At 42.1% G+C, this 57671-nt stretch carries 44 protein-coding genes (1 of these 44 running past the window's edge); 32 read left to right on the forward strand and 12 right to left on the reverse strand.

What is annotated here, in order from left to right:
- Positions 1 to 9 precede the first annotated feature (9 nt).
- Both UYK_RS0104380 and UYK_RS0104385 read right to left on the reverse strand, forming a co-directional pair.
- Entirely contained in the window at positions 10 to 717 is a 708-nt protein-coding gene (locus UYK_RS0104380) for a TVP38/TMEM64 family protein (protein ID WP_009459810.1), read from the reverse strand.
- A gap of 108 nt (positions 718 to 825) precedes the next feature.
- Positions 826 to 1575: a TIGR04283 family arsenosugar biosynthesis glycosyltransferase gene (locus tag UYK_RS0104385; RefSeq protein ID WP_009459811.1), complete on the reverse strand. Its 750-nt coding sequence runs from the start codon at positions 1573 to 1575 to the stop codon at positions 826 to 828.
- Between the two features lie 225 nt (positions 1576 to 1800).
- Here UYK_RS0104385 and UYK_RS0104390 point away from each other — a divergent pair, with 225 nt between their 5' ends.
- Positions 1801 to 2319: a pentapeptide repeat-containing protein gene (locus tag UYK_RS0104390; protein WP_009459812.1), complete on the forward strand. Its 519-nt coding sequence runs from the start codon at positions 1801 to 1803 to the stop codon at positions 2317 to 2319.
- 169 nt (positions 2320 to 2488) lie between these two features.
- On the opposite strand, the gene UYK_RS0104395 is transcribed toward UYK_RS0104390, so the two are convergent.
- From UYK_RS0104395 to UYK_RS0104420, 6 genes are all read right to left on the reverse strand, one after another.
- Positions 2489 to 3475, reverse strand: a complete 987-nt coding sequence (locus UYK_RS0104395; protein ID WP_016870968.1) for a GntR family transcriptional regulator — start codon at positions 3473 to 3475, stop codon at positions 2489 to 2491.
- Between the two features lie 194 nt (positions 3476 to 3669).
- Positions 3670 to 4068 (reverse strand): hypothetical protein, encoded by a 399-nt coding sequence (locus tag UYK_RS0104400; RefSeq protein ID WP_016870969.1) that lies wholly within the window; start codon positions 4066 to 4068, stop codon positions 3670 to 3672.
- A 144-nt stretch (positions 4069 to 4212) separates the two neighbouring features.
- Positions 4213 to 7359 (reverse strand): efflux RND transporter permease subunit, encoded by a 3147-nt coding sequence (locus UYK_RS0104405; protein WP_016870970.1) that lies wholly within the window; start codon positions 7357 to 7359, stop codon positions 4213 to 4215.
- Positions 7360 to 7591: 232 nt separating this feature from the next.
- A complete protein-coding gene (locus tag UYK_RS0104410; protein ID WP_016870971.1) occupies positions 7592 to 8974 on the reverse strand; it encodes a DHA2 family efflux MFS transporter permease subunit in 1383 nt (460 codons plus the stop codon).
- Positions 8975 to 9075: 101 nt separating this feature from the next.
- Positions 9076 to 10440 (reverse strand): efflux RND transporter periplasmic adaptor subunit, encoded by a 1365-nt coding sequence (locus tag UYK_RS0104415; RefSeq protein WP_235182300.1) that lies wholly within the window; start codon positions 10438 to 10440, stop codon positions 9076 to 9078.
- Between the two features lie 193 nt (positions 10441 to 10633).
- Complete coding sequence (locus UYK_RS0104420; protein ID WP_016870973.1) at positions 10634 to 11251, reverse strand: TetR/AcrR family transcriptional regulator; 618 nt, start codon at positions 11249 to 11251, stop codon at positions 10634 to 10636.
- Positions 11252 to 12974: 1723 nt separating this feature from the next.
- On the opposite strand from UYK_RS0104420, the gene UYK_RS24010 reads away from it, so the two are divergent.
- From UYK_RS24010 to UYK_RS0104525, 21 genes are all read left to right on the forward strand, one after another.
- Positions 12975 to 19913 carry a type I polyketide synthase gene (locus tag UYK_RS24010; protein WP_016870974.1) on the forward strand — a complete coding sequence of 2313 codons (6939 nt, stop codon included), beginning with the start codon at positions 12975 to 12977 and terminating at the stop codon, positions 19911 to 19913.
- Between the two features lie 170 nt (positions 19914 to 20083).
- Positions 20084 to 21898 carry an NAD(P)/FAD-dependent oxidoreductase gene (locus UYK_RS0104430; RefSeq protein ID WP_016870975.1) on the forward strand — a complete coding sequence of 605 codons (1815 nt, stop codon included), beginning with the start codon at positions 20084 to 20086 and terminating at the stop codon, positions 21896 to 21898.
- A gap of 133 nt (positions 21899 to 22031) precedes the next feature.
- Positions 22032 to 23861, forward strand: coding sequence for an NAD(P)/FAD-dependent oxidoreductase (locus UYK_RS0104435; RefSeq protein WP_016870976.1), 1830 nt, complete (start codon positions 22032 to 22034; stop codon positions 23859 to 23861).
- Between the two features lie 157 nt (positions 23862 to 24018).
- Entirely contained in the window at positions 24019 to 25377 is a 1359-nt protein-coding gene (locus UYK_RS0104440) for an aldehyde dehydrogenase (protein WP_026086359.1), read from the forward strand.
- A 172-nt stretch (positions 25378 to 25549) separates the two neighbouring features.
- A complete protein-coding gene (locus tag UYK_RS0104445; RefSeq protein WP_016870978.1) occupies positions 25550 to 26959 on the forward strand; it encodes a carotenoid oxygenase family protein in 1410 nt (469 codons plus the stop codon).
- Positions 26960 to 27075: 116 nt separating this feature from the next.
- The gene (locus UYK_RS0104450) at positions 27076 to 27351 is read left to right on the forward strand and encodes a Mo-dependent nitrogenase C-terminal domain-containing protein (RefSeq protein WP_016870979.1); all 276 of its coding nucleotides are present in this window, start codon (positions 27076 to 27078) and stop codon (positions 27349 to 27351) included.
- A gap of 37 nt (positions 27352 to 27388) precedes the next feature.
- On the forward strand, positions 27389 to 28330 hold the full coding sequence (locus UYK_RS0104455; RefSeq protein WP_341271176.1) for a DUF1702 family protein: 942 nt from the start codon (positions 27389 to 27391) through the stop codon (positions 28328 to 28330).
- 158 nt (positions 28331 to 28488) lie between these two features.
- Positions 28489 to 29454, forward strand: coding sequence for a DUF1702 family protein (locus UYK_RS0104460; RefSeq protein WP_016870981.1), 966 nt, complete (start codon positions 28489 to 28491; stop codon positions 29452 to 29454).
- An 82-nt stretch (positions 29455 to 29536) separates the two neighbouring features.
- Complete coding sequence (locus tag UYK_RS0104465) at positions 29537 to 31306, forward strand: NAD(P)/FAD-dependent oxidoreductase (RefSeq protein WP_016870982.1); 1770 nt, start codon at positions 29537 to 29539, stop codon at positions 31304 to 31306.
- Positions 31307 to 31445: 139 nt separating this feature from the next.
- Positions 31446 to 31604, forward strand: a complete 159-nt coding sequence (locus UYK_RS27110; protein WP_235182301.1) for a hypothetical protein — start codon at positions 31446 to 31448, stop codon at positions 31602 to 31604.
- Positions 31605 to 31815: 211 nt separating this feature from the next.
- The gene (locus UYK_RS0104475) at positions 31816 to 32340 is read left to right on the forward strand and encodes a DUF302 domain-containing protein (RefSeq protein WP_016870984.1); all 525 of its coding nucleotides are present in this window, start codon (positions 31816 to 31818) and stop codon (positions 32338 to 32340) included.
- A gap of 271 nt (positions 32341 to 32611) precedes the next feature.
- Positions 32612 to 33409, forward strand: a complete 798-nt coding sequence (gene ntrB, locus UYK_RS0104480) for a nitrate ABC transporter permease (protein WP_016870985.1) — start codon at positions 32612 to 32614, stop codon at positions 33407 to 33409.
- Between the two features lie 34 nt (positions 33410 to 33443).
- On the forward strand, positions 33444 to 34271 hold the full coding sequence (locus UYK_RS0104485; protein ID WP_016870986.1) for an ABC transporter ATP-binding protein: 828 nt from the start codon (positions 33444 to 33446) through the stop codon (positions 34269 to 34271).
- Positions 34272 to 34468: 197 nt separating this feature from the next.
- Positions 34469 to 35776, forward strand: coding sequence for a CmpA/NrtA family ABC transporter substrate-binding protein (locus UYK_RS0104490; protein ID WP_016870987.1), 1308 nt, complete (start codon positions 34469 to 34471; stop codon positions 35774 to 35776).
- A gap of 174 nt (positions 35777 to 35950) precedes the next feature.
- Positions 35951 to 36205, forward strand: coding sequence for a nitrate/nitrite transporter NrtS (gene nrtS, locus UYK_RS0104495; protein ID WP_071588104.1), 255 nt, complete (start codon positions 35951 to 35953; stop codon positions 36203 to 36205).
- An 84-nt stretch (positions 36206 to 36289) separates the two neighbouring features.
- Positions 36290 to 36616, forward strand: a complete 327-nt coding sequence (locus UYK_RS24015; RefSeq protein WP_016870989.1) for a hypothetical protein — start codon at positions 36290 to 36292, stop codon at positions 36614 to 36616.
- A gap of 123 nt (positions 36617 to 36739) precedes the next feature.
- Positions 36740 to 37651 (forward strand): acetyl-CoA carboxylase, carboxyltransferase subunit beta, encoded by a 912-nt coding sequence (accD, locus tag UYK_RS0104505; RefSeq protein ID WP_016870990.1) that lies wholly within the window; start codon positions 36740 to 36742, stop codon positions 37649 to 37651.
- 56 nt (positions 37652 to 37707) lie between these two features.
- A complete protein-coding gene (locus UYK_RS0104510; protein WP_016870991.1) occupies positions 37708 to 38679 on the forward strand; it encodes an acetyl-CoA carboxylase carboxyltransferase subunit alpha in 972 nt (323 codons plus the stop codon).
- 145 nt (positions 38680 to 38824) lie between these two features.
- Positions 38825 to 39847 carry a carboxymuconolactone decarboxylase family protein gene (locus UYK_RS0104515; protein WP_016870992.1) on the forward strand — a complete coding sequence of 341 codons (1023 nt, stop codon included), beginning with the start codon at positions 38825 to 38827 and terminating at the stop codon, positions 39845 to 39847.
- 95 nt (positions 39848 to 39942) lie between these two features.
- Entirely contained in the window at positions 39943 to 40680 is a 738-nt protein-coding gene (locus tag UYK_RS0104520; protein ID WP_016870993.1) for an LmeA family phospholipid-binding protein, read from the forward strand.
- Positions 40681 to 41271: 591 nt separating this feature from the next.
- Entirely contained in the window at positions 41272 to 42534 is a 1263-nt protein-coding gene (locus UYK_RS0104525; RefSeq protein WP_016870994.1) for a DUF4336 domain-containing protein, read from the forward strand.
- Positions 42535 to 42628: 94 nt separating this feature from the next.
- Here UYK_RS0104525 and UYK_RS0104530 read toward each other — a convergent pair whose 3' ends face one another.
- A complete protein-coding gene (locus UYK_RS0104530; RefSeq protein ID WP_016870995.1) occupies positions 42629 to 43168 on the reverse strand; it encodes a hypothetical protein in 540 nt (179 codons plus the stop codon).
- A 173-nt stretch (positions 43169 to 43341) separates the two neighbouring features.
- Here UYK_RS0104530 and UYK_RS0104535 point away from each other — a divergent pair, with 173 nt between their 5' ends.
- From UYK_RS0104535 to UYK_RS0104550, 4 genes are all read left to right on the forward strand, one after another.
- Entirely contained in the window at positions 43342 to 43569 is a 228-nt protein-coding gene (locus UYK_RS0104535; RefSeq protein ID WP_009459817.1) for a DUF4327 family protein, read from the forward strand.
- Positions 43547 to 43735 (forward strand): PIN domain-containing protein, encoded by a 189-nt coding sequence (locus tag UYK_RS24020; RefSeq protein ID WP_016870996.1) that lies wholly within the window; start codon positions 43547 to 43549, stop codon positions 43733 to 43735. Before UYK_RS0104535 ends, UYK_RS24020 begins: the two co-directional genes overlap by 23 nt.
- A gap of 185 nt (positions 43736 to 43920) precedes the next feature.
- Positions 43921 to 46365 carry a phosphoenolpyruvate synthase gene (gene ppsA / locus UYK_RS0104545; protein ID WP_016870997.1) on the forward strand — a complete coding sequence of 815 codons (2445 nt, stop codon included), beginning with the start codon at positions 43921 to 43923 and terminating at the stop codon, positions 46363 to 46365.
- 149 nt (positions 46366 to 46514) lie between these two features.
- A complete protein-coding gene (locus UYK_RS0104550; protein ID WP_026086362.1) occupies positions 46515 to 49280 on the forward strand; it encodes a bifunctional acetate--CoA ligase family protein/GNAT family N-acetyltransferase in 2766 nt (921 codons plus the stop codon).
- Here UYK_RS0104550 and UYK_RS25930 read toward each other — a convergent pair.
- On the reverse strand, positions 49258 to 49530 hold the full coding sequence (locus UYK_RS25930) for a hypothetical protein (protein ID WP_102170485.1): 273 nt from the start codon (positions 49528 to 49530) through the stop codon (positions 49258 to 49260). The genes UYK_RS0104550 and UYK_RS25930 overlap by 23 nt on opposite strands.
- A gap of 525 nt (positions 49531 to 50055) precedes the next feature.
- Here UYK_RS25930 and hoxE point away from each other — a divergent pair.
- The 5 genes from hoxE to UYK_RS0104580 all read left to right on the forward strand — a co-directional run bounded on the left by hoxE (position 50056) and on the right by UYK_RS0104580 (position 54441).
- Positions 50056 to 50595, forward strand: a complete 540-nt coding sequence (gene hoxE, locus UYK_RS0104560) for a bidirectional hydrogenase complex protein HoxE (protein ID WP_009459820.1) — start codon at positions 50056 to 50058, stop codon at positions 50593 to 50595.
- Complete coding sequence (locus UYK_RS0104565) at positions 50582 to 52195, forward strand: NuoF family protein (protein WP_009459821.1); 1614 nt, start codon at positions 50582 to 50584, stop codon at positions 52193 to 52195. The genes hoxE and UYK_RS0104565 overlap by 14 nt, the downstream gene beginning before the upstream one ends.
- Before the next feature lie 142 nt (positions 52196 to 52337).
- The gene (gene hoxU, locus UYK_RS0104570; RefSeq protein ID WP_009459822.1) at positions 52338 to 53054 is read left to right on the forward strand and encodes a bidirectional hydrogenase complex protein HoxU; all 717 of its coding nucleotides are present in this window, start codon (positions 52338 to 52340) and stop codon (positions 53052 to 53054) included.
- 125 nt (positions 53055 to 53179) lie between these two features.
- Positions 53180 to 53725 (forward strand): NADH-quinone oxidoreductase subunit B family protein, encoded by a 546-nt coding sequence (locus tag UYK_RS0104575; protein WP_009459823.1) that lies wholly within the window; start codon positions 53180 to 53182, stop codon positions 53723 to 53725.
- 260 nt (positions 53726 to 53985) lie between these two features.
- The gene (locus UYK_RS0104580) at positions 53986 to 54441 is read left to right on the forward strand and encodes a hypothetical protein (RefSeq protein WP_016871000.1); all 456 of its coding nucleotides are present in this window, start codon (positions 53986 to 53988) and stop codon (positions 54439 to 54441) included.
- Between the two features lie 269 nt (positions 54442 to 54710).
- Here UYK_RS0104580 and feoB read toward each other — a convergent pair whose 3' ends face one another.
- Positions 54711 to 56708: a ferrous iron transporter B gene (gene feoB / locus UYK_RS0104585; RefSeq protein WP_016871001.1), complete on the reverse strand. Its 1998-nt coding sequence runs from the start codon at positions 56706 to 56708 to the stop codon at positions 54711 to 54713.
- 16 nt (positions 56709 to 56724) lie between these two features.
- Positions 56725 to 56964, reverse strand: a complete 240-nt coding sequence (locus UYK_RS0104590; protein ID WP_009459826.1) for a FeoA family protein — start codon at positions 56962 to 56964, stop codon at positions 56725 to 56727.
- A gap of 525 nt (positions 56965 to 57489) precedes the next feature.
- Here UYK_RS0104590 and UYK_RS0104595 point away from each other — a divergent pair.
- A protein-coding gene (locus UYK_RS0104595; RefSeq protein ID WP_009459827.1) for a heavy metal translocating P-type ATPase crosses the window boundary here: on the forward strand, positions 57490 to 57671 show its beginning. The gene runs 2149 nt beyond the window's last position; only the first 182 of its 2331 coding nucleotides appear in the window; it begins with the start codon at positions 57490 to 57492; the stop codon falls past the right edge of the window.

The raw sequence follows: 57671 nt of genomic DNA on the forward strand, positions 1-57671 counted from the left end.
TTTGTAATTTTAGTTACTATCTACGCTTTTTTGAAGAGCTTTCTGGGCAATTCTAGTTACATAAATAGTTACAAGAACTGTGGCAGTTAATCCTATTATTTGTATTAACCATTTCCCAATTTCCGTTTCTGCTGTAGTTGGCTGATGATGAGTGCTAATCATGGCTAAGTCGGTAGCAAGAGAACCGATGTAAACATACATGACAGTACCTGGAATCATGCCAATGGAACCTAAGATATAATCTTTCAGTGAAACTTGGGTGATTCCGAAAGCATAATTTAACAAGTTAAATGGAAATATGGGAGACAAGCGAGTCAAAAATACTATTTTGAATCCTTGTTTGGCAACTGCTTGATCAATCGCTTTAAATTTTGGATGCTTTTCCAACTGTCGACAAACCCAATCTCGTGTTAAATAACGCCCAATGATGAATGCAAAAGTGGCTCCGATAGTTGCAGCAATTAACACATACATAGAACCCCAAACTACACCAAATAGACAACCTCCTTTGAGTGTGAGCAAGGAGCCGGGTATAAATAGTAATGTCGCTATGTTATAGATGATAATAAACGCGATCGCACCCCATGAACCAAGACTCTCGATCCAGGTGATTGATGTCTGCAACCATCCCTGAATGTTTAACTGTTTGGCAGCAATGATTAGACTGACAGCCAGACAAGATAATAGCACTAGTTTGAGTTTGGGTTTTCTATGCATATTGATTGCAAGGAAGATGGGGGAGTATGAGGAGTGGGGAATAACCACTTACTACTAACTATCAACAACCTACCACTAATAAAATACGTAAATAAAATGAGAAATAGCTTAAAACCTTTTTAATTTTTCCTGACGATACCAACTGCGAATTCGCTGGGGGGAGATTCCCAGAAAATAAGCGATGATCACTATTTGATTGATAAATGTTGTTTGCCAAATCCCTTTTTTTAGCCAGCGACGTGCTGAGGTAATAACTGGTACAGGAATGAGTGTTATTTTCCCCAGGTTCCTTAAATGTAGCATGAATTCAAAGTCTTCCATGATGGGCAACTCTGGAAAGCCACCAACATGATTAAATATTTTTTTTGTTAAAAATATTGCTTGATCACCGTAAGGCATTTGTAAAAAACGCGATCGCACATTTACCCCCCATTCTACTACTCGCAAACTCGGCTGTTCTGCACCAATTCGCAAGGCAAATGCACCAGCGACCACTCCAGGCTGTGCTAATGCTTGGCGAACCATGACATCAAATCCAAGTGGTAAGCAGGTATCAGCATGGAGAAACAGCAAAATCTCACCGCTAGCAACAGCAGCACCCGCATTCATCTGCTTGGCACGTCCCGCAGCCGCCGAGATGACTTTGACGCCAAATGATTCAGCTATGTTTACCGTTTCGTCTTGGGAGCCGCCATCAACTACAATGATTTCGATATGATTACTTAGTTGAGTACTAGTTAAGGCGGCTTTGATGTTCTCCGCTTCATTCAGAGTTGGAATAATAATGGAGATTATAGCAGTGGCAATATTTTGAGTAATAATTTCTGACAATTGATGTGTTTCTCCAAACTTTGTCATTTTTTTTAGAGATTATCTGACAAAAAAGTTATAACCCCTTTCCATCTAATGCAGGATGTTCTAACCGAATAAACTAGTATAGCCTTGCGTAAAATCTTTAGCGGAGAAATCTGTTGGCATTACGCAATATAGGGCAATATAGCAATGTACCAGATATGCCATGGCACGTCCTGGTACACCTCATCAAATCTCACTCAAAATTTTTATGTAATTAGGGAACTATCAATGAAGTGTAAATTTCCAGCTTGGTTACGGTCTATTTTGTATATTTTACTTTTTATTGGTTTGACTAGCTGGCTGTTAATCTTGGATACTCCTGCTGTTCTAGCACAGGAAAATACTGTTAACTACACACTTTCTGACTTACGATATCGAGATTTTTCTCATCAGGATTTACATGGAACATCTTTTGCAGGTGCAGAAATGCAGGGAGCAAATTTTCAGGGAGCAAATCTCAGTGGAACTATTCTCACGAAGGGGTCATTTTTGCAAGCAGATTTAAGTAATGCTAATCTTGCAGAAGCATTTGCCGATCGCGTTATTTTTAATAAAGCCAATTTAACTAATGCCATTTTTAGGGATGCAATGCTTGCTAGTAGTCGCTTTTTTGAAGCAGAGATTACAGGAGCAGATTTTTCTGGTGCAATTGTTGATCCTTATCAAGTGAAGTTGATGTGCGATCGCGCTGATGGAATCAATCCGGTGACGGGTGTGTCAACTCGCGAGAGTTTAGGATGTCGCTGAATTATCTCCACAGCATGTAAATCACGCGGAGTAGTGATGGCGATCACAACAGGCACTGAGAGTATCGTGATAGTTTCAGGCTAATTTGATTCATTCGTCCAAATCCCCATCAAGGGATTTTTCCATTTTTTATTTTTCTCGGCTACTCTTATTTATTGAGCCGATACCTTTAATTTTTCATCTGAACTGCTACTAAGCGAGTTTTTAAAACAGAAAGACTAGCTCTGTTAATGATAAAACTGAAATTCACAACTTTTTCTGGATTAGGACTGATTTCACGCATATAATCGAATACAGATTGAGAAGTACAAATCATATCTATATGTTTGAAAAACTGAGAATCTTGATGAATGCTTTCAATATCTACTGATTGCAAATTCAAATGATAAATGCCTGATTTTTCTAGCATCTGTTTCATTTTTTTGCTCTCAGCCATTTTTTGACCCACAAGTAACACCTGACAGCCGCGATTCAGTGTTGAAATCTGTGTTATGAGGTGTATGTCTGGCTCATAATTTACTCCAATCACTTCATGTTTAGGAGCAGCAATTTGAATGACATTATATGCATACTGAGCAGTTGTAATTACTAAATTAGATGCATAAAATTCTCTTAAAGCTCTCGATTGAGCAGTTTGTAAATCTTCTAAATATAGTAATGATAGAGGATGACTAATTTCTGATTGAAGAGATTGAAAATATATATCAGCCTCAGATTGCACTGATTCTACAAATACCAACTTCAAAGGAGCAACTTGTTTACGCTCATTTGAACTTACTGCTACAGCATAAGCAGTTAATCCAAAATCAAATGGATTTAATCCCATCTGAGTAGCTATTAAAAAAGCTTGCTCTAGTACTTTATAAAGAGAGTCGCGACTAATTGACTTTTGAACCAATTCACTTTCAGCCACAAAAGTTCCTCTTCCTCGTTTTGCGATAAGATATCCAGTTTCTATTAATTCAGAATAAACTAATGCAATAGTATTATGATTTATGTTCAGGTATTCTGCCAGTTGAATAACTGTTGGCAAGCTATCCCCAGGTCTCAAATATTCTATTGCAATCAATAATTTAATCTGTTCAGATACCTGAACAGTAATTGGAAGAGGAGCATGGGCATCAATAGTGATAGGTAGTAGTCTAGAAGAGGACATCAAAATAAGTAAAACTACAAACTATGATTATTCATTGTAATTTAATTTTTCTTGATTGACATTCCTTTTATTTGTTATTTCGTCATAGTTTTTTCACAAAAAATATAATTTTCTTTAAAATATTACTTACTCATAATAGAAATAGAATGCAAATAGTCAAACTTGCTAATCAGCCATGTAGTTAATTTACTTAATTAAATCAATCTTCTGTAGAATACATTTATTTTCTCCCCTTCTTGATAAATAACTTCAATTTTATTCACTTGTATCACTAATTTATGAATTACTTTATAAAGATAAAACAACCATTTTTTTCGTCTTTTTAGATAAGAAAACAGCTGAGAATTATCACAATAAATCCGAAGAAAACTGTTTTGAGACCAAAAATAAGCATTAATTCTACAACTATTCAAAAGCTCTCTTGTAGGGTTGTCTAATTCTGCCATAATTTGCTGATTAAGTGTTGGCGATAAAGTGCTAATTTTCTCTAATTTTAGCTGTGTTAATTCTAAATAGTCTGCTGTGTTGTGCTTGCTTGTGTAATATGGTGTTTGCTGAGTAGATGCTTTAGGATCAAGTAGCTCAACTCTCACAGCTTACCTCCAGGTATCTTTTTGGTAGCATTTGGACAGTGGCAGTGCTTTAGTTAGAGTCAAACTTCCTGCCACTGTTAACTTTACAATTTTCAGTTGATCTCAATAACTGACTGAACAGAGTAGTAAAAGCAAAGTTCACACTCAGACTTTTGCATCCAACTCTGACAGTTTTCTGGCAAAGGAACTGATTTTAGAACGTCTACGTGCTATCACCAAAAAGGCAGGAGGTACGCAGTAGAGGGACAATTGAGTAACACCAATCAAACCACCAATCATAACGATCGCAAAAGGTGGCCAAAAACCCGTACTATCAAAAAGCAAGGGAAAGAAACCACACATATCAGTAATAGTGGTAGAGATCATATGACGTGTGGAATGAACCACAACCTCACGCACTCCTTGGCGATCGCCGCTTTGAGCGAGGGAATCTTCTAATAAAGCAGCCAAAACAACAGTGGCTTCATTGATTCCTATACCTATGAGTGCAACCGTGGCAAGAATGGGGTTAAATCCAAACGGATAACCAAAAACACTTAAAGAGCCTAACCCAAAACCCGCAGCAAGTATAGCAATTAATCCCAGAACCCCTGCTATAGCAAAAGAATTAAAAGCTAGCACCAGCGTCCCCACCATCAGCACCAGCAACACACTCACCGTTGACAAAAGATTAGTAACTGCTGTACTTCTTGTTTCTGCTTCACCTCCGAAATCGAAAGAGTAACCAGGAGGTAACTGAAAGTCACTGGCTGCTAAACGGTGTTGAAAATCTGCCAGAACTTTCGCTGGTAGTACTCCAGCTGTGAGCAATCCCTGTAATTTATTCACCCTTTGTCTGTTGCGTCGAAAGATAGTTGCCACATCAGGCATAAGTTGAACATCACCCACAGCTGATAGCGGAATCCTGGCACGTTCTTGACCTGATGTTGGAGTGTTGCTTGATAGCAAATCCAAGGAAGAAATCTGATCTAAGTTACCACGCTTAAAATTTGACAAACGCACACGCACTGGCAGATTTTCCGTATCCTCCAAAACTGAGCCACCCACAGCACCCTCTAAGCTATTATCTAACTGCTGGGCGATCGCACTCTTATCAAGTCCTGCTAATCTTGCTTCTTCTTCGTCAATTTTTAAGCTCAGTTTCGGCAAAGCCTCAGCCAGAGTGGCACGAGTGTGGAGTACATCAGGAACCTGATCTAATACTAAACGCATTTGGTTTCCTAATTCCCGCAAGCGTTGCAAGTCAGGCCCGTAAAGCCGTAACTCAATGGGAGCCTCAAATGGTGGGCCTTGCTCTAATTGTCGCGCCCAAACGATAGCTGAAGGAAATGCCTGATCCAACTCTTTTTGTAAAGCTTGAATCACTGGCAATGGTGACACCTTGGGTTGCAGTTGCACCAGGGCTTGGGCATAATTAGACGAATTCTCGCGGTTGTTGATGATGTTATAGTAAATTTTCGGAGCGCTTTTACCGATAAACCAATGAACATCACTTACTTCTGGGTGCTTTTGGATTAATTGTCGTGCTTGCAAAACAGTAGATTCAGTTTTTTCCAACGATGTTTGAATTGGTAGCTCCAACTCAATGTAAAACTGATCCCGACCTGAAGGTGGGAAAAATTCTATATCTAAATGAGGAGCTACAGCAAAACCAGCTATTGGTAAAACTAAACACATACTGACTGCTATAACTGGTCTGGCAAGAGCTTTATCCAAAGTCCAACGGTAAACCCGCGTGAGTTGGGGGTGAGAAAAGCCTGTCTCCCACCAAACATTCCGGCTAGAAGCATGACCTCTACTCCTATGCGTCCAATCATGCAACTTCCCAGCCACCGCAGGTAAAATCGTTAACGATGTAACTAAAGAAGCAACGATCCCCAGAATTGAACTCAAGCCAATAGTACCTGTGAACTCCCCCACACCCCCAGGTGCTAAAGCAATGGGCAAGAAAGCCAAAACAGTGCTGAAAGTTGAACTTACAAGCGGAACCGTCAAGTGCTTAATGCTACCAGCGATCGCCTGTTCTGGAGCCATGCCTTCATGCAGGCGGACTTGCACTTCATCAATCACAGCAATGGAGTTATCAACCAGAAGACCCAAGGCAATAATTAGTCCTGTAATCGACATTTGATGCAATGGCACCTTTAATACTTGCATTGCGCCAAACACTATTAAAGATGACAAAGGCAAGGTGACGGCAACAACCAGCGCCGCTCTCCAACCCATCATAAAATAGAGGACAATCATCGCCAGGACTGAACCAATCAGCAATTCCTGGAGGACAATACGAATTCGGTTTGCGACATAACGGCTTTGATCCAGGAGGAGGTTTAAACCAATCCCACTTGGTAACTGGGCGCGGAATTTTTCTATGGTTTGATCGGCTCCATGTTTCCAATCATCAAGACGTTTCTCCGGTTCTACCAACACCTCTAGGGCGATCGCTGGCTGACCACTGACTAAAGCAAAACTGGCAAGCGGCTCAATTGTTGCTTTTTTGACTTGGGCAATATCACCCAAGCGAGTAAATTGACCTGAGTTACCAAAGCGAATCGGAATGCGATTAATTCGCTCTAGCGAATCAAGTTCGTCTTCAACTTCAAATAACAGATCGTTGTTTGAACTACGTAGCTGACCAGCTGCTACCTTGGCATCGCTTGAGAGAATCTGCCTTGATAATTCTGGCGCTGTCAAACCAAGGGAAGCTAAATCCGAGGGGCTAATCTCAACGATGATTTCTTCGTCGGGATCACCAAACATTTCAACTTTTGTTGTGCCTGGAACATAGCGTAGTTGGTCTTTAAGTTCCTCACTCAAACGACGTAGAATTGTATAGTCTGTCGGTTGCTTGAGATTCCAGGTTAGAGCAACGATCAAAGCATTGGCTTTAATTTCTAATTTTTCAAACCTGGGTCGTGAGGCTTCTGATGGTAGCTGGGGAATCGCATCTGTAATGCGATTGCGTACACGCGACCAAACTTCGTCAGCATCTTTGCCCTTGACTGTATCTTTTAATTCAATAGAGATAATTGAGAAACTTGGGCGTGAGGTAGATTCAAGATGTTTGATCTCTTCAATATCAGATAATTCTTCCTCGATTTTATCGGTAACAAGCGTTTCCACACGCTCGACAGTTGCTCCAGGAAAAGCAGTTTTAATTAAAGCGTTGCGCTGAGTTAAGACAGGATCTTCAAGGCGGGGCATAGTCAGAAATGCAGAGAGTCCCCACACAACGATCAAGCAAATTGTCAGAAGTAGTAATTGGACATTGCGGTAAAACAGAGTTGACATAATTCTGACGCCCTTTTTTAACAGTTATCAGTGATCAGTTATCAGTTATCAATTTGCTTGGGTAACAGTTTGCATTGTTGGTGGGTTTAAATCCCGCGTCATATGCCTGATAACTGCGGTTAGTACTGTTTACTGAATTAATATGTGTACAACACCTGAGTCGGGTTGGATTGTTTGGCGCACCAGTCAGCGATCGCTTTCTCTGAAATAAATTTTCAATTATTCCTCAATTTCACCGAGTTTTGATCTTCAAACCAATTAATGAAGTGAGCAAACCACCTGTAATTAGAAGTGCAAAGATTCTGTCGAAAGCATCAAGTAATTCACTTGACGATGGTCTACCTAAAAGTGCAATCACCAGGGCGATTCCTAAAACAGATCCGATTTGACGAATTGCCTGGTTAATTGCACTCCCAACTGCAAAGCGATTTGGTGGAATGCTATGTACCGCCGCACTACTGAGTATTGACAGGAGTAACCCAACTCCAATTCCAATTAAAATTGCTGATGGTAGCCAAATCGTCAAGAAAGATGGCGTTACCTGTGCTTGGGTGTACAATAACAAGGCTCCTAATGCAAAGATGATGCCACCGGGTACAATCAGAATCCGATGACCTCGAGCATCAGCAATCCGACCAGCAAATGGCGTCACCAAAGCAACCATCAGTGGCCCAGGAGTAATCGCCAGTCCAGCAGCAAAGGTCGAGTATCCCCAAACTTGAGTCAGAAACAGTACAAGTCCGAAGAACATGGCGTTAAAAGCCATGCCGAAAACTAGGGTTGCTAAGTTGGAAAATCGGTAGTTTGAGTCATTAAAGAGTTTCAAATCGAGCGCTGGAGATTTGACGTGAGCCGAACGACGCAAAAACAAAATCAGCAGTATGATTCCAACAACTAAAGTAATGATTGTCCGGCTATTGTCCCAACCCCACTCGTCACTTTGAACTATTCCCAAAGCTGCAAGAGCAACTCCAGCGATTGACAGTAGCACACCGATAATGTCTGGTACATCCTTGGTGTCAGGATCATGTGACTCAAACAGCAATCGATTTCCCAGGATCATAGCCATAGCACCGATGGGCAGATTTAAGAAGAATGCCCAGCGCCAACCCCAAGTTTGCACGATTACCCCTCCCAAGGAAGGGCCTATTGCTGCTGCTAAACCACCAACAGCACCCCATAAGGTGACTGCTGTTGCTCTCTTGTTCTTAGGAAATGCACTCAGAATTAACGCTAGTGAAGCAGGAGTGAGCATTGCACCGCCAACAGCTTGAAAAGCACGAGCCGCAATCAATAGCTCAGGGTTAGATGCTATACCACACAACAAAGAAGCAACAGTAAACGTTGCTACACCCGAAAGAAATACTTTTCGCCGACCAATTCGGTCTGCCAAACGCCCGGCTGGTACTAAAAGTGCAGCATACAAGACTGTGTATGCGTTCAGAACCCATGAAAGCTGTGCTGCGGAAACCCCAGAAAATGTACTCTGAATACTGGGGAAAGCAACAAATAGCACTGTTGCATCAAGGGAAGCCGCAAAAACGGCTAAGTTAGTTAGAGCTAGGATTTTCCAGGCTCTAGAAAGAGTATTTGCTTTATCATTTTGAGCAAGCATTTTGGATTTTATATTTTAGATTTTGGATTGGGAATTGGGCATTGGGAAAGAGACTTGTTAAATTATTCCCCCTTGTCCCCCTTGTCCTCTCCGTCCTTGTCTTAAGAGCCTGCAATATGTACTAGCTGACCAGGCACAATTCGTTGTATTCCGTCAACAATCACATTGTCACCAGACTCAATTGCTCCCCGGACTAGAACGCGATCGCCTTCGGTATGCACAACTTCCACGTCCCGACGTTCGACGCGATAGGGTTTTGTTGCATTTGCATTCGCTAAGGATAAATTCTTTGGGGAATTTTCCGTCTCAGTTAAGGCATAACAAGACCACAAGCCACGTTTTCCTTGTACAAGTGCTGAGATTGGCAACCAGTACCCAGTAGTTGAGACGGTTTGAGCAATTTTTAATCGCCCGATTTGCCCAGGTGCTACTGATTGCTTTGCCGACTGTTCTAATGTCAGGATGACGGTACGAGTACGGGTAGCTAGATCAATTTCTGGCAGAATAGATGATACTTTCGCTGCGTATGTTGTTTCCCCAATTTGCACGCTTTGCTTAGTACCTACTTGGAGTTGGGAAAGTAATGATACAGGAATACCGATTTCTAATTCTGGTCTCACATCTTCCATTAGGCGCAGCACTGCTTGACCTGCATTGACAACAGTTCCTTCATCCAGCCGTCGAGCTGCAATAATCCCAGCAAAAGGAGCTTTAATAGTACTTTTGGCTATGGTGATTTCGATGTCAGCAATGCCGGCTTCTAGTTGTTTGACTGCTGCTTTTTGGGCTGCTATCTGTTCTTTACGTGTTCCTGCCAATAACTCATCTAATTTACTTTTAGCTGCCGATAGGCGCTCAAACAAGGCATTTGAGTTAAAGGCTACTTCATCATATTGCTCTTTGGAGATTGCTCCTGTTTCGTACAGATACTTGCGTCGGGTACGTTTTAAATGTTCCAGTTTTAATTGTTCTTCTATTTCTTTGACTTGAGCGCGAGCAGTTGCTATATCTTCGTTGCGAGGCCCGGTTTGTAATTCTTCCAACACAGCTACAGCTCGGTCTTTTTGAGCAATTAACTCTTGACGTTTGGCTTCTAAGTTAGTTGTATCCAGCTTGGCTAAAGCAGTTCCAGTAGTGACCCGATTCCCCCGATCAACACCAAACCAAATTAGTTTTCCACCCCGCTCAAAGCCTAGTTCACTGGCTCGAACTGCTTGTACTTCTCCTGTGTAGGTGCGTGAGACTTGATAAGAAGTTACTGGCTTGACGTTGGTAGTTTTGACAGTGAGAAGACTAACATCTGCACTACTTTCTACATTTCGCTTGTCCATTGAAAAGCGTGTGATACCAATAGTCAGGCCAAATAGCAGGAGGATGCTGCCTATTAGCGTTAGCCTTCTGGTTGTTGACTTGAAGTGAGGTATTACCTGTTTAAACGCAAGCTCATCAGATGATTTTGTTTTCATGCCTTTTATCCTTCAAAAGCGATCGCAACATTTACTTGCTTGCATTTGGAATGGGGCATATGTAAACCTCATTTACAAATAATTATGTTGATTATGTTGCTGAAAACTTGCACCCATCAATTTTTTGACCTCGCTGAAAATTTGCTAATTGCAAAAGAGCCAGACCAGTCGGTCTTTAAAAGAGCAAAAAAATTTATCTGTACTCAAGTTCTTCTTTTAGAGAAACAAGGCTTGTCAAATACTGATTTAAATGCTCAATAACTCTTTCCATGTGAATACGCTTTCTGTAGAGTTGGCTCATCATCAAAGCTCCTTCAAGGTTAGCAATGAGAATGGTTGCAACTACATCTGCCTCCACAGCCTGAGAAATTTCACCTTCAGCAATTCCCTTTTCGATAATTTGGCAAATAAGTTGTCGCCAACTGTTCATTGCTTCCTGCGTCTTTGCACGTAAAACCAAATTTGTATCGTCGCTTTCAATCGCAGTATTCAAGATCGGACATCCACCAGGAATAAGTGGTTCCCCAAGCACAAAACTGAGGTAGACAGAAGTGATGGCTTGTAGGCGCTCAATCGCATGAGTCTTTCCTTTGATTGCATCAAGAAAACGTTGATTAACAAGGTTAAAGGCAAAATCTAAAGCATGTAATGCTAACTCTTCTTTACTTTGAAAATGGTTATATATTCCTCCTTTTTGCAATCCTGTAGCCTGCATAATATCCGACATCGAAACACCACTATAACCCTTCTGGTTAAACAGTTCTGCTGCCTTTCTCAGAATTTTTTCTCTAGTAATTTTTGCTTTGGACATTTGGCATCATTATTCACAGACCTTTTGGTCTTTAGTGATATTGCGAATATATCAGAAGGGATGTTGGATGACAAGAGGTAAAGCAAAAATTCAGAAGGCAGGAGGAACCCACGCGCTTTATCGTGGGACTTGGTGCTACGCATCTCGAAGCGTTTTATTTTAGTGGTTTACACCTGAAAGTCACCTCCCCCTTATTGCCCCAATATTTGGGGAGAAAACGAAAATTCAGTTCCCTCCCCTTTGCAAGGGGAGGGTTAGGGTGGGGTAAAACCAGGATTCATAAGCGATTTAAGACTTGTGTGTACACCGTAGACCAAGGAGAGGGGCACCTCTTGTGAGGTTTTTTCATGGCAAAGTTCGTGAAATTTTTCCATTAGGACTGCCCTCTGCCTTTCTTTGTAACTATCTTTCTTCTTTTATGAAATATCAAATTCTAAAATAATAATTAAATAATCAACGGATTTTGAAAAACTACATTTATGATTATCCGTTTTACTTCAAAAATGGTTATCCCTTTGATAAGGAGCCTTTTAATTATATTAACTTATTTATAAAATATGTGCTGTCTTAATTTGTTGCCAATGTTTATCTATTGATTTATCAATGTTAATTTCCTTCCTGAATTGATTGTAAGCTACTATTCTGAACAAGCTGAGATATAAAAATTGATTATTTATATACTTGCCTAAAGTGATGGAATACCAGTAATTTTCTCTCATCAAAATAGCTTGATAGTCTATATTTCATAGGGAAATGGTAAGATTGAGGCACGTAAGGTTGAGATAAACAAAGCAATTTCATGAAAACTTGCAAATATGGGAAATTTAAGTAAACTCTTTTTTAAGAACAGGATAACTCGTACATGAATAATTACGGATATTAACTGACACGATTTCTTCAAATTATTGCTTTATAAGGCGTAGCCAGTTTTTATAATCTGATAGAGAAGTTACAAATCTTACTTTAGCATACTGTTTTATTAGTATTTCAATACCTCTATGTTGGTATTGGGATAAAGAACACCAAAATTTCACCTCCGGATATCAGACCAGCAGCATCAAGTTTAAAGTATCAGCAGGAATAGCTATTTTTCTGCTCAATTTCCAGAAATTGTGAGATTGCTGTGATGCCAATTCTCTGTAAATTTGCACTTACATGATTAGTCGCAAGCAAAATTGAATTTTCAAATTTGCAGTCCATATTCCTGACAAAATCATCTAAATGCAGCTTTATGGAAACTAGGCATTACTATTATTCGCACAATCTCTATTTCTTCATATTGTCCTGATTTCAGGATTTCTTCAACTGTCCAATTTTTGATTAATTTCCTGCTGCCTTTTTGAGGAGAGAGTAACACAATACTTGTCAAAATGGACGTGTTGTAAATAATCTTTGCGATAATTACTTCCTTGATTTACTGAACCTTCTAACAATGATGCAGATATCATCAGAGTTGGACAAGCTCAGATCTATTTTGCACTTAATTTAGCTCCTCAAACTACCCACAACTAATTATTTTTGGGAATGTTTTGAAATCGAGGCAGCATCATAGTTTGGTATTGAAAAAATAGTCAATCAAGGATTTAAATTACCTGCATCACAGTGTTTTACAATTTTTTTCATTTTGTACCGAAGTTAATTATATCTCCTTGTTGGGTTAAGGTAATTTTCCTTTTGGCAGGCTAAGTAATATTTTCCAAGTGAAGTTAAAGCACTTACCGATATGCACAGCACAGCATCTCACCCTAATGAAATTGCAGTCGTTGGCATGGGTTGTTGGTATCCTGGTGCCAATAATTTACAACAACTGTGGGAAAACATAGTAGCAAGGCGACAACAATTTCGGCGATCGCCAAATCAAAGATTACCCATTTCTGACTATTACGATCCAGATCCCGATGCGCCAGACAAGACATATGGCAGCCGTATGGCTGTGATTGATGGTTTTGAGTTTGACTGGGTTAAATGGCGCATTCCTAAAAGTGTAGTAGATTCTGCGGACATTGCTCAATGGCTAGCCTTGGAAGTTGCCATCCAAGCTGCGGAAGATGCTGGATATAACCGTAAAAATATTCCCACCGAACGCACTGGCGTATTGCTTGGCAACACACTGACAGGAGAATTTTCACGCTCCACCAGCATGAGAATGCGCTGGCCCTATGTCCGGCGTGCCTTGGTTGCTACAGCCCAAGCACAGGAACTTCCACCATCAGCGATCGACTCCCTGGTGGAGACTATGGAGGCTTACTACAAGTCTGTTTTCTCACCAATTACAGAAGACACACTCGCAGGTAATCTCTCCAACACGATCGCAGGCAGAGTTTGCAACTTTTTTAACTTTCACGGTGGCGGTTACACAGTCGATGGAGCCTGTTCTTCTTCCCTCATTGCTGTGGCTAACGCTGCTACCGCTTTAATGAATCGTGACTTAGACCTGGCTTTTGCAGGCGGCGTAGATATCAGTCTCGACACCTTTGAATTGATTGGGTTCGCCAAAACAGGCGCTCTGACTGGTACAGACATGAAAGTTTATGACCGCAGAGCCAGTGGCTTCATTCCTGGTGAAGGATGCGGTTTTGTAGTTCTCAAGCGCTTAGAAGATGCTCGCGCCGATGGTAACTATATATATGCAGTCTTAAAAGGTTGGGGCATCTCATCTGATGGTAAAGGCGGGATTACAGCTCCTAACCGTGAAGGACAAGCTGCGGCTTTGCGCCGTGCTTATGATCGAGCTGGTTACAGTCCCCATACATTGGATTTTGTCGAAGGACATGGAACTGGGACAGTCGTAGGCGATCGCACAGAACTAGAAGGTATAGCCTTAGCCATGAGTACTGATGGCGAACCCGATCCCCGTTCCTGTGGAATCACCTCCTTTAAATCCTTAGTTGGTCACACGAAAGCCGCAGCAGGTATTGGAGCCTTCATTAAATCAGTCATGGCTGTCAACCGCCGAGTCATCCCACCAGTAGCTGACTGCCAAGAACCCAACGCAATATTTGAGACTTCCGCCCGTTCTCTTTACCCGATTTTGCAAGGAGAAGTTCGTCCTCAAACAGATATTCTGCGTGCTGGCGTCTCTGCGATGGGATTTGGCGGTATTAATTGCCATGTCACCCTGGAATCTGGCGATGCTCCAGCCGAGAAACTGCAAACCTCTATTGAAGAACAATCTCTGCTAGTTTCCAATCAGGATACAGAGATTTTTGTCTTGAGTGCTGAATCAATTCCGGCTTTACTCGAACAAACGCGGACTTTGATCAATACCGCAGAAGGTTTGAGTTTTGCAGAAGTAGTTGATCTGGCTGCACACCTGAGCCGCAATCTCCAGCCCCAACTGCCAATTCGGGCAGCTTTGATCGCAGGTAAGCCTGAAGAGTTAGTTAACCATCTGACTCTGTTAGAAAAATTGTTGCATGAAACACCCCCTAAAAAAGGAGAGTTAGTTACTAGCCCGCAAAAAGAAGTGTGGGTAGGAAATAGTGTCCAACAAAACCAAATCGGTTTTCTCTTTCCTGGCCAGGGTTCCCAGAAATTGAATATGGGTCGTTGGCTGGTAGAGCGTTATCCCTGGGCTAGAGAACTGGTAGAGCAAGCCGATATCTGGCTGCGTGAAGCTGGCTTTGGTGGTGTGCGAGAGTCCATTTATCTACCCCTAGACCGTGCTGTCAACCAAGAGCAAGTTGCAGAATGGTCAAAAGCACTAGCCCAAACAGCAGTTGCTCAACCTGCAATCTCTCTGGCTTCATTGCTTTGGTTGCACTATCTTAAGCGTCTGGGGATCAAGCCTGTTGCTGTAGGTGGTCATAGCCTGGGCGAACTCACTGCTTTTCACGCCGCCGGAGCCTTTGACGAGAAATCACTTTTACATCTAGCCGCAATTCGCGGACAGGCTATGTCTGCGAATGTGGAAGGCGAAAATCAAGGTGCGATGGCAAGTCTAGCTTGCTCTCAAGAAACAGCAGAGAATATTCTCAAGCAAGTCAGTGGTTATGTTGTTTTGGCTAACATCAATAGTCCAAAACAGATGGTGATCTCTGGCGAATCGACTAGTGTGGAACAGGCGATCGCCCTAGCTCAAGCAGCAGGAATTCGCACTCATCAGTTGCCGGTTTCCAATGCTTTCCACTCGCAATTAGTTGCAACCGCAGCCGAACATCTCAGAAAGCAAGAACTGATCCCAGAGCAATTAGAACAAATCAATGTATCTTTATTTTCGAGTGTAGATGGTCAGCAGCAAAACCAGGGGCGATCGTTACGTGAACACTTTGCCAATCAAATTCTGGCGCAGGTAGATTTTGTCTCACTAGTGAAAACACTGAATCAAACCTGTGATTTACTTGTGGAGGTAGGGCCAGGGAAAGTCCTTTCCGGTTTAGTCAGCGATATTAATGATACCAAGAAAGCATCTTGTTTCCCGGTTGAATCTAAACCCGGACTACACCGAGATTTGCATGTCATGTTAGCTGCGATATTTGTGCGTGGCAATGAAATAAAATGGGAAGTCCTCTACGAAAATCGTCTTGTGCGTCCCTTTGTACCAGTATCAGCACGAGTATTCATTGAAAATCCTGTAGAGCGACCATTCCAGATATCTGCCGACCAAATATCCAAAATCTCTCCTGCTTCTCTAGAGACACTACCTAGTCCAGAAAACCAAGTTCCTTGGGAAATCCTGTCTAATTATATTTCCCAACGAGGCAGGTTTTTAACAGAGGTGATCCGAGCAGACTTGCAAACTTTGTCCCATATTCCTAGCCAAAGCAACGGCAATGGTTCTAGCAAAAATGGCTCCTCGAAGAATGGTTTCTCTAGTCAAAATAATGGTTCTTCACGAACTCCTAGTTTGGCAAAAGTTCCCCAAGAGACGCAAATTGAAATCCCTGAAACTGCTCAACCACATATCAATGGCAATCAAACTAGTAGTGTAGAAAACTTTCTTGTGGACTTTATTGTTAAACAAACAGGTTTTCCACCACAAAGCGTCACACCAAACATTAGACTGCTCGATGACCTCAACCTTGATTCTATTAAAGCAGGGGAATTAATTGCTGCTGCCACCCAACAATTCGGTGTTGCGGGTAAAATTGATCCTGCATCTATGGCTAATGCCACAATCCAAGAGATTGCTGAGGCGATTCGGCTAGTTATTCCAGAAAACAGTTCTCAGCCAGAAATAGCTGAGATAGTTCCAACTCATAGTCTTGCTACTAATGGCAATCAAACTAGTAGTGTAGAAAACTTTCTTGTGGACTTTCTTGTGGACTTTATTGTTAAACAAACAGGTTTTCCACAACAAAGCGTTACACCCAACATTAGACTGCTCGATGACCTCAACCTTGATTCTATTAAAGCAGGGGAATTAATTGCTGCTGCCACCCAACAATTTGGTGTTGCAGGTAAGGTTGATCCTGCGTCTATGGCTAATGCCACAATTCAAGAGATTGCTGAGGCGATTCGCCTAGTTATGCCACAAAGCAGCAATGGGAGCAATGGAGTTAAAAATTCTACAAGTGGCTCTCAGCTACAGGCTCGCAGGCAAACTGAATTAACACAAACACCAGAGCGCGATCGCAAACCACGGGTACGTGATTACATAGTTAGAACCATTGCAGAGGTATCTACACCAGTTGCTTTTGGGAAGCATCCTGAGGAGAACTGGCAAACTGCCAACGCTGTTATCCTCTGTGAAAGTACTGAAACCGCCATTGCCGAAGCGTTATGTAAAAAACTACGGAACCAAGGCGCTCAAGCGCAGATCTTATCCTTTGCGACAGCACAGGCTGAAGCAGTCATTGGTAACACTGACTTTACTCACTTTATCGCTGTACTTCCACAAAAACCGAGTAGTGGGTCGTCAGCAGACACTCTTTTACTCAACATGATTGAGCGGTTACGCAGCATAGCCACTCCCCCGCTAGCTTCCCAAGCATCCCGCACCCATACAACAGTAGCGTATATTCAATTTGGTGGTGGACATTTCGGCACACAGCCACCGCTTGCAGATATCGAGCAATGCTGTGCGATCGGTTTTGCATCCAGTCTGCATTTAGAACGCCCTGATCTCAAAGTACGAGTCATTGATTTTTCTACCAAGCTTAGTCCCACCAAGATCGCCAAATGTGTAACAAAAGAGCTTGCTACCTCTCATTTCTACTTAGCTGCGGGTTATGATGCAACCTTGAAGCGTTACGTTCCTCGTCCACAAGTTCAAGAACCAGCCGAGTATGAAGAACGAAATATTACCTGGTCTTCTAAAGATGTGATTCTTGTTACTGGTGGAGCCAAGGGTATTACTGCGGAATGTGCCTTAGCTTTGGCGAAGAAAACAGGGGTACGCATGGCTCTAGTTGGTCGTTCGCCGCTGCCAGACAAACATACTGTTGGTTCTGGCAATGCAGAGGTGATGCGGACTCTCGAACGCTTTAGTGCTGAAGGATTAACTTGTCTTTGCTACAGTTGCGATGTTGCTGATCCCGAATCTTTAAGGGCTGTCCTGCGACACATTCGCCAGGATCTTGGCGAGATTACCGGAATCATTCACGGAGCAGCCCTCAATTGGCCAAGACTGATTGAGCAAGTGTCAACAGAAGCTGCGTTTGATGAAATTAAGCCCAAGCTTAAAGGCATACTTAATTTATGTCAGGAGTTTGCTGAAAAGCCTTTGAAGCTCTTTGCTGGTTTCTCATCCGTCATCGGTATTACCGGAATGCAGCGTAATGCTTGGTACGGTTTCTCTAATGAAGCTTTAGATTTGATTTTGCGCCGCTTTAAAGCTCAACACCCAGAAACTGCGGTTGTTTCCATGGCATTTAGTGTCTGGGAAGAAGTCGGTATGGGAGCGCGGATGGGTAGTGTTCGCAGCCTGAATAAAATGGGAATTAAGGCGATCCCCAAAGATGCAGGTGTAGATCGGTTCTTGCATCTAATCGAGAACGAAGCTGCTGATATGCGAGTAGTGGTTGCTGCTCCTATGCAAGCTCTTTCTGCCTTTGAGACCAGTGGCTTTGATACTTGGTTCCCTGAAAGGTGTTTACCACCCAAAGAGTCAAAATTCTTAGAACGGGTGCTGCTGTGTGAACCGGGTGTGGAAATGGTTGCACGGGCGCATTTGAGCTTAGAGCGAGATTCTTATCTTCTGGATCATCTCTATAAAGGTTCATACCTATTTCCCACGGTTTTTGGCTTAGAGGCTATGGCTCAAGCAGTTGCCTATGTTACGGATAAGAACACTCTAGCAACTCTAGAAATTGCAGATATCCGCCTAGAGCGCCCAATTGTTGTTGATCCAGAAAAAGGGTTAGATATCGAAATTCATGCAGAGGTACTTGAGCGAGAGTCTAAAAATGCTCCCCAGGAGGTGTGTGTAACTATTAAGACTGAAAAAACAGGATTTAATATTAGCCATTTTTCTGCTACTTTTGTTCTTGGCAGCCAGAAAACTCCTGCTACAGAGTCAGTCGAACTCCCATCTACAGCCTTAGATATTCGACCCCAAGAGGATCTCTATAGTTGGTTGCTGTTCCAGGGGCCGCGTTTCCAACGCTTGCAGCAAATTTACACGCTGGATGCTGAAAAATGTGTCTTCCGTACTCAGAGAAACTTTAGTTTCTCCTCTGCTCAAGCAGACAATGTAGATCGCTCAGAAGGGCCATTCTTACTCGGAGATCCTTATTACAGAGACTCGTTACTCCAAGCTGGACAACTGTTGATCCCGCAAGATAATTGCCTACCTGTCATGATTGAACGGATCGAAATCTACCAGCCAGAAAGTGAGTTGAGTGATTCCTGTATCTGTATCACCGTACCCCAGGGTCAATCAGGGAAGCAATTCCGCAATAGTGTAGTTGTCATAACTGAAGATGGGCGTGTTGTCGAAAAACTGAGTGGATACGAAGCACGGTTACTAGAACACCGTAAAGATAATCCGACGGTGGAAGAATTGGCTGATCCGCAACGCAGAGATGAAGTACTATTGCACCAAAAAATTAGCGATCGCGCCGATTCTTTTGGAGTTAGCGCCCCTGAGATTTCCCTGGCTTATCTGCCTGAAATCAGTACTCTCTCGCCAGATGAACGTCACACCCAAGAGTTGCCTTTATTCTATCAGGCTCTCGGTAAACTACTAAACTCCGATGTCTCGCAAACACAAATTCACTGGAGTGCATCTGGAAAACCAATGGTGGATGGAGTCGGAATGGAGGGAGTAGAAGTATCTCTTTCTCACGATCAGCGCGTCTGTCTGTGTGTCGCCGGACAAGGGTCTCAAGGTTGCGATATTGAGCCTGTAAGTCATCGTAGCCAGCAAGACTGGAATGCATTACTCAGTGAAGCACGACAGCCGTTAATGCAACAACTGCTGCTGCGTTCTGATGACTCAGGGGATTTGGCTGGAATGCGAATTTGGACGGCTGTAGAAGCCCTGCGTAAAGCAATTGGAGCCAAGGACATCAGCTTGAGAATTGCCCAGATTGAAGGAGACAGCGTACTGTTCCGTGATATGTCTGCTGGTAGTCAACTCAAAGTTCTCACTTTCCCTGTGCAGTTGACACGAGGCTCACAAAGGATGGTTGCATTGATTGTACAGGATGCTAAACCACAATCAACAAATGGCATTTATACAGAGAGGGGAGGTAATGAATTAACTTTTCTGAGGGCATAAGTTTAGGTACAACTTTGCGTAAAGAAGTTGTGATGTGAAACGTAAAGGGGCGCGGAGTTAGGCGCAGAGAGAAGTTTGATCGGAGGAAACCTCCGCTCAAAGCTTCGGTGGGAACGCAGAGTTTGGTGTAAAAGTTTCGCTAAATTTTAACTACACAAAAGCCAATGTTGATGAACAATACTCAATCCCAAGTTTACGATGTTGTGATTATGGGTGCTGGCATGGCAGGAATTTGCCAAGCTCGCCATCTGCTACTCAATATTCCTAACATCAAGATTGCCTTAGTCGATCCCCGCCCAGAAGAACGGGCGGATAAGGATATGAAAGTAGGTGAATCAACTGTCGAAATCTCCACCCTGATGATTTGTAAGGAGTTAGGACTTTATGATTACATGATTGAAAATCACCCACCCAAGTTTGGCTTAAACTTTCATTGGCCTAAAGATCCTGCTAAAACAGAAAACACGGATGACTATTTTCATCTTTGGGCTACCCGTCAACCTCCCCTGGCTTCTGTTCTGATTAATCGCCCCAAATTTGAGCGCGATGTCCTGAAAATGAATAAGGAGATGGGGGTTGAGTTTTACAACGGTCGAGTTGTTGATGTTGACCTCACCTCTGGCGATGAGTTGAATAGTGTACAGGTTAAAGTAGGTGATCAGCAACTGGAATTAAAGACCAAACATGTTATTGATGCAGCTGGTCGCAAATTCATCATCGGTCGGAAGACAGATAATTTGGTCTTTGGACCAGAGAATCTTTACGGTGTGAATAATGGTTCAGCATGGATGCGAGTCAGAAATGTCGATCGCACTATTTTCCATAGTGGTTATGATCCTGAAAATGCTACATGCAGCCATTACTATGCAACCAATCACTGGATGGGTCATGGACATTGGGTGTGGATGATCCCGACGGATACCGAAAGTATGGAACTGTCCATCGGCTTAGTCCACCATCATGAGGTCATACCTGCTCAAAGCGTTAATACCAAGGAAAAGTTCTCTGCTTTTCTAGAGGCTAATCACAATGTTGTCTACCAATTGCTCAAGAGTGGGGAGGAAGTAGATTTCCATTATCTGCCAAGGCTAGCACATAAGAGTAAGCAGATGTACTCCAGAGATAACTGGTATGTCATTGGTGATGCAGCAGCCATGTTTGATCCTTTTTACTCGATGGGAATGACAATGATGTCCTTTCAAATCGAGAATGTCACAGAAATCATCCGCGCAAAATTTGCAGGTGAGGCTGATGTAGAGAGGAAGCGGGTTGTTTACAACAACTTTGCTGTCAACATGATTGCTCGCAATAATCACCTCGTTAGCCACCATGAAAAACAACTTGGTAACGCCAGTATCATGAGTTGGCGGATCTTCCTCGAAAATATGTGGTGGTTCGGGGTGCTGATCCCAATGTATATCGGCAAATGGCACTTAGATTTGCCCTTCCTCCACAAGTTTGGCAAACAGGGACGTGGTGCGGTTGTGGCTGAAACCTTGGAAGAAGCATATAAGCTTTTTGACAAGCTGTTGGAGAAGAAGCAGAATCTGGGATTTATGTATACTCATCGTACGGATGAATTACCTTTTGGGTATTCAATCACTAAGGATGTTAGTAAGTACATAGGTCTGAGTAAATACGAGCCTAAACACTGCAACATCTATGCCGAGATGAGAAACACTTATTTCTTCGTTGCTTTATGGTATCTGAAGTTGCTTTGGAAAGGATTTGGTTTGTCAGGTTTGCTAGCACCGAAAAATGTCAAACGAGTTTTAACTTTGCTGAAAATATCTGCTCAATCTTATGTAGATGAGTTGATTTTTGACTACCAAACCAGAAATATTCCCACCAACAGCGCAGTTGCTAAGCAAAGAGAAGAGTTCAAGAATTATCAACCCCGGACTGAACTCCAGCCTTGGCAGAATTTGGCAACTGTAGATGCAAATGATACCAAGTTACCGGAGCTAGTCAAAGTAGGTAGCTAAGTTTTAGCTTTCGATTCCGCAGTGTTTTTCTTGGTGTTTTAGTGCTTTGTGTTGCCAAAATGATTTTTCACCACCAAGACACTAAGACACAAAGAAGAATTACCCAAATAAACCTTTTATCAGAGTTAAGAATATGACAACTAACAACACTCAATCTCAAGTCTATGATGTTGTAATTATGGGTGCTGGCATTGGAGGAGTCTGTCAGGCTCGTCACTTGCTACTCAATATTCCCAACATCAAAATTGCTTTAGTTGATCCCCGCCCGGAAGAACGTACTGATAGAGACATGAAGGTTGGTGAATCAACCGTTGAAATCTCCACCCTGATGATTTGTAAGGAGTTGGGACTTTATGATTACATGATTGAAAATCACCCACCCAAGTTTGGCTTAAACTTTCATTGGGCTAAAGAAGCTGGAAAAACGGAGAATACAGAAGACTACTATCATATCTGGACTGTAAAACAACCTCCCCTTGCTTCCGTGCTGATCAATCGCCCAAAATTTGAGCGAGACTTGCTGAGAATGAATCAGGATATGGGAGCTGAGTTTTACAACGGTCGAGTTGTGGATGTGGATCTCACCCCTGGCGATGAACTGAACACTGTCCATGTCAAACAGGGCGATCGCTATCTGGAATTAAAAACTAAACACGTGATTGATTCTGCTGGTCGTAAGTTCCTCATTGGTCGCAAAACAGACAATCTGATTACTAGCCCAGAAAACCTCTACGGTATTAACAACGGTTCAGTATGGATGCGAGTCAGAAATGTGGATCGTACCATTTTCCACAGTGGCTATGACCCCTACGTTTGTACATGTAGCCATTACTACGCAGCAAATCACTGGATGGGTCACGGACATTGGGTATGGATGTTACCAACTGACACCCAGAACATGGAATTGTCCATTGGACTACTCTACCATCACGACATTATTTCCCCCCACAGCGTTAATACCAAAGAAAAGTTCTATGCTTTCTTAGAAGCGAATCACAACGTTGTTTACCGCTTACTCAAGAGTGGAGAAGAAGTTGACTTCCACCACTGGCCCAGGATAGCGCATAAGAGTAAGCAGATGTACTCCCAAGATAACTGGTACATCATTGGTGATGCAGCAGCTATCTTCGACCCCTTCTATTCTCAGGGGTTGACGATGATGTCCTTTCAAATTGAAAGCGTCACAGAAATTATTCGTGCGAAGTTAGCAGGTGAAGCTAACGCTAAAGAGAAATGCGCCTTGTACAACAAATTTGCTTTGAACATGATTGATCGCACCAATGTTTTGGTTAGCCGTCATGAAAAGCAAATTGGTGACGCTAGTATCATGACTTGGCGGATGTACCTAGAAAACATCTGGTGGTTCAAAATGCTAATTCCGATGTTTGTAGGTAAATGGCATTTGGATTTAGATTTCCTTAAAAACGTTGTGGCAAAACCAGGTCGTTTATATGTCGTGCAAATCATGAATGCGGTGTATGAACATCTTGATGAATTGGTAGAACGCAAAGCCAATATCGGATTCTTACACACCCACATCGCCGATCAATTGCCCTTTGGTTTCACCATGAGCAATGATTTCGATAACTTCTTGCACCTGACAAAGTATGAACCTCAGCGTGCAAACATCTATGTTTCTATTCAATGGTCTCACTTCTTTGTTGCCCTCTGGTATCTCAAATTTTTGTGGAAAGCTTATGGTTTGAAAGGAGTGTTATCACCACACAATTTGAAACACGTCTTTGCTTTGTTCAAAGCATTTCTTGAAGCTGCTTGGGATCACTTGATCTTTCGGATTAAAACCAAAAATATCCCAGGTAACAGTATCATCGCTAATATCAGGCAAGAATTCAAAAATTACCGCGCTCCAGCCAAATTAGAGCCTTGGCTAGAAGAAGTAACAGAAGCATCAAATGGTAATGTTACTACTCAATCTCGTGAATTGGTGAAAGCGGAGGTTTAACAGTTATTTCCTCTCTGTGTCCTCTGCGTCTCTGCGGTTAAATACAATTATTTTTAAACCACAGAGGACACAGAGAACGCAGAGGAAAGAGATGACGAGAAGTTTTGACTTTGATGTGATTAGTATCAAACATAATTATTTGGAAGTGAGAAATTTTATGCTTGCACAACCTCCAGTTAGAATTAGTAACATTCTGGAACAACAAAAACAATTCTTTCGGACTGGTAAAACCAAAGATATTGATTTTCGGACTGCACAATTGCACAAATTAAAGCAAGCATTGACAGAAAATCAACCTGCCATTTTTAAGGCTTTAAAAACCGATTTAAATAAATCGGGTTTTGATGCTTACTTTGAAACAATAGGAATTATTAAAGAAATTGATTACGCACTTAAGCACATTAAAAAGTGGGTAAAACCACAAAAAGTTGCTACTCCTTATCATCAGTTTCCTGCTTCTTCTCACATTTATGCTGAACCATTCGGCGTGACTTTAATCCTTGCTCCTTGGAATTATCCTTTTAACTTAGTAATGACTCCTTTAATTGGAGCGATTGCAGCAGGTAATTGTGCTGTTTTAAAACCTTCGGAAATATCTGCTCAATCCTCTGCTGTGATTGCTGAAATTATCGGTAAAATATTTGAACCTTCTTATATTCATGTTATTGAAGGTGGTGTAGAAATCAGTCAAGAATTATTGTCAGAAAAATTTGATCACATCTTTTTTACTGGTGGAACTGAAGTTGGTAAAATTGTCATGTCCGCTGCTGCCAAACATTTAACCCCAGTTACCCTAGAGTTAGGTGGTAAAAGCCCTTGCATTGTTGATGAAAATACTCACCTTGAATATACTGCTAAAAGAATTGTCTGGGGTAAATTCATCAATGCTGGTCAAACTTGCACTGCTCCCGATTATCTTTTAGTACATCAAAACATCAAAGAAAAATTATTAAATCGCATTGAAAAATATATCAAGGAATTCTATGGCAATGTACCATCAAAAAGTCCAAATTATTCCCGAATAATTAACCAAAAACATTTTTTCCGTCTTGCTAATTTGCTAAAAGATGGGAAAATTGTAGTGGGAGGAGAAACTAATCTCAAAAACCTCTACATTGCTCCTACAGTTATCGATCAAGTTTCTTGGGAAGACAATATCATGCAAGAAGAAATTTTTGGTCCGATTCTTCCTGTGATTGAGTACACAGATTTAGATAAAGCGATCGCAATCATCAATGAAAAACCAAAACCCTTAGCTCTTTACTTCTTTTCCAAGAATAAACAACATCAAACTCAGGTTTTGCAGACAACTACATCCGGCGGAGTTTGTATTAATGATACAGTCATGCATTTAACTATTCCTTCTTTACCTTTTGGAGGAGTTGGTGAAAGTGGAATGGGTCGTTATCATGGCAAAGCTGGCTTTGAAAATTTTTCTTATCAAAGAAGTGTATTGAACAAGTCTTTTCTGTTCGATCAAAATTGGAGATATTATCCTGCTCCCAATCGAAGATGAGTTTTTCTTAGTGTCTTAGTGCCTTTGTGTTTCAAAAATAATTTTTTTCACCACAAAGACACAAAGACACAAAGAAGAAAATAGACTTGTCTAATGAGATTTGATTTGATAGAGCTAGTCCAATGATTAATTTTCGATCAGTTTTCCTTGTTATTTACTACAGAGAACAAAAATGGTTACAACAATAATTAGCCCTTATCTTGATGGCAATTTTGCCCCAGTTCAGGAAGAAATTACTGCTGATGAACTCGTAGTAATTGGTGAGTTACCACCCGATTTATCCGGGATGTTTGTCCGCAATGGTCCAAATCCTAAGTTTGCTCCTATTGGTCGTCATCAGTGGTTTGATGGTGATGGGATGTTGCATGGGGTGCAAATTAATCATGGTAAAGCCTCCTATCGCAACCGCTATGTGCAAACTAGAGCTTTGAAAATGGAAATCGAAGCAGGGCGATCGCTATGGAAGGGACCAACAGAACCACCTAATTTTGAACTTCCTCATAATAATCTGTTTGGGCCTTTCAAAAATACTGCCAATACTGCTGTAGTTTGGCATGGTGGAAAACTTTTAGCTCTGTGGGAAGGAGCCGAACCTTACGAAATTGCAGTACCCAACTTAGAGACAGTCGGGCCATATAACTATCAAGGTAAACTTGCATCTCGCTTTACAGCCCATCCCAAAGTTGATCCGGAAACAGGAGAGATGATGTTCTATGGCTATGCTGTGACTTCGCAACCATATCTGCAATATAATGTTGTGTCACGGGAGGGAGAACTAACAAAAACTGTCACTATTGATATACCAGCACCAGTGATGATGCATGACTTCGCCATCACTGAACACTACACTATTTTCATGTATCTGCCTCTGACTTTTAGCATGGAAAGAATCATGCGGGGAGAATCAGCATACTTGTTTGAGTCAGATGTTCCCAGTTGCTTTGGTATCCTTCCCCGTTATGGAGATAACAGTAATATTCAATGGTTTGAGGCTCCTTCTTGCTACATTTTCCATACTGTTAATGCTTATGAAGCCGGAGAAGAAATTGTCCTCATCGCTTGTCGGATGAGTGGAACAACATCTCTTGACATCCCAACAAAGTTTAGTGATGGTCAGGATGATAAGCCAAGACTGTACCGTTGGCGATTCAATCTGCGTACAGGTGCGGTTTATGAAGAACCACTGGATGATCTTGCATCAGATTTCCCTAGTCTGAATCAGCAAAGATTGGGGCGACAAAGCCGATATGCATATACAGCAAAAATGGCATCTGGGCAAAGGATAGCATTTAGCTTTGACGGATTACTGAAATATGACTTGACAACCAACTCTTCACAGGTATATGAGTTGGGATTGGGTCGTTACGGCGGAGAAGCGGTTTTTGTCCCTCGCCCCAATACCAATACAGAGGATGATGGTTGGTTAATGACCTTTGTTTATGATTCAACGCAACAAGCCTCTGAATTATTAGTATTAAATGCCCAAGATTTAACTACTGAACCTGTAGCTCGTGTTCTCATTCCGCAACGAGTTCCCTATGGTTTTCATGGAATTTGGATTCCACAGGAATTGGGAATTTAAACACAGTATGAACTTTTGAAACTTCTCCCCACATCGGGGAGAGGTTCACCACCAGAGGTTAAAGCATATTTATCAAACTTAATAACGTCAATAATTCAAGCCCACTTTCCACGATCATGATGCAATTAATTGACTTACTACAGCTAGATTTATTACAGCTAATTCGACAAAAGCTAGATGGGATCGAAATTAATAATTTTAAACTCGCACAACTCTTATGCACAGTTATCCCAGCGACTTGTCCGTTTGCAAGAGACATTCAAGTATTTGGTTATCTGATTGCTCGCATCCCACCCTTGTGTAAGTTCAATCCCTTGTACGACCAATTCGTTGGGTTGCGGTTTCGTGCGCTCTGTTACCTTGCTCAAAATCAACCTGCTACCACAACTTGAAATATAGTCCGAAACAAAAACCAACTCAACTATTTAAATTAGGAGAACCAAAGTGACACAGGATATCATATCCGAAACCAGAAAACTACGTGGAGTTCCCCCCTTACCTCCTGAAGTAGCCCAACGCTTGGGAAAAATACATGGTACTTACAGTCAGGGCTACCAAGTAGGAACTACTACCGAAGACTTGGAAGCAATTCTTCCTAAACTAAATGCAGTTTCAGCCGACTTGCTCGGATTTGCATTAGAGGGAGTAGGTACAGGTTTAGCACAACGAGATTTACTTGCACCTGCTGATTACAATCGAGTAGAAACTTTTGTTAAAGGCCCTGGGGCTGCTTATGAGAACTTTGTGTATGTAGGGTTAGGTTTGATGCTGGGCAGAAAAAAGTTGCCTATCGAACCCTACTTAAAATCACTTAGCCTGATCAGAAGTTGGTTAGTACTCGATGGCTATGGCTTTCAACATGGTTTCACCCATTGGCAAGATTATCTCCAAGGTCAAGCGATACCTAAGCCACTGACTGGCTATGCTTGTCAAGTTTTTGACCAAGGTATGGGGCGTAGCATCTGGTTTATTGACGGTACTGATGTCACTCGGATTCCCCAAACGATCGCTAATTTCCCACCAGAAAGACAAGCGAATCTGTGGGGGGGACTTGGTTATGCTTGTGCTTATGCTGGTGGTGTTGATCGGTCTACTTTGGAAGCTTTAAAAATAGCAGCAGGATCTTATGATTTGATTTTGGCTCAAGCAGCAGCTACAGCCGCCAAGTCACGTCAAATACTTGGGAATCCATCCATCTACACAGAATTGGCTTGTCAGGTTTTATGTGGAATAGAAGCAGAGGCTGCTGCTGAGACTATAGACAAAATATTAGACAGTTTCTCTACTAACACCACCACACCAGAGCAAGAAAACTGGCAACCTTACCGCATACATCTCATACATCAGAGCAGAGTTGCTTTGTTGGCTTGAAGATTGGGATCGGGAATCGGGAATTATAACTTAGCAGCCAACCCATCATCCATCTGTGTTTATCGCCTTGCACGATGGTCGATACTTTATCCCTTCATTGTCAGAGTCTGTCTTGAAAATAGATAAAAGTTAAAAAAAGTTTAAACAGGAGAATCAAAATGACACAAACAGAACAGACAGTAGAAAAAACCCAAAGGGATCAAATGGACCCTTGGCTTGCTTCATTATTGAAAGCCAGAGAGGTACGCGGAATTCAAGCCCTTGATCCTGCAACAAAGCAGCGATTTGTGAAGGTGCGACGGGCGGTATTGGGAATCAACGAGTTAGTTGCTAGTGGCGAAAAACCAGAAGTAATTTTAGCCAAATTGGAGACAATGGAGCCTGAGTTACTTGGATTTGCGCTAGAAGGAGTAGGGATGGCGCTGGCCAAGCAGGATATGTTTACACCTGGTGAACTAAACCGAGTAGAAGCTTTTGTTGCAGGCACGAGTATAACTTACCAAATAATGGTGTTTTTAGGGGTGGGTGCGCTGCTAGCAACCGATAAATTACCACTTGAGCCATTCATTACATCTTATTTAGAACCATTTAATCCTTTACGGGTGTGGGCGATCGCTGATGGTTATGGCTTTCAATCTGGTATGCTGCACTGGCAAGACTATCTCTATGGTCAACCAAGACCTGAATACTTCTCTGGCTATACTAGTCGCATTTTTGACCAAGGATTAGGGCGTAGTATTTGGTTAATAGATGCTGGTAATGTTACTCATATCCAACAAACAATTGCTACTTTTTCTCCTAGCAGACAGGCAGATTTGTGGTGTGGTATTGGCTATGTATGCAGTTCTGTTGGTGGTGTGCAACGCAAAACTCTAGAAGCGTTAGGAACCGCAGCCAAAGCTTATCTACCAGCACTAGCCAAAGGAGCAGCCTGTGCTGCTAAGTTCCGCAGAATGCTAGGCACACCAGCAGCCCATGTGGAATTGGCTCATACAATTCTATCTGAGCTAGTTGCTAATGCCGCAGATACTACAGACTTGATTCAAGAGAAATTACCGAATATTGGCACAACACCAGTTCAGTCTTTGTGGCAAAACTACCGAGCTTATCTTATCTGTAACTAAGGCGCTTGTAGTGAGTCCTGAAGCACTCACTACAAAACTTGAATCAGCAATTATAAACTTTTAAGCTAACAAGAGGATAGCAATGAATACAACTGCACAACAACTTGAATACGATGTTGTAATTATGGGTGCAGGATATGCAGGAGTCTGTCAAGCTCGTCATTTACTGCTCAAAATCCCTAATATCCGACTTGCGATCATTGATCCTCGTTCCCAAGATCCATCTCAAGTCAACCACAGACCAGGTGAATCAACCTTGGAAGCGGCGTCTATGTTTCTCTTTAGCGAGTTAGGTCTTCATGATTATCTACTGGAAGAGCATACCCATAAAGCAGGCCTTAACTGGCATTGGCCAAAAGATGTAGACAAAACAGAATCATTGGATGACTACTACAACATCTGGGTTAACCGACAACTAACAATTCCATCTTTTCATCTGAATCGCTTGAAGTTTGATCTAGATGTGCTTGAGATGAACAAGCAGATGGGAGCGCACTTCTATAATGGTCGTGTTGTTGATGTAGACTTAACTCCAGGAGATGAAGACAATACTGTTAAGGTTAAACTCCACAATGATTATATACATTTAAAAGCAAAACACCTAATAGATGCAGCAGGTCGCAAGTTTATCATTGGGCGTAAAACTGATAACCTCTTATTGCATCCCAAAGAATTACCTGTTCATATTAAGCCAAGTTCGGGATGGGTGTTAGTCAGAAATGTAGACCGCACTATTTTTGACAACAGTGTGTATTCTACAGAAAGCTTGGAAAGCCGTTACTATGCTACCAATCATTGGATGGGCAAAGGTCACTGGTTATGGATGATTCCCGTTGACAGCCAATCAAAAGAGTTATCAGTGGGACTGCTTCATCATCCAGACATAATTCCATCTGAATTGGTTAACACCAAAGAAAAGTTTTATGCTTTTATCAAAGCTAACCATAATCTAGTTTACAAAGTCCTCCAGAGTGGCGAACACGTTGAGTTTAATTACTGGCCGAGGATCGCTCATACAAGTAAAAAGCTGTTTTCCCGTGACAATTGGTATGTCATAGGGGATGCAGCCAGCAACTTTGATGCGCTATATAGTACTGGAACAACAATGTCTTGTATAGCGATCGAGTCTGTAACTGAGATTATTCGTGCCAAGCTGGCAAATGAACAAGATGCTGAAAAGAAACGCGAGGCTTACCATCACTTTAATCTTGCCCTTGCTCGCTTTATGAACCTTGCTGTTAGCAGTCAAGAAAAGCAAGTTGGTAACGCCAGTATCATGAGTTGGCGACTCTACGGTAACTATATGGTATGGTTTAACACATTACTACCAATATATGTTGGTAAGTGGCACTTAGACTTACTGTTTTCTCGTCTGGCTCTGATATTTTTCAAACTTAATGGTAGTTTCTGGGTGGATACTTACAAACAGCTGAGTTATTTGGCTGAACGGGGGACAAATATTGGATTTATGGATCAGCTGCGAGCCGATCAGTTAATCGGAGGTTATCATCCAGATAAATTTTTTGATAACTTTCTGGAGAATGCAAAATTAGAGCCTAGCAAACTTAATGTTTTTGCAGGACTTAGAGCCTACTGTTTCTATATAGTAGTTTGGTTTGTTATGTGGCAATGGAAAGGATTCGGTCCTATTGGCTTGCTTAGACCCCGCAACATTTTCCAAATTGTGCGTCTGCTATTGACAGGGGTAGTAATGGCGATCGCAGAATTGACTCACAAACTTAAGCTGCTTGGTCAGCCCACAAATAGTATTGTTGCTAAAACACGTGAAGAGTTCAAGAGTTATCGCTATCAATCCAGGCTACAAAACTGGGTTGGTAGTAGTGAGCTTTAGAATCACTTAACTAATCTGCGTTGTTTAAAGTGATACCAAATTGGTATAGACAGGTATTGACATCAACTCAGGAGAGGATTGTCAACTTCACACAATAGAAAGCGGTGTTGTCAACACAGGTGCAATATTTCTAAAAAGTTTGCAATTGCAAGGAATTTATGTCGGTTCACGGGAAATGTTTGAGGAAATGAACCGCGCGATCGCCTTGCATAAAATGCGACCGATAGTACGCCTTGAACTGAAGTTCAACCCTCATAGCCCAAGTCTGTTAAAACGGACTCAAATGTATATCCAGTAAGCTTTGAGCCTTTGAAATTTATTTCTTAGCGGACGAAAAAGTAGCTGCAAGATTTGGGATATGAAGCAAGCGGCGCGCACTTCGGTAAAGTTTGTATTCGTTTTTAAGAGGAGGAAGTTCAAACACACTGCAAAAATCCTCGATTTTTTCACTGCAAGTATGCAACTTGCTCAATTCAAAACACTCTACTTGAACAATTCAGGAGAAATGTATGGAAGCTGTTGATGTAAAAGTTTCAGATGAGCGCGTGCAAACCCTTAACTATACAGTTACACGGGTGGTTGTATCTTCAGACAAGCCATTTGATGAGGTCATCAATGCGATTGAATCTATAGTTGGCGATGGAAAATATAGCGTCTTTGAAGAACTTGTTGCTGCAAAAGCTCCCTTTGAACAAGTCAAAGCTGTCCTGGAATCAATGTTAGGCTCAAGTGGTTTCATGAAAATGGCCATGTTTGATTTAGGTGCGCTTTTATCATTGATGGGTAAACCCAAGAATGTCAAACTTTATCTGCTAGGTAATCCCCTGATTGCAAACCAAATGATTGAACAAAATCCTGCGGTTGGTCTTTACGTACCACCCAGATTACTTGTTTATGACGATTATGATGGTAAGACTCATATTGCTTATGACAAGCCATCATCAATGTTGTCTCAATTCGACAACGGATTTATCTTAAAAGTTTCCCAAATGCTTGATCAACGCTTCCAAGAAGCAGCAACTGCTATTGCTTAAAACTTGGATTATTAACTCTTTTGATTTGAAAGCTGTCAGACCGCTCAAACCTCAATCTCAACTCCGATATTTGTAAGCGATCGCCATTGCTAGAAGCTATCTAAATAAGGTTGAAAGAGATAGCGATCGCTTTTCTTAAAATAAAATTTATTTCTTGGAAATCCATAAGTGCAGTTTTTTTGCATAAAAACCCAGAGGGGCGCGGAGTGAACGCAGATTTTTTCATAGTTAGATCTGATCATCTTTTATTAAGTGATAAGGATAATTCTCAATGTTTATCAACGCTAAAAACTTAATTTTCCAGAGGCAAATTAAATCAATTATCGCACCTACTTTTGGTATCACAATGCTATTGGTTATATGGCATTTACTTAGCCTCCATCCTGACACGTCCCTACCTTCTCCCTTTCAAGTTATAACTAATACTTGGGGTTTAATTATCGATCCCTTTTTTAACAAAGGAGGCAATAACAAAGGATTTTTTTGGCTGATCCTTGCTAGTCTTGAACGAGTTATTTTTGGCTATTCTCTAGCAGCATTTGTAGGAATTTCTATTGGTTTTATCATCAGTTTGAATAGGTTTATCAGAGAAGCGATCGACCCCATCATTCAATTGTTGCGTCCAGTTGCGCCTTTGGCTTGGCTACCTCTTGCTCAGGCTATCTTCCTGAAACCAGATCCCTCAGCAATCTTTGTAATTTTTATTACGGCAATTTGGCCAATTATCCTCAATACTGCCTTGGGTGTACAACTCATTCCTAGAGATTACAGCAATGTCTCCAAAATTTTAGGACTCACAGTTTTTGAGAATTTTTTCAAAATTCTATTACCTGCCACACTTCCCTATATTTTTACAGGATTAAGGATTGCGCTTGGCTTGTCTTGGTTAGCTGTGGTTGCAGCTGAGATGCTGCTGGCTTACGACGGAATAGGCTTTTTCATCATAGATGCTTACAACAACTCAAACATTAGTGAACTCATCTTGGCAATTATTTACTTAGGCGGAGTTGGTTTATTTCTAGACAAGATCATGGCTTATCTATCATTCAAATTAACTCCACAAGAGTAAGCTTTCAAGACAGAACATATAAGGAGAATAAACTATGTCTAGTTATGTTGAAATTAGAGGGATAGAAAAGGAATTTAAACTATCCGACGGTAGCAAAAATCTTGTCCTCAAAAACATAGATTTAAATATCAGACCAGGAGAATTTGTTTCCTTGATTGGTCATTCAGGTTGTGGCAAGTCTACCTTACTCAATATTGTGGCTGGATTAGATAAACCAACCCAAGGCTATGTACAAGTTGATGGTCAGCTAGTACGTAAACCTGGTTCGGATCGCATGATGGTCTTTCAGAACTATTCCCTCTTACCTTGGTTAACGACTTGGGAAAATGTAGCCTTAGCTGTCAATAAGGTAATGCGCCACAAATCGAAAAAAGAACGCCATCAGTTGATTGCTCATAACTTGGAAATGGTGGGGCTAAAAGATGCCATTCGCAAGAAACCAACACAACTTTCTGGGGGGATGAAACAACGAGTGGCGCTGGCACGTGCCTTAGCTATTAAACCCAAGCTGCTATTGTTGGATGAACCATTTGGAGCTTTAGATGCACTCACCCGTAGTAATCTGCAAGCTGAGTTAATGTATATCTGTAATACAAACAATATCACTGCCATGATGGTGACTCATGATGTGGATGAAGCCCTATTACTCTCTAACCGCGTCGTGATGTTGAAAAATGGCCCCGGTGCAACCATTGATCAAGTCTTGGAAGTATCCTTTCCTCATCCTCGATACCCAACGGAAATTATGGATAGTACCAAATATCATGGACTCCGCCATGAACTCATGCAGTTCTTACATAAACAACAGCAAGTCAAGTATATAGAAAGCCAAATTGTCAAAATTTTGCCCGACGCTGTTTAGTATGTCATGTTCGTAGTTAGGACTTTAGTCCTTAAAATTGAGCGATAAAAACTTTGATGAGTAAACCAATTTCGAGACTCATTCCTCATTTCTCCTCCTCTGCGTTCTCTGCGTCCTCTGCGGTTTTTTATTTAATTCATCAAGCAAATCAAGTAGATAGATTGCAGTTTTTATTCACTTTCAACAGGTGAATTGATATGACAAAATTTTCCAGACGCAAATTTTTAGTAACAACAAGTGCAGCAGCTCTGCTGACTCAAACCATAAGCCATCGTGCTACCTCTGGCTCCACTTTTACCCAGCTGAATTCAGGCGTATATGCTGGTTACAGCAATAGTCCTGAAGTCACAAAAGCCACTCTGGGCTTCATCCCTGTGACCAGTGGTTGTCCTTTAATCATTGCCAAAGCTAAAGGCTTTTTTGCTAAGTATGGTATGCCTGATGTCCAGGTTCTTAAGCAGCCTTCTTGGGCTGTGATGCGTGACAAATTGATGTTAGGTTCAGGTGATGGTGGCTTGGATGGCTCTCATTTACTCTTTCCTATGGCATATCTGATTGCTACAGGAGAGATTAGCTATGGTCGTAAAATCCCCATGTATATCTTGGCTCGCCTAAATGTGAATGGGCAGGGGATTTCACTTGCCAATGCTTATAAAAATTTAAACCTGGGTTTAGACGGCTTTACTCTTAAATCAGTTTTGGCTCAGAAGGCTTTACATGGAGAAATTTCCCGCTTTGCTATTCCCTATCGACGGATAACAGGGGATTTTTTCATGCGCTGGTGGTTAGCTTACGCTGGTATTGACCCAGAACGAGATGTATCCCTGACCGTAGTACCACCACCGCAAATGGTAGCGAATATGCGGGGTGGTACGATGGAAGGCTTTTGTGTGGTCGATCCTTGGCATCATCGTTTAATCAAACAGAAACTTGGATACTCAGCTGTAACTAGCGGCGAGTTGTGGAACAATCACCCGGAAAAAGCACTTGCAATGCGTGGTGATTGGGTAGATAAGCATCCCAAGGCGGCTAAAGCACTTCTAGCAGCAGTCTTAGAAGCTCAAATGTGGTGTGACAAAGCAGAAAATAAGGAGGAAATGTTTGAGATTCTGTCACAGCGACAGTGGATGGGAATAAAAAGTGATTTACTGCGCGATCGCTTGTTAGGCAAATTTGATTATGGAAATGGGCGTGTAGTAGAAAACAGTCCTCATGCAATTAAATTCTGGCGTGAGAATGCTTCTTATCCTTACAAAAGTCATGACTTATGGTTTTTAATTGAAGATATGCGCTGGGGATATCGCTCACCAGAATTTGAAACCAAACCTTTAATTGAGGCTGTAAATCGCGAAGATTTGTGGCGGGAAGCAGCAAAATTCATCGGTCAGGAAAAGGCAATTCCACCCAGTACATCACGAGGTGTAGAGAAATTTTTTAATGGTTTAGAATTTGATCCTGAGAATCCTCAAGCCTACTTAAATGCTCCTACGATCAGAAAAGTTTAATTCTTCGCTACACAACATTATTTAAAACGGAACATGGAATAGGGAACATACCTGAAACCCTTACCAATAACTAATGACATAGACGCTTTAGCGGCTTCAAGGGAGAGTAGGACAAATGACAACCCCAACTAGTTAGCTTTATTTGTGCCAACTTACTTTAAGGACAGTGACAAAATGAGGCATAGGAACATTATAGGAGGATATCTATCTAGCTTATTTGATCGCCAGTTGATGCCAACTGCCTTTAAAGTAGCGCTATTCATAGGATCTCTTCTATTCACGATCAATCATGGTTGGGCATTGTTAACTGATCAGATGACAGCCGAACGTTGGATTTCTGGAACTTTAACTTACATTGTTCCTTATATGGTCAGTATTCATGGTCAATACATTGGTAGAAAAGAACGTATTGCCAAAAATAGGAAATAGTAATCAATAGAGAAATTACCAGCGTTCAATATTTGCTGGTAACAGTGAAATCATAAAAATTTATCCAATGCAAACTGAGTAAAAATGGATAATTCTATACAAAAACAGGTGAAAAAGTGGTGTCAAGAAAACGGTTGGACAGATTTATTTGTTCAAAAAGAACGATTCTATGCTTTTCCTCCTAGTGCTGTAATCCCTTTACCAATTCCAACAGAAGTCATGGGAAAAATCACAAGAGATGTACATAGAAGAAATATATTATTTTTAATTATTTTGTTTACTCAAATTGTGATTATTCTCAATACAATTTTTGATTTGCCGTTCTGGTTAGCCTTGCTGGTAGTAATATTATTAGGCATCTTTATGCTCCTTGATGAATTATGGAGTTGGTTGTGCGTTTATAAAGAATAAATATTGTATGTATTCGGGAGTTTTGTTGTCAAAAATTATGATTTCTATATTTTGTATGGAGCTAATTTGACAATATTTTTTTCTCAAGGTAACAGATCACCAAAAAAGGAATTGGGGGTTTGAATGTCTCTATTTGATTGGTTTGAAAATCGAAGGAAATCTGGCTCTCTGAGTTGGGAACGCCAAGAGCGTGATATTTCTGATGGATTATGGAGTAAATGTAGTGCTTGTGAAATTTTAGTTTATACCAAAGAGTTACGAGCTAATCAGATGGTCTGTCAAGAGTGTGGACATCATGAGCAAGTATATAGCGATGAGCGCATCCTGCAATTGATTGATGCTAAAACCTGGATACCCTTGGATGAGGAACTATACCCATCTGATCCACTACAATTTTATGATCGTAAAGCCTACAGCGATCGTCTAGCAGAAACTCAAAAAAAGACTGGTTTAGTGGATGCTGTGCAAACTGGTCTTGGTCAAATAGAAGGTTTACCAGTAGCCCTTGGTGTCATGGACTTCCGATTCATGGGTGGTAGCATGGGTTCTGTAGTTGGAGAAAAGCTGACTCGTCTGATTGAAAGAGCAACCTCCAAACAATATCCTGTAATTATTGTCTGTACCTCTGGTGGCGCGAGGATGCAAGAAGGAATGTTAAGTCTGATGCAGATGGCAAAAATTTCAGGCGCTTTAGAATACCATCGCGCAGCTGGTCTGCTTTACATTCCGATTCTGACTCATCCAACTACAGGCGGTGTCACAGCTAGTTTTGCGATGTTGGGTGACATCATCATTGCAGAACCAAAGGCGACGATTGGCTTTGCTGGTCGTCGAGTCATTGAGCAAACACTGCGGGAGAAGTTACCTAATGATTTTCAGACTGCTGAGGATCTCTTACATCACGGTTTTGTTGATATTATCATTCCCCGCACCGAACTTAAGAAGAATCTGGCGCAGTTAATTTCTTTGCATCAACCTGTTTCAACTACACATTCTATGGTGCAGTGGGAAGCAATGGCTTTAAGCTCCACTTAGTCTCAATTAAACCAAGGTATTCACAGGTATTCACAATATTAAATTAATTGCAAACTATGGTAACTACTGAGCGCAAACCACTACTTTTAGACTTTGAAAAGCCTTTAGTTGACTTGGAGTTTCGCATCGACAAGATTCGTGAACTTGCAAAAGAAAATGGTGTGGATATTGGCGAGCAGATTTGCCAATTAGAAACACAGGCTATGCAACTACGTCAGGGAATTTTCAGTAATCTTTCACCGTCCCAAAAACTGCAAATTGCTCGCCATCCTCGTCGTCCTAGTACTCTTGATTACATTAAAGCAATTAGTGATACATGGATAGAACTACATGGCGATCGCGGTGGTTCAGATGATCCGGCTTTAGTTGGAGGTATAGCAAAGCTAGCTGGAAGACCTGTAGTGATGTTGGGACATCAAAAGGGTCGAGATACAAAAGATAATGTTGCTCGTAATTTCGGTATGGCTGCGCCGGGGGGCTATCGTAAGGCGATGAGATTGATGGAACACGCCAATCGATTTGGAATGCCAATTTTAACTTTTATTGATACGCCAGGTGCTTGGGCTGGTGTGCAAGCAGAACATCAAGGTCAAGGAGAAGCGATCGCATACAATTTGCGGGAAATGTTTAGATTAGATGTTCCCATTATCTGCACAGTTATTGGCGAGGGTGGTTCTGGTGGTGCATTAGGTATTGGTGTAGGCGATCGTCTATTGATGTTTGAACATGCTGTTTATACTGTTGCTACCCCTGAAGCTTGTGCTGCTATTCTTTGGAAAGATGTGAGCAAAGCACCCCAAGCTGCAATTGCTCTGAAAATTACTGCACAAGACCTGAAAAGTTTAGGAATTCTCAACCAAATTTTGCTAGAACCTCCGAGTGGCGCTCACTGTGATCCCCTGGAAGCAGCGAAAATTCTCAAGCAGGGACTATTGCAAAATTTAGAGGAATTAACTCAAATGACTAGTCAACAGCGTCGCCAAATACGTTATCAAAAATTCCGCCAAATTGGTGTTTGGAATGTGTAAACATAACTCACATTTGGTAATGGGTAATAGGTAATGGGTAATAGGCCAATGACCAGTTAACCATTACCGTGAAATCAAGAGCGTTGTCTTCGGAGGACGAGCTTAAATTTATCTTGGCTACAACTTATTGATAGGAAGATCAATAATGAAATACCTGACACCAATTAAGCCCAGTCACAAAGATGATTTATTAAATAGAACCTATGTTCAAATCCAGCAAGAGGCACTGACAATTCCTACCTTTGTCATGCATTCTGTTTCTCCAACATTATTTGCAGGTAATTGGTCTTTATTTCGCGAGGTTTTCTTAGTAGATAATCAAGTTAATCGCGAAGTGAAGGAAGCAATCAATCTTGCGGTTTCTAAAATTAACACTTGTCCTTATTGCGTTGATGCTCATAGTATCATGTTATCAGGTCTGAGGCATGATAAAGTTGCAATTGCAATTGTGAAAAACGATCTCAACGCCATTGCAGATCCCAAATTCAGAAGCATCGTTGAATGGGCATTATCTTCTAATCAACCGAACCATCAACTTCAACTAAATCCACCTTTTAATAATATAGAAGCACCAGAAATTATTGGTGCAGCCTTGAATTTTCATTATACTAATCGGTTAGTAAATATCTTTCTGAATAAAGCATTTATTCCACTGCCATTTGGTAAGGGAATTGCTAATTGGGTAGTTCGCAAAGTCATGATCAAAACTGGGCTAGTGGGTACATCAAGAAACGCTGGTAAATCTCTGGTATTGCTACCAGAAGCTAACCTTCCTGATGATTTTCAATGGGCAGCATCAAACCCATTTATTGCCCAAGCGTTATCGAGATATGCAGTAGTTATTGAGGAAAGTATTCGCAATTTTGTCTCGCCGGATGTTCAGAGTTTTGTTGAGCAGAACATTAGTAACTGGGATGGACAAGACAAAGGAATCAGTAGACAGTGGGTTGAGACTTTAACAGAAGGATTAGATTTGCAATCGAAAGCGATCGCAAAATTAGCCCTACTGACAGCCTTCAGTTCCTTTCAGGTGGATAAAACAGTGATTGATGAATTCAAGACTTACTTTTCCTTAGATGAGCAATTGCTAGCAGTTGTGGCGTGGGCAAGTTTCTCCACTGCACGCGCGATCGCAAGCTGGACAAGATTACCAACAAAATCAGGGTAAATTAAATATATACTACTTTATATAACTTGTTGCAGATACAGTCGTGAGCGATCAGCGTTTCAATGAAGCAGAAGGCTCTAGAAAGAACTACGCTCATGTCACAAGAACGAAAAATAGAGGAAAATTTACTCTCCCAAGCGGCGGAGAACACCCTGTCTCATCAGTTGGATCAAGCAGAAAAAATAGATGTAGATGTGCAAACAGATTTGCTCAAAATTGTTCAAGGGCAAGCAGATACTGTTTCTTTGGCTGGAGAAGGGCTAGAAGTACAAGAGGTTCGCATACAAGAAATCCAGGTACAAACAGATCAAATTTCCATCAATCCTCTCAGTGCTATTTTTGGTCAAATTGAACTTGAACAGCCTGTAAATACTAAAGCTCGTGTAGTCCTAAAAGAGGCGGATGTCAACCACGCTTTGACTTCAGACTTTGTTCGTAGCAAACTCAGACCCTTTAATTTAAATGTCGATGGTAAAACTGTAAAGTTGCAATCACAAAAAATCCAACTTTCTTTACCTGGTGATGGCAAAATTCAAATTGATGGGATAGTGCGGATACAAGAACAAGCTCATACTAGCCAAGTCGGCTTTCGGTCAATGTTTAGCCCACGTACTCTCAACAAACCTATACTCATGGAAAGTTTCAACTGTACTCAAGGAGAGGGCATTTCCTTAAATATTGTTGTGGCACTCATGAATAAGATTAAAGAATTAGTCGACTTGCCATATTTAGAATTTGATGATACACGGTTTCGTATCATTAATCTCGAAGTGCAAAAAGGCAGCTTAGTATTTTTGATAGAAGCGAAAATGAAGCAAATACCTACACTTTAGGGTGATTTCAGCTGAACAATCGGATTGCTAATAAAACCCCCTACTATCAAGTTAAGACAATAATAGGGGAGTTTGAAAGACCATAAGTGCATTTTACTATTCTTAATTGTTTAGATCAGATATTGTCTTCTACCTTTTGACACAAACCTTGCCCTGAAAATTCTTATCCCTTCTAACTTGAAAATAGCGATTGGGGATCGGGGATTTGGGATTAACTCAACAGCAAACCCATAATCCATCTGTGTGCATCTGTGTTCATCTGTGTTCGTTCTTTCATTGGGGTGTAGGAGAAAAAACCCTTTTATCTTTGGCGGTGAAACTTGTTTTATTTGGACTATCTTCTGTCCTCTAACTTGAAAGCAACCTCACCCCGTCCTATCGGACACCCCTCTCCTTGCTAAGGAGAGGGATTAGAGGTAGAGGGGTGAGGTTTTTCATGGCAAAGCTCGTGAAACTTGTTTCATCAGGACTGCCTTATTTTATTAGCTATTCAGATGCGATCGCTTAAAACTTGCTAACTGCCCATTTGGGCAAAATAATGATCCAAAATTACATGTTAGAAATTGGATAGGAGTGCCAACTAGATGAACAATGAATGCACAGGAATCCAATTCAGGGACAATGCCACAGAAACGACTGATGCAGCGCAGAGATTGGTCATGGCCATTTTGGCCTGCTGTACCACTATATCCCTACGGTAAGCGTCGCACATGCTGCTGTGAAATTGTTGAAGACACGATCTGGACATTCGATCAGCTGCACGGCATTCTCTACACTATCGTTCCAATTCGGATGAGTGTAGTTAAACTCGAAACTGGTGGTCTTCTAGTCTATGCACCTATTGCTCCCACCAGAGAGTGTATCCGCATGATGAATGAATTAGTAGCAAGTTATGGTGATGTTAAATACATTATTCTGCCCACCAGTTCTGGCTTAGAACACAAAGTCTTTGTTGGCCCTTTTGCTCGATGCTTTCCCCAAGCGCAAGTATTCATTGCTCCCCACCAGTGGAGTTTTCCGTTCAACTTGCCGTTAAGTTGGCTAGGCTTTCCTGCAAAACGCACTTACATACTTCCAGAAAACTCCAGCCTAGCTCCGATGAGCAGTGAATTTGACTATGCAATCTTGGATATAGATTTGGGACGGGGGTCTTTTGCAGAAGTTGCTTTCTTCCACAAGCGATCGCACACTCTACTACTAACTGATTCTATAGTGTCTGTGCCAGAAGAACCACCTGCAATTTTTCAATTAGACCCCTACCCCTTACTTTTTCACGCCAGAGACAACGCCTTAGAAGCGATTGCAGATAACGAAGCCAACCGCCGTAAGGGATGGCAACGCATTTCCTTGTTTGCCATCTATTTCCGTCCTAGTACACTAGAGACAATCGGATTAGGGCAGGCATTTCAGGATGCTCTCAAAGCACCAGATCGTTCCAGAAAAACCTACTTTGGCGTGTTTCCATTTCGATGGCGAGAAAATTGGCAGCAATCATTTGCAGCGCTACGAAATCAGGGGCGTCCATTTGTAGCACCGATTTTGCAAACTCTGATTTTTCCTCAAGACCCTACACAAGTACTCAACTGGGCTGATCAGATTGCTAGTTGGGATTTTCAGCAAATTATTTCCTGTCACTTTGACTCGCCAATTCAAACCAGTCCCGAGCAATTTCGGCAAGCATTCGCCTTTCTGGAGCAAAAATCCTCTGTGAGTCAAAACTCATTCACCAGCGAAAACCACACTATTATAGCAGAAGATGCTAAATTTATCAAGGAACTAGAAGCAAATTTGATCAAATGGGGTATCGCCACACCTCCAAAAGAGTTTTTTGAAAAAACTAACACCAACAAATAACATAAACACATCTAGAAAACCTATCTGCATCCATCGGTGTTTATCGGTGTGCATCGGTGTTCGCCTTCCAAAACATAATTTTAGTCACAGCCTGCTACTTAACTATTTCCGCTTTCTCCACCGAGTTATCTCCAACTCCCAAAGTTAACCGCAGAGGAGCTTTTGACGGATATGCTTTGACAACCTGACGATAAACTGCGTAGTTTGTGGGTAAAGTCTTCTGTTGAGAACCTAGCGTATACGTCAGCCTGTACTCCACAGCTTTCAATATTTCGGGTGTACTTGCTTGTTCTTGAGGTTTTTGCCGTTGTTCCACTTCCGACACTGAAGGTCGCGGTGGTAGAGTCGGCCACCATAAACCCCTGTCATCAGGGCCGATGACTGTTCCAGGGGGCTTGATCCCATTGCGATTTAGCAAAGAAGTTGTGGCAAAGGTTTCAAAACGTGGTGATGGTTCATTGGTGAGATCGTATGCATATTTAACTTGCCATGTGTAAGTAGTTAGGGCTGTAGCTTCATACTGATCTGTCACAAGAGTACTGCAACTGGTAAGTGTGAATGCTGTTAATACAGCCACTGTCGAGAGCAAAAATCTTTCGTGGAATGAGCGATCGCTCTTTTGTTGTATTGTCATGTTCTCATTATGGCTTTGGTTAACTTCTGCTGTGTCCAAGGGTATGGCGTTGAGTGCTTTTGTTTATTTGCAATCTTCACAAAATCCTCAAATAATTTCGATAAGTTGAAATTAGAGTCCAAGTGTTGATATTTGGGTTAAACACTGGCTAATTAACATCGGGGAGCTTTGTTATGGATACTAATACTCTTGTTAAGTATGATATTGAAGTTATTAGAGAAGAAGCACGTGAACTTGTGAAAAAAGGATTAATTCGTCGTGACGAGCCAATTTATGCTTTGTGTAGATATATTCCTGGGCGTGATTGGGTTTGCGTGGAACTTGAACTAGAAAAAAACGAATTTTTGCTGCGGGATAAGATTATAGACCTCTTAGGTCGTGAAGATTGGAACGAAGACTGATGCAATTGCGATCGCCATTGCTCTGTTTGCGGACGAAGCGATTGTCAAAAACAACCTTGCTCAAGCTCATGAAGTTTTTATTCCAAGTATTGCCATTGGCGAGTCATGTTACAGTGCAAGAAAATCGGGGCGAATGGTCGCAAATTTAGCGATCGCCTCTGCATAAGCCCAGAACAGCATTGAAACAACTAGAATTATTGCGTTATCATTAAAACTTCAAAATTCGCATCCTCACAAGTTCCTCAAATTATCCTCCTATAACCATAGGTGTGAGACTCAAGAGGAAGTGCAAAAATCAAACCAAACCCCTTGAGTAGCAGTAGCGAAAATGCATTTAAGGAAATTTTTCCCATGCTGGAAACATTTGTTACTCAACAGAAACTAAGCCAGAACGTCAAACAACAAGCGTTAGTGCTACCGCTAGATGCAGTAGGAATTGCAGATATCCCGCTTGTGGGTGGTAAAAACGCTTCACTGGGAGAAATGATTCAGCAACTTCAAAGCAAAGGGGTAAAAGTTCCCACAGGATTTGCAACTACTGCCTATGCGTATCGTTTCTTTATCCAAGGGGCAGGTTTAGAAACGAAATTGCGGCAAATCTTTGCTGATTTAGATGTAGAAGATGTCAATAACCTGCGTCAATGTGGCAAACAAGCACGGACTTTGATGCTACAAACTCCGTTTCCTGAGGAATTGGAAAAGGCGATCGCCCAAGCATACGAAGACCTCTGCAACCAGTACGGTGCTGATACCGATGTCGCAGTTCGCTCTAGTGCGACTGCGGAAGATTTACCTGATGCTAGCTTTGCTGGGCAGCAAGAAACCTACTTAAATGTCCACGGACTGCCAGCTGTACTGCAAGCCTGCCACAAATGCTTTGCATCCATTTTTACCGACCGTGCCATTTCCTACCGTCAAATCAAAGGCTTCGACCACTTCAATATAGCCCTTTCGGTAGGCGTACAAAAAATGGTGCGTGCGGACTTAGCTGCATCCGGCGTCATGTTCTCTATTGATACCGAGACAGGATTTAAAGACGCAGCATTAATTACCGCCGCCTATGGCTTGGGTGAAAACGTTGTTCAGGGTGCAGTCAACCCTGATGAATATTTAGTATTTAAACCAACCCTTAAACAAGGATACCGCCCAATTCTAGAAAAACGCCTGGGAACAAAAGAAATTAAGATGGTGTATGACTTGGGCGGTTCTAAAATGACCAAAAATATACCTGTTGCAGCTAGCGATCGCGCTGCTTTTGCCCTCAACGATGACGAAATTCTCCAACTAGCACATTGGGCGTGTTTAATTGAAGAACACTACTCCCAAGTGCGTGGTGTTTATACACCGATGGATATCGAATGGGCAAAAGACGGTATCACCAACGAATTATTTATTGTCCAAGCACGTCCAGAAACTGTCCAGTCGCAGAAAATTAAAAACGTTCTCCACATCTACCAACTCCAAGAAAAAGGAGAAGTCCTAGTCACAGGGCGCAGCGTCGGTGAGATGATCGGACAAGGCAAAGCACGAGTAATTCTCGATGTGCATCGTCTGGGCGAATTCCAACCAGGCGAAGTGTTAGTAACAAACCGCACCGATCCTGACTGGGAACCAATTATGAAAAAAGCCAGTGCTATTGTCACTAACTCTGGCGGACGCACCTGTCATGCAGCAATTATTGCCAGAGAAATGGGAATCCCGGCAATTGTTGGCTGTGGTAACGCCACAAAGATAATTAAAGCTGGACAAGAAATTACGGTTTCCTGCGCTGAAGGTGAAACCGGAAAAGTCTACAAAGGTTTGTTAGCTTACGAAGTCCAAGAAATACCATTAGAAAAATTGCCCCGCACTCGTACTCAAATTATGATGAACGTGGGCAACCCAGAAGAAGCATTTGGCTACAGCGCCATCCCGAATGATGGCGTCGGTTTGGCAAGAATGGAATTTATCATAGCTAATCATATCAAAGCCCATCCTCTAGCATTAATTCACTTTGATGAATTAGAGGATGAACTAGCCAAATACAAAATTGCTGAGTTAACCGCCGAATACGCAGACAAACCACAATTCTTTGTTGATAAACTCGCCCAAGGTATCGGTGCGATCGCAGCCGCATTTTATCCCAAACCTGTGATTGTTCGCCTCAGTGATTTCAAAAGCAACGAATACGCTAACCTTTTAGGTGGCAAACAATTTGAACCGAAAGAAGAAAACCCGATGATTGGTTGGCGGGGGGCTTCGCGTTATTATGACGAACGCTACCGAGAAGGATTTGCCTTAGAATGTCGGGCGATGAAGCAAGTACGCGAGCAAATGGGTTTAACGAACGTTATTTTAATGATCCCATTTTGCCGCACTCCTGCTGAAGGTCGCCGCGTACTTGCAGAGATGGCGAAACACGGATTGGTACGTGGAGAAAACGGTTTGCAAGTATATGTGATGTGTGAGTTACCAAGTAACGTCCAACTTGCAGACGAGTTTTGTCAAGTGTTTGACGGATTCTCAATTGGTTCTAATGATTTAACGCAATTGACTTTAGGACTTGATAGGGATTCAGAGTTGGTAGCACATTTATTTGACGAACGCAACGAAGCTGTGAAACGAATGATTGCTAAGGCAATATCTACAGTTAAACAACATGGTCGCAAAATCGGCATTTGTGGTCAAGCACCGAGTGACTACCCGGAATTTGCTCGGTTTTTGGTAGAAGAGGGGATTGATTCGATTAGTCTCAACCCTGATTCTGTACTGAAGACTTTGTTAGAAATTGCGGCTACGGAAAATACATGTTCTTAGAGTCGTAGACGCGCAAGCGGCTTCCGTAAGGTACACCGTGCAAGGCGATGAACACCGATGTAGACATACACAGATAGATTATCGGTGTGTATCTGTGTTCATCGGTGTTCGTTAACCTTTAACCCCCAACTGTCACGAAGGAGTCAACAATGCAAAAGACTATGCAATTGGGAAGCGATCGCGCTTATGATATTTTACGTTCTGAGCATCAACCTTTAGATGCAATTTTTGCTCCCAAAAGCATCGCTGTGATTGGTGCTAGCCAACGTGAAGGTAGTGTGGGTAGGACTGTTCTCTGGAATCTGATCAGCCATCCATTTGGGGGAACGGTATTTCCAGTCAACCCCAAACACCACAGTGTACTTGGTATTAAAACGTACCCAAATATTGCTGCTGTGCCAGAACCAGTGGATTTGGCGATTGTGATTACACCTGCATCTACGGTTCCTGGTGTAATTGGTGAATGTGTCGATGCAGGAGTCAAGGGAGCGATCGTGCTTTCGGCTGGGTTCAAGGAAATTGGCACTACTGGGGCAGAATTAGAACAGCAAGTACTCCAGCAAGTGCGCCGAGGCAAAATGCGGCTGATTGGTCCGAATTGCTTGGGAGTGATGAATCCCCATACTGGGTTAAATGCAACTTTTGCCCACGGTATGGCTTTGCCTGGTAAGGTTGGTTTTATCAGTCAAAGTGGGGCATTGTGTACGGCAATTTTGGACTGGAGTTTTCGGGAAAATGTCGGCTTTAGTGCCTTTATTTCCATTGGTTCCATGCTGGATGTGGGTTGGGGCGATTTGATTTACTATCTCGGTGATGATCCGCATACTGAAAGCATTGTTATTTACATGGAATCGATAGGAGATGCCCGGTCATTTCTCTCTGCGGCGCGGGAAGTTGCCCTGACAAAACCTATTATTGTAATTAAAGCCGGACGAACAGCAGCCGCAGCCAAAGCTGCTGCTTCCCACACAGGCGCATTGGCAGGTAGCGATGCGGTGTTTGATGCTGCATTACGACGATGTGGAGTTTTACGGGTTAAGAGTATCTCTGAATTGTTTGATATGGCGGAGGTGCTAGCGAAGCAACCACGTCCTAAAGGGCCAAGACTGACTATTGTTACGAATGCAGGCGGACCGGGAGTGTTGGCAACTGATGCTTTAATTACTGATGGAGGTGAATTAGCAGAATTATCCCCAGAAACCTACGCAGCGCTGAACGAGTTGTTGCCCCCACAATGGAGTCACAATAATCCCATTGACATACTTGGGGATGCTGACCCTATGCGCTATGCCAAAGCCTTGGAAATTGTTGCTAAAGATCCTAATAGTGATGGACTGTTGGTGATTCTTACGCCCCAGGCAATGACTGACCCGACGCAATCTGCGTATAAAGTAAAATCATTAGCGCGTATAGGTAAGCCCATACTAGCGAGTTGGATGGGAGATGCAGACGTGGAAGCAGGGGCGGAAATTCTCAACCAAGCATCGATTCCCACATTCCCTTTTCCCGATACCGCAGCCCATGTATTCAACTATATGTGGCGTTACAATTATAACCTGCGTGCCTTGTATGAAACGCCTGTGCTTCCTGAGGGGGTAGATACTAGCGATCGCACTATTGCCAAAACTATTATCCAAACAGCGCGTGAAACTGGCAGAACTTTACTTACGGAAGTGGAATCAAAACAAATTCTTGCTGCTTACGGTATTCCGACGGTAACAACGCAGGTAGCAACAAGTGCAGCAGAAGCTGTGCGGCTAGCAGAGGAAATTGGTTATCCTGTGGTTTTGAAAGTATATTCCAAAACCATCACTCATAAAACTGATGTGGATGGGGTGCATTTGAATTTACGCGATGCTAAGGCGGTACGTGAGGCGTATGATGCGATCGCCTTATCTGTCAGCACCAAAGTCGGAGCAAATCATTTTGCTGGTGTCACTGTCCAGCCTATGGTAAACCTGAAAAACAGCTACGAATTAATTCTTGGTAGTAGCATTGACTCTCAATTTGGCCCAGTTTTACTGTTTGGCACAGGTGGACAGTTAGTGGAAGTGTTTCAAGATCGAGCCTTGGGACTGCCACCACTCAATACTACCTTGGCACGGCGGATGATGGAACAAACCCGAATTTACAAAGCACTACAGGGAGTGAGAGGTAGAAAAGCTGTTAATTTGGAGGCTTTAGAACAACTTTTGGTACGCTTTAGCCAAGTTGTCGTGGAACAACGCTTGATTAAAGAAATTGATATTAATCCACTTTTAGTAAAAGCAGAAGGAATCGCTGAAAACTCCCTTGTGGCACTTGATGCGCGGATTGTTCTTCATGATTTAGATATTACTGAAGCACAGTTACCAAAACTGGCAATTCGTCCTTATCCGACACAGTACGTTTCCTCTTGGACAACGCGCAATGGGATGCAAGTAACTATTCGTCCGATTCGCCCAGAGGACGAACCTTTGATGATTAAGTTACATCATACTTTATCTGAAGAAAGCGTTTTTTTCCGGTACTTTCACTTGATCAAACTTAGTCAACGTATTGCTCACGAGAGGCTGACGCGTCTGTGTTTTATTGATTATGACCGAGAAATGGCGTTGGTGGTAGATTATGAAAATCCAGAAACCGGAGAACATGAAGTTTTAGCTGTTGGTAGGTTAAGTAAGTTGCATGGTACTAGTGAAGCGGAGTTTGCAATCTTGGTTAGCGATCGCTATCAATGTCAAGGTTTGGGAACTGAGTTACTCAAAAGGTTGCTGGAAGTAGGGCGTGATGAACAGTTAAGGTTGATTAGTGCTGAAATTTTGACTGAAAATTCTGCTATGCAAAGAGTTTGTGAGAAGTTGGGTTTTCGTATTTATCCGACTGTTGATGCTTCGGTGGTAAGGGCGGAAATTAAAGTTGCAGGTGAAAGGTAAGGTTAGGAGTAATGAACCGCAGAGAACGCAGAGGACGCAGAGGAAGGAGAGTTTGAGAGGAATTTGGTGGAATTGCTGGGAATTTCTCTGGAATTGGGGGTGTTGTTAGAGTTGGGGATAATACTGAAGTGTTGGATTCGGAATGTGCAAGTCCTCCACCTCGATCTGAAGGCTGTTGACGGGAATTACGTAGAGTTACGGTATTTTGTTGATAATCCAAATCAGTATGCAAGGCGATCGCTGGCTGCAATCCCTACTGGATAGGTATCGGTGGGAGGGGGTGAGGTTACTTGCAAGTCCAGCCGACACAATTAAAGCTAGCTGAATATGAGAGACAGTATCCCAAATTTTCTAAAAAATCGGGGATCTGGACTTTGCGAGAGAGTTGATATAACCTCACAACTTCCTCAAATTGTTGATTTATAAGGATAGGTGTAGAACTCAGGAGCAACAAGACAGCCCCAGATTTAAAGAATCTACGGTGTACACCCAAATGAGCTAATTACCCCAAATCCTTCAAAATTAGTAGCGTGTCAAGACTAAAATGTTGCAATAAATCTCTTCTTCTTTCTCTGTGTCCTCTGCGCCTCTGCGGTTTATTAATGCACTATTTTAAGGCAGTCACGCCCCTACCAAATGAAAATGAACTTTATTTTTGTAAGCCGATGAATTAACAAAACGGGTCGACGTTTTAACAAAACAGACCGATGCAAAAACTATAGCGGACATCTGACAACGTACTTATACCGCATAAATACTTAAAAGAATTAGAAAAATGGACTCTCAAACAGTCAATAGAAAAGATCAGTATACAAAAAGTACACCCAAACAGCATCCTAGCGGTGATAAACGTTTCAAAATACTTGATGCTACGATGAAGCGCCATCAATATCAACAGGATGCACTCATAGAAGTTTTGCACAAAGCACAAGAACTTTTTGGCTATTTAGAAAATGACTTGTTATATTACATTGCCCACAACCTCAAACTACCACCCAGCCGTGTTTATGGTGTCGCAACTTTTTATCATCTTTTCTCCTTAGCACCGAAAGGCGTGCATAGTTGTGTGGTGTGTACGGGTACAGCTTGTTACGTTAAAGGTGCAGCCAATTTACTAGCAACTGTAGAAAAGTGTGCCAAAATTCATGCTGGCGAAACAACCCCAGATGGTAAACTTTCCCTGCTCACAGCCAGATGTTTGGGTGCTTGTGGAATTGCACCTGCTGTTGTGTTTGATGGTACTGTATGTGGACACCAAACACCGGAGTTAGTGACCGAAAAAATAGAAGGATGGCTCAAACATGGATCTGACTGAATTACAGGAAATTGCTGAGAAAGAACGCGCCAACTTCAAGCCTATTCGCATTCGTTGTTGTATGGCGGCTGGTTGTCTGTCTTCTGGTTCTGTTGCAGTCAAAGAAAGTTTGGAAAAGGTAACAGAAGAAACAGGCTTGGCAGATAAAGTAGAAGTTTGTAGTGTTGGTTGTATGGGTTTGTGTTGTCAAGGCCCTTTGGTAGAAGTAGACAATGTAGAGGCGCAAGGCTTGGTAACTCGAATATATGAAAAAGTGACTTCAGAAAATGCTCCCTCAATTATCGCTGGGTTAGATGGTGGTGAAGTCAAGGTACAAACAGGAGATTTACAGCAGCCATTTTTTACCAAGCAATTCCCGATTGTGCTGGAAAATAGCGGCAAAGTTGACCCAGAACGGATTGAGTCTTACATTGCTGCTGATGGCTATCAGGCACTTTACCACGTGTTGCGAGAAATGACACCAGCTGAGGTGGTGGATGAAATTACTCGTAGTGGGTTGCGGGGACGGGGTGGTGCAGGTTATCCCACAGGTGTGAAATGGGCGACTGTAGCCAAAGCCAAGGGCGATCGCAAGTTTGTGATCTGCAACGCCGACGAAGGCGATCCCGGCGCATTTATGGATCGCAGTGTGTTAGAAAGCGATCCTCATCGAGTTTTAGAAGGAATGGCGATCGCTGCCTATGCGATCAGTGCTAACCAAGGTTACATTTATATCCGTGCCGAATATCCCATTGCGATCAATAGGCTGCAAATTGCCATTCGCCAAGCCCAACGCCTCGGTTTATTAGGAAGTAAGATTTTTGACTCTCCCTTTGATTTTAAAATAGATATTCGCATTGGGGCAGGAGCCTATGTTTGTGGCGAAGAAACCGCGTTAATGGCATCAATTGAAGGTAAACGCGGTACACCTCGTCCCCGTCCGCCTTACCCAGCAGAAAGTGGTTTGTGGGGATTTCCAACTTTAATTAACAACGTCGAAACCTTTGCCAACGTCCCTTGGATTATTCGCAAAGGTGCAGACGTATTCGCCAGCATTGGTACAGAAAAAAGCAAAGGTACAAAAGTTTTTGCCCTAGCTGGCAAAATCAAAAACACAGGCTTGATAGAAGTGCCCATGGGAACCACCCTGCGGCAAATTGTCGAAGAAATGGGTGGTGGTGTCCCAGATGGCGGTACAGCCAAAGCAGTGCAAACAGGCGGTCCTTCTGGAGGCTGTATCCCCGCCGTAGCTTTTGATACTCCCGTCGATTACGAATCTTTGGCTCAACTTGGTTCCATCATGGGTTCCGGCGGCATGATCGTCATGGACGAAACTACCAACATGGTGGATGTCGCCCGTTTCTTTATGGAATTCTGCATGGATGAGTCCTGCGGTAAGTGTATTCCCTGCCGTGTCGGCACAGTCCAACTGTATCAATTGTTAACCAAGATCCGCGAAGGCAAAGCATCCCTTGCTGACTTAGAACTGCTAGAAGAACTGTGCGACATGGTGAAGCATACCAGCTTGTGCGGCTTAGGACAGTCAGCACCAAATCCAGTGTTTAGCACCTTACATTATTTCCGGGATGAATATTTAGCAAACTTGAGCAATGACACTTAACCTGAATTACAACTATGGCAAAAATCTTATTTTTAAAGTCGAACACAGATGAACACAAATGCACACCGATAAACCATCCGTGTGCATCCGTGTGCATCGGTGTTCGTTAACCAAAATTATACCGAACATCCAAAGTATCACAATGACAGTCAAAACATTAACAATCAATCAGCAACTAATCAGCGCCCGCGAAGAAGAAACCATTCTTCAAGCCGCACAGGAAGCAGGAATTCACATTCCGACCTTGTGTCACCTGCAAGGAGTTACAGATGTTGGCGCTTGTCGGCTTTGTTTAGTAGAAATTGCTGGTAGTAATAAACTTCAACCTGCTTGTGTGACAAAAGTTGCTGAAGGTATGGAAATCCAAACAAACAGCGATCGCCTGCAAAAATATCGTCGCATGATTATAGAAATGCTATTTGCAGAAGGCAATCATATCTGTTCAGTCTGCGTAGCTAATGGTAATTGCGAATTGCAAGATTTGGCAATTGAGATGAGTATGGATCATGTGCGGTTAGAATATCAATTTCCTAATCGCAAAGTCGACATTTCTCATGATCGCTTTGGCATCGATCACAACCGTTGTGTTCTTTGCACTCGTTGTGTACGTGTTTGTGACGAGATTGAAGGAGCGCACACTTGGGATATGGCGGGTAGGGGGACAAACTCCCATGTGATCACTGATTTAAATCAGCCTTGGGGAACTTCCCAGACTTGTACTTCCTGCGGTAAATGCGTTAATGCCTGTCCCACAGGTGCAATTTTTTACCAAGGTTCTAGCGTCGGTGAAATGCAACGCGATCGCACCAAACTTGATTTTCTAATTACAGCACGGGAGAAACAGCAATGGCTTGTTTAGATCACCTTCGTGTCTTTGTGTCTTAGTGGTGAAAAAATCATTTTATTAACCACCAAGACGCAAAGACACCAAGAAAAATATACGCTGCATTTTAAATCTCTATCTATAATTATAAAAACAAGAAAATGGCTCGTTTAAAATTAGCGACGGTTTGGCTGGGCGGTTGTTCTGGCTGTCACATGTCTTTTTTGGATTTGGACGAATGGCTGATTGATTTGGCTGGACAAGTGGATTTAGTTTACAGTCCCTTTGCTGATGTTAAGGAATATCCCGAAGGTGTAGATGTGGTGTTAGTTGAGGGTGCAGTTGCCAATGAAGAGCATCTGGAAATGATTCAGATAGTCAGAGAGCGATCGCAAATTCTTGTCTCTTTTGGTGACTGTGCTGTTACTGGCAATGTTACTGCTTTACGCAATCCTTTAGGAAGTGTAGAACCTGTCTTGCAACGCTGTTACATTGAAGCTGCGGATATTCACGCTCAAATTCCCCATGAGCCTGGTATTGTACCGCAGTTACTAGATCGAGTTACACCCGTTCATGCAGTTGTATCAGTTGATGTTTACTTACCTGGATGTCCACCTTCAGCCACTCGGATTAAAGCAGTATTAGAGCCACTGTTACGGGGAGAAACACCACAATTAGAAGGACGCGAATTCCTCAAATTTGGTTAAATTTTTTACTCTTTGCCTTTTGCGAAGAGTAAAAAATTCAGAACTGTCTTGAAAATAGGGAACTCTTAACGGGAAACTATTAACAGGGATCGGGGATTAACCTAACAGCAAACCCATAATCTATCTGTGTACCCTGCACCGAAGCCGCGCCCAAGCACGGCTACATCTGTGTGCATCTGTGTTCGTTCTATTTCTTATGCCCTTGTTGTGGGCGATCACCCCTGAGAGTCTGAGTTTCAAAAAGGAATTGGAGAGCAATTATGAAGGTTAATTATCAAGAAAAAATCATTGCTCTATGGATAACCTTTTTACTGGGAACACTGTTTCACACTCAACTCGGTTTGATGCCACTTTTTCACGGTTTACCCGTTGCTGAATCTCAAAAAGCCACAACAATAAATGAGATTTCTGGAATTATGTGGTTAATGTTGGGATTTTTTGTAATATCAATGCTGGCAATTATTGCCACCACTTTTTTTGATGCAAAACGTTATCGAGTTATTCATTTTGGCTTAACTGTGTTTTATAGCATTATGAATTTACTTCACGTTATTTTGGATTTATTTGTTCAGCCAATTCTCTGGTATCAAATTACTTTAATGGTGTTTTTGTTCCTGCTTGGTTTGTTATTAAATATAGTTGCTTTTCGGTGGATGAAGCTGCCACCTTATAAGGGTGGCAAAGGACAAGAAATGCTCGCAAATTCTCACTCGTAACTACGGCATAAAAGTAAATCCCTGCCATGCTCTACTCACGGAGCCGCTACTATTCCAGGACTTACGCGCGAGATACCCGACTTTTTTAAAAAGTCGGTATCTGACCCTTCGCAACGCTTAAGAAATTATATATAGGATTCCTATTTGATTTTTGCGAAGCTAGGTACACCTTGAAAAGTCTTCTTTCCTATTGCCAGAGTGCCTATTGCTTGCCTCTACGAGTAAATTCATTAATCAAATTGGATTACTATAGTTGAGTACTAGTCTTTCTAACTCAACCCTAACAACCTCGCCCCTTGATAAAACAGCGTACTCACAACCCACGCCCAGATCAATCCATAGGTAACTGATAGAAACGTAAACTGAATACTTTTAGACTCGCTGCGGATAGTAGCAACTGTTGCCAAACAAGGGGTGTAAAGCAGACAAAAAAGCATGAAACTGTAAGCTTGAATTGGTGAAATTGTCTGAGCAAGAGTTGCTTGTACGGCATTAGGATCGGTGAGATTGTAAATGGTTGCTAGAGAACCAACCAAAATTTCTTTGGCAATGAACCCAAAGAGCAAAGCAACAGTTAACTCTTTGGGTATGCCCGCCAGATTCAAAATAGGGGCGAAAAACTCTCCAATGCGAGTAGCGTAGCTCACATTCTCGTTGCCTGGTAAATGGGTTAGCAACCAGACGCTTAAAACACCGATCACAATCAATCCACCAGCTCGTTGCAAGAATGCTTTCACCGCATCCCAACCTGTAACCATGCCCACCAAAAGCGGGGTGATAACTAGCATTCCAATTGGGTTTGCTGTGCCTTGAGGTAGATTGCTCAACAACCAAACACCAGCCACCCCTGCCGTAATAAATCCTGTTGCCCGTTGTAGAAAGTGCTTCAATTCACCCCATCCCCGTAGAAAGATTTGCTGGAGTGTGGGAAAGCGATAGGGAGGTAGTTCTATCACAAATGGTTCCCGATTTTGAAACTGCCTTTTCATTAGTAATCCAGTTAGCAGCGCCACCAGGAAACTAAATAGGTAAAGTGAGAACAGCACTAATGGCCCCCAAGTGCGATCAAACAGGGCATCGATGATAAACACAAACACTGTTAACCGTGCCGAACACAGGGCAAAGGGAATGATGAGAATTGTTAGCAAGCGTAATGCCCGCGATCGCATTACTCGTGTTCCCATAATTGCTGGGATGTTACACCCAAACCCCATAATCAGCAACACGAAACTGCGCCCATCCATGCCAAAGCGATACATCAACGAATCCATTATGTATGCTGCTCTGGAGAAGTAACCACTGTCTTCCACAATTGCCATCATGAAGAAAAATGTGATGACTAAGGGAATAAAGGATGCTACTGTCGCTAATCCACCATAAATTCCATCTACCAGAAAGCCCCGCCAAAACTCCGATAAGTTGACTGTCACTGGAGCAATGACTACTTCCTGCAACCATCCTGTGATCGCATCAGCAACATCCTGTAATGGCAATCCCACCAGCCAAACAAATTCAAACATCAAGTAAATCGACAGGAAAAATAACGGTAGTCCGATCACCGGATGCAGCAACACTGCATCTAGGCGTTCTGTCACCGTCTTTAACAAGCGCGAGGGCATTTCCACCGTGTCTTCTAGGATTTCCCGGATTTGCAATTCTGATATTGAGCGGTGGGCTTCAATCTGGTGCTTCAATTCTGTGGGGGCAATGGGAACTCGTGCTTCTGCTAATTCCTGGGTGATTTTACGGATGGCGATCGCATAGCCACTACCATATTTGGCACTCACCAGTACCACGGGCATTTCTAATTTATCTGCTAGTTTGTGTTCATCTATTGTGATACCAAAATGTTTGGCTTCATCTGCCATGTTGAGAATTACCACAGCTGGCATTCCTAAAGCTTTAACTTGCAAAGGTAGACGAATTTGGCGATCAATCTGAGCAGCATTGAGAATTACTAGCACCAAATCCACAGGGTAGGTTTCAAAAAAGCTTTGCACGACTCGCTCATCTTCAGAGTAGCCTTCTAAGTCGTAGATCCCTGGCAGATCGACAAACTCCACTTTCCGTCCGTCTAGTTCAACTTCTGCCTCTAACAAGTCAACTGTCACACCAGGCCAATTGCCTACAAAGGCTCCCGCTCCTGTAATCCGATTAAACAACGTGGATTTACCTACATTTGGCATTCCCATGACAGCAACCCGCTTAACTCCAGGCTGCAATGTCAGCGAGGCGATTCCGGAACTGGAATCATGACAATGTGCCATTTAACACCCCTTTGTTTCAGTTCTGTACGTTCACAACAATTCCATCAGCTTCATGTCGCCGCATTGCCACTTCTGTTGTCAATCCCACTCGCACGTGTAGCGGTCCATTTAACCAGGCTTTGCGAAGTACCTTTACTTGCTGCCCAATTTTGAAGCCCATTGCTTCTAATCGTCTCAGCAACCCAGGTTCATCCACTTCTATTGAGGCGATGGTAGCTGTTTTACCTGGTTTTAGCGCCGATAATTTCACACTCATGGCACTCCTTGATGTTCACAAAAAAATTAATGGTGAGATGTTTCATCAGCAACACTAAGCTAACAGTAGCACTCAAGATTAATGCTATTAAGAGTTAATAGCAATACAGTAATTACAAATTCACGTGTAATATGAATTAAAACTAGGGCAAAAATCTTGTTTTTGAAATCGTAGACGCGTTCATAGGCTTAAGGCAGGGTACAGATGTAGACGCGCTTTGTGCTGCTACTTTCGGAAGCCGCTTCCTGTCTTTACCTGAGAATTATTCTTAATATAGTTGATTTCAAATGCAAAAAAGCTAAATTTTTTGTTAAAAAATATATTTACTGAATACATGCAAAACCGAAAATACTCTGAGAAAAATGTCAATAAATGCTTCTATCTTTAAAAATAATTGCATTAGATAGAAATTAATTACTAACACTATTAAATAGATTTATATTCACCAAAGGCTGGCAGAAAGCACCCTAACCATAGCTGGGGTGGAGGGACTGATACGCCATCAAATAGCGAAAGGAAATCATGATGACGATCGCTACCAAGTCAGAAACAGCTAAGCAAGCAACGCTTCAAAATCCAGAAATTGCTGCTGGAATCTATTACCATGTTGTGCATAAAATTCCAGGACGGGTGAGATTTCGGGTTCCCTTGCTAGCTCATAATCCCGATTATGCTGAAAACTTACAAAAATTGCTGGAATCAGATAG

The organism is Fischerella thermalis PCC 7521 (assembly GCF_000317225.1).
GTDB lineage: Bacteria > Cyanobacteriota > Cyanobacteriia > Cyanobacteriales > Nostocaceae > Fischerella > Fischerella thermalis.

Bases quoted from the DNA above. Each gene is read 5' to 3' on its own strand.
- UYK_RS0104515 (WP_016870992.1), top strand. From the start codon at position 38,825: ATGAAATACCTGACACCAATTAAGCCCAGTCACAAAGATGATTTATTA.
- hoxU (WP_009459822.1), top strand. From the start codon at position 52,338: ATGACAGTCAAAACATTAACAATCAATCAGCAACTAATCAGCGCCCGC.
- UYK_RS24010 (WP_016870974.1), top strand. From the start codon at position 12,975: ATGCACAGCACAGCATCTCACCCTAATGAAATTGCAGTCGTTGGCATG.
- UYK_RS0104440 (WP_026086359.1), top strand. From the start codon at position 24,019: ATGCTTGCACAACCTCCAGTTAGAATTAGTAACATTCTGGAACAACAA.
- UYK_RS0104465 (WP_016870982.1), top strand. From the start codon at position 29,537: ATGAATACAACTGCACAACAACTTGAATACGATGTTGTAATTATGGGT.
- ppsA (WP_016870997.1), top strand. From the start codon at position 43,921: ATGCTGGAAACATTTGTTACTCAACAGAAACTAAGCCAGAACGTCAAA.
- hoxE (WP_009459820.1), top strand. From the start codon at position 50,056: ATGGACTCTCAAACAGTCAATAGAAAAGATCAGTATACAAAAAGTACA.
- UYK_RS0104445 (WP_016870978.1), top strand. From the start codon at position 25,550: ATGGTTACAACAATAATTAGCCCTTATCTTGATGGCAATTTTGCCCCA.
- ntrB (WP_016870985.1), top strand. From the start codon at position 32,612: ATGTTTATCAACGCTAAAAACTTAATTTTCCAGAGGCAAATTAAATCA.
- UYK_RS0104535 (WP_009459817.1), top strand. From the start codon at position 43,342: ATGGATACTAATACTCTTGTTAAGTATGATATTGAAGTTATTAGAGAA.
- UYK_RS0104420 (WP_016870973.1), bottom strand. From the start codon at position 11,251: ATGTCCAAAGCAAAAATTACTAGAGAAAAAATTCTGAGAAAGGCAGCA.
- UYK_RS0104450 (WP_016870979.1), top strand. From the start codon at position 27,076: ATGATGCAATTAATTGACTTACTACAGCTAGATTTATTACAGCTAATT.
- UYK_RS0104565 (WP_009459821.1), top strand. From the start codon at position 50,582: ATGGATCTGACTGAATTACAGGAAATTGCTGAGAAAGAACGCGCCAAC.
- UYK_RS0104485 (WP_016870986.1), top strand. From the start codon at position 33,444: ATGTCTAGTTATGTTGAAATTAGAGGGATAGAAAAGGAATTTAAACTA.
- UYK_RS0104430 (WP_016870975.1), top strand. From the start codon at position 20,084: ATGAACAATACTCAATCCCAAGTTTACGATGTTGTGATTATGGGTGCT.
- UYK_RS0104580 (WP_016871000.1), top strand. From the start codon at position 53,986: ATGAAGGTTAATTATCAAGAAAAAATCATTGCTCTATGGATAACCTTT.
- UYK_RS0104520 (WP_016870993.1), top strand. From the start codon at position 39,943: ATGTCACAAGAACGAAAAATAGAGGAAAATTTACTCTCCCAAGCGGCG.
- accD (WP_016870990.1), top strand. From the start codon at position 36,740: ATGTCTCTATTTGATTGGTTTGAAAATCGAAGGAAATCTGGCTCTCTG.
- feoB (WP_016871001.1), bottom strand. From the start codon at position 56,708: ATGGCACATTGTCATGATTCCAGTTCCGGAATCGCCTCGCTGACATTG.
- UYK_RS0104510 (WP_016870991.1), top strand. From the start codon at position 37,708: ATGGTAACTACTGAGCGCAAACCACTACTTTTAGACTTTGAAAAGCCT.
- UYK_RS0104435 (WP_016870976.1), top strand. From the start codon at position 22,032: ATGACAACTAACAACACTCAATCTCAAGTCTATGATGTTGTAATTATG.
- UYK_RS24015 (WP_016870989.1), top strand. From the start codon at position 36,290: ATGGATAATTCTATACAAAAACAGGTGAAAAAGTGGTGTCAAGAAAAC.
- UYK_RS0104395 (WP_016870968.1), bottom strand. From the start codon at position 3,475: ATGTCCTCTTCTAGACTACTACCTATCACTATTGATGCCCATGCTCCT.
- nrtS (WP_071588104.1), top strand. From the start codon at position 35,951: ATGAGGCATAGGAACATTATAGGAGGATATCTATCTAGCTTATTTGAT.
- UYK_RS0104405 (WP_016870970.1), bottom strand. From the start codon at position 7,359: ATGTCAACTCTGTTTTACCGCAATGTCCAATTACTACTTCTGACAATT.
- UYK_RS0104385 (WP_009459811.1), bottom strand. From the start codon at position 1,575: ATGACAAAGTTTGGAGAAACACATCAATTGTCAGAAATTATTACTCAA.
- UYK_RS0104410 (WP_016870971.1), bottom strand. From the start codon at position 8,974: ATGCTTGCTCAAAATGATAAAGCAAATACTCTTTCTAGAGCCTGGAAA.
- UYK_RS0104475 (WP_016870984.1), top strand. From the start codon at position 31,816: ATGGAAGCTGTTGATGTAAAAGTTTCAGATGAGCGCGTGCAAACCCTT.
- UYK_RS0104590 (WP_009459826.1), bottom strand. From the start codon at position 56,964: ATGAGTGTGAAATTATCGGCGCTAAAACCAGGTAAAACAGCTACCATC.
- UYK_RS0104415 (WP_235182300.1), bottom strand. From the start codon at position 10,440: ATGAAAACAAAATCATCTGATGAGCTTGCGTTTAAACAGGTAATACCT.
- UYK_RS0104390 (WP_009459812.1), top strand. From the start codon at position 1,801: ATGAAGTGTAAATTTCCAGCTTGGTTACGGTCTATTTTGTATATTTTA.
- UYK_RS0104490 (WP_016870987.1), top strand. From the start codon at position 34,469: ATGACAAAATTTTCCAGACGCAAATTTTTAGTAACAACAAGTGCAGCA.
- UYK_RS0104550 (WP_026086362.1), top strand. From the start codon at position 46,515: ATGCAAAAGACTATGCAATTGGGAAGCGATCGCGCTTATGATATTTTA.
- UYK_RS0104460 (WP_016870981.1), top strand. From the start codon at position 28,489: ATGACACAAACAGAACAGACAGTAGAAAAAACCCAAAGGGATCAAATG.
- UYK_RS0104525 (WP_016870994.1), top strand. From the start codon at position 41,272: ATGAATGCACAGGAATCCAATTCAGGGACAATGCCACAGAAACGACTG.
- UYK_RS0104380 (WP_009459810.1), bottom strand. From the start codon at position 717: ATGCATAGAAAACCCAAACTCAAACTAGTGCTATTATCTTGTCTGGCT.
- UYK_RS0104530 (WP_016870995.1), bottom strand. From the start codon at position 43,168: ATGACAATACAACAAAAGAGCGATCGCTCATTCCACGAAAGATTTTTG.
- UYK_RS0104575 (WP_009459823.1), top strand. From the start codon at position 53,180: ATGGCTCGTTTAAAATTAGCGACGGTTTGGCTGGGCGGTTGTTCTGGC.